This window comes from Vicinamibacterales bacterium (assembly GCA_035699745.1).
In the GTDB taxonomy this organism is placed as follows: Bacteria; Acidobacteriota; Vicinamibacteria; order Vicinamibacterales; family 2-12-FULL-66-21; genus JAICSD01.
Genome location: DASSPH010000102.1, coordinates 1 through 53,344, shown reverse-complemented (window position 1 = coordinate 53,344; position 53,344 = coordinate 1). Strand labels below are relative to the sequence as shown.

41 protein-coding genes are annotated in these 53,344 nt (G+C 70.0%); 13 read left to right on the top strand and 28 right to left on the bottom strand.

Features of this window, described 5'->3' with window-relative positions:
* The 3 genes from VFK57_23680 to VFK57_23670 all read right to left on the bottom strand — a co-directional run.
* Window positions 1-1,031 (bottom strand): sugar kinase (locus VFK57_23680; protein HET7698738.1); only part of this gene is annotated, 1,031 nt, incomplete at its 3' end.
* Between the two features lie 7 nt (window positions 1,032-1,038).
* Complete coding sequence (locus VFK57_23675) at window positions 1,039-2,499, bottom strand: gluconokinase (GenBank protein HET7698737.1); 1,461 nt, start codon at window positions 2,497-2,499, stop codon at window positions 1,039-1,041.
* Between the two features lie 14 nt (window positions 2,500-2,513).
* Window positions 2,514-4,580 carry a prolyl oligopeptidase family serine peptidase gene (locus VFK57_23670; GenBank protein ID HET7698736.1) on the bottom strand — a complete coding sequence of 689 codons (2,067 nt, stop codon included), beginning with the start codon at window positions 4,578-4,580 and terminating at the stop codon, window positions 2,514-2,516.
* A gap of 26 nt (window positions 4,581-4,606) precedes the next feature.
* Between VFK57_23670 and VFK57_23665 the strand changes: the two genes are divergently transcribed.
* The 3 genes from VFK57_23665 to VFK57_23655 are packed head-to-tail and all read left to right on the top strand — an operon-like array spanning window position 4,607 to window position 9,878.
* Window positions 4,607-6,052, top strand: coding sequence for a Xaa-Pro aminopeptidase (locus VFK57_23665; protein HET7698735.1), 1,446 nt, complete (start codon window positions 4,607-4,609; stop codon window positions 6,050-6,052).
* Between the two features lie 20 nt (window positions 6,053-6,072).
* On the top strand, window positions 6,073-7,950 hold the full coding sequence (locus tag VFK57_23660; protein HET7698734.1) for a tetratricopeptide repeat protein: 1,878 nt from the start codon (window positions 6,073-6,075) through the stop codon (window positions 7,948-7,950).
* Entirely contained in the window at window positions 7,947-9,878 is a 1,932-nt protein-coding gene (locus tag VFK57_23655; GenBank protein HET7698733.1) for a sulfatase-like hydrolase/transferase, read from the top strand. Before VFK57_23660 ends, VFK57_23655 begins: the two co-directional genes overlap by 4 nt.
* Window positions 9,879-9,906: 28 nt before the next feature.
* Here VFK57_23655 and VFK57_23650 read toward each other — a convergent pair whose 3' ends face one another.
* Window positions 9,907-12,849 carry a carboxypeptidase regulatory-like domain-containing protein gene (locus VFK57_23650; protein HET7698732.1) on the bottom strand — a complete coding sequence of 981 codons (2,943 nt, stop codon included), beginning with the start codon at window positions 12,847-12,849 and terminating at the stop codon, window positions 9,907-9,909.
* A 36-nt stretch (window positions 12,850-12,885) separates the two neighbouring features.
* On the bottom strand, window positions 12,886-13,908 hold the full coding sequence (gene glk / locus VFK57_23645; GenBank protein HET7698731.1) for a glucokinase: 1,023 nt from the start codon (window positions 13,906-13,908) through the stop codon (window positions 12,886-12,888).
* Between the two features lie 93 nt (window positions 13,909-14,001).
* On the opposite strand from glk, the gene VFK57_23640 reads away from it, so the two are divergent.
* Window positions 14,002-14,862 (top strand): tetratricopeptide repeat protein, encoded by an 861-nt coding sequence (locus VFK57_23640; protein ID HET7698730.1) that lies wholly within the window; start codon window positions 14,002-14,004, stop codon window positions 14,860-14,862.
* Between the two features lie 166 nt (window positions 14,863-15,028).
* Here VFK57_23640 and VFK57_23635 read toward each other — a convergent pair whose 3' ends face one another.
* The 4 genes from VFK57_23635 to VFK57_23620 all read right to left on the bottom strand — a co-directional run bounded on the left by VFK57_23635 (window position 15,029) and on the right by VFK57_23620 (window position 19,480).
* Window positions 15,029-15,325, bottom strand: a complete 297-nt coding sequence (locus VFK57_23635; protein ID HET7698729.1) for a hypothetical protein — start codon at window positions 15,323-15,325, stop codon at window positions 15,029-15,031.
* A gap of 8 nt (window positions 15,326-15,333) precedes the next feature.
* On the bottom strand, window positions 15,334-16,452 hold the full coding sequence (locus tag VFK57_23630) for a DEAD/DEAH box helicase (GenBank protein ID HET7698728.1): 1,119 nt from the start codon (window positions 16,450-16,452) through the stop codon (window positions 15,334-15,336).
* 175 nt (window positions 16,453-16,627) lie between these two features.
* Entirely contained in the window at window positions 16,628-16,846 is a 219-nt protein-coding gene (gene infA, locus VFK57_23625; protein ID HET7698727.1) for a translation initiation factor IF-1, read from the bottom strand.
* Between the two features lie 57 nt (window positions 16,847-16,903).
* Window positions 16,904-19,480, bottom strand: a complete 2,577-nt coding sequence (locus VFK57_23620) for an AMP-binding protein (GenBank protein ID HET7698726.1) — start codon at window positions 19,478-19,480, stop codon at window positions 16,904-16,906.
* A gap of 25 nt (window positions 19,481-19,505) precedes the next feature.
* Here VFK57_23620 and VFK57_23615 point away from each other — a divergent pair, with 25 nt between their 5' ends.
* The gene (locus tag VFK57_23615) at window positions 19,506-20,402 is read left to right on the top strand and encodes an NAD-dependent epimerase/dehydratase family protein (protein HET7698725.1); all 897 of its coding nucleotides are present in this window, start codon (window positions 19,506-19,508) and stop codon (window positions 20,400-20,402) included.
* Window positions 20,403-20,450: 48 nt separating this feature from the next.
* Window positions 20,451-21,371 (top strand): dienelactone hydrolase family protein, encoded by a 921-nt coding sequence (locus VFK57_23610; GenBank protein HET7698724.1) that lies wholly within the window; start codon window positions 20,451-20,453, stop codon window positions 21,369-21,371.
* A gap of 97 nt (window positions 21,372-21,468) precedes the next feature.
* Here VFK57_23610 and VFK57_23605 read toward each other — a convergent pair whose 3' ends face one another.
* From VFK57_23605 to VFK57_23590, 4 genes are read right to left on the bottom strand one after another with little or no spacing between them, the layout of a single operon-like run.
* Window positions 21,469-22,122 (bottom strand): hypothetical protein, encoded by a 654-nt coding sequence (locus VFK57_23605; GenBank protein ID HET7698723.1) that lies wholly within the window; start codon window positions 22,120-22,122, stop codon window positions 21,469-21,471.
* Window positions 22,123-22,133: 11 nt separating this feature from the next.
* Window positions 22,134-23,507 (bottom strand): hypothetical protein, encoded by a 1,374-nt coding sequence (locus VFK57_23600; GenBank protein ID HET7698722.1) that lies wholly within the window; start codon window positions 23,505-23,507, stop codon window positions 22,134-22,136.
* Entirely contained in the window at window positions 23,504-24,181 is a 678-nt protein-coding gene (locus VFK57_23595; protein ID HET7698721.1) for an SUMF1/EgtB/PvdO family nonheme iron enzyme, read from the bottom strand. Before VFK57_23595 ends, VFK57_23600 begins: the two co-directional genes overlap by 4 nt.
* Entirely contained in the window at window positions 24,171-24,965 is a 795-nt protein-coding gene (locus VFK57_23590) for an SDR family oxidoreductase (protein HET7698720.1), read from the bottom strand. The genes VFK57_23595 and VFK57_23590 overlap by 11 nt, the downstream gene beginning before the upstream one ends.
* A gap of 26 nt (window positions 24,966-24,991) precedes the next feature.
* Between VFK57_23590 and VFK57_23585 the strand changes: the two genes are divergently transcribed.
* Window positions 24,992-26,161 carry a M20/M25/M40 family metallo-hydrolase gene (locus VFK57_23585; protein HET7698719.1) on the top strand — a complete coding sequence of 390 codons (1,170 nt, stop codon included), beginning with the start codon at window positions 24,992-24,994 and terminating at the stop codon, window positions 26,159-26,161.
* Window positions 26,162-26,221: 60 nt separating this feature from the next.
* Here the strand turns inward: VFK57_23585 and VFK57_23580 are convergent, their stop codons facing one another.
* The 6 genes from VFK57_23580 to VFK57_23555 form a co-directional block, all read right to left on the bottom strand.
* On the bottom strand, window positions 26,222-26,524 hold the full coding sequence (locus VFK57_23580) for a hypothetical protein (GenBank protein HET7698718.1): 303 nt from the start codon (window positions 26,522-26,524) through the stop codon (window positions 26,222-26,224).
* A 257-nt stretch (window positions 26,525-26,781) separates the two neighbouring features.
* Window positions 26,782-27,717 carry a proline dehydrogenase family protein gene (locus tag VFK57_23575; protein HET7698717.1) on the bottom strand — a complete coding sequence of 312 codons (936 nt, stop codon included), beginning with the start codon at window positions 27,715-27,717 and terminating at the stop codon, window positions 26,782-26,784.
* Window positions 27,717-28,850 carry a 1-acyl-sn-glycerol-3-phosphate acyltransferase gene (locus VFK57_23570; GenBank protein HET7698716.1) on the bottom strand — a complete coding sequence of 378 codons (1,134 nt, stop codon included), beginning with the start codon at window positions 28,848-28,850 and terminating at the stop codon, window positions 27,717-27,719. The genes VFK57_23575 and VFK57_23570 overlap by 1 nt, the downstream gene beginning before the upstream one ends.
* A gap of 9 nt (window positions 28,851-28,859) precedes the next feature.
* Window positions 28,860-29,870, bottom strand: coding sequence for an isocitrate dehydrogenase (NAD(+)) (locus tag VFK57_23565; GenBank protein HET7698715.1), 1,011 nt, complete (start codon window positions 29,868-29,870; stop codon window positions 28,860-28,862).
* A 3-nt stretch (window positions 29,871-29,873) separates the two neighbouring features.
* Window positions 29,874-30,338 (bottom strand): GAF domain-containing protein, encoded by a 465-nt coding sequence (locus VFK57_23560; protein HET7698714.1) that lies wholly within the window; start codon window positions 30,336-30,338, stop codon window positions 29,874-29,876.
* Window positions 30,335-30,823, bottom strand: a complete 489-nt coding sequence (locus tag VFK57_23555; protein HET7698713.1) for a DUF4149 domain-containing protein — start codon at window positions 30,821-30,823, stop codon at window positions 30,335-30,337. Before VFK57_23555 ends, VFK57_23560 begins: the two co-directional genes overlap by 4 nt.
* Before the next feature lie 23 nt (window positions 30,824-30,846).
* Here VFK57_23555 and VFK57_23550 point away from each other — a divergent pair, with 23 nt between their 5' ends.
* The 4 genes from VFK57_23550 to VFK57_23535 are packed head-to-tail and all read left to right on the top strand — an operon-like array spanning window position 30,847 to window position 37,854.
* Complete coding sequence (locus VFK57_23550) at window positions 30,847-32,265, top strand: DUF255 domain-containing protein (protein ID HET7698712.1); 1,419 nt, start codon at window positions 30,847-30,849, stop codon at window positions 32,263-32,265.
* A gap of 8 nt (window positions 32,266-32,273) precedes the next feature.
* Entirely contained in the window at window positions 32,274-34,544 is a 2,271-nt protein-coding gene (locus tag VFK57_23545) for a thiamine pyrophosphate-dependent enzyme (protein ID HET7698711.1), read from the top strand.
* Between the two features lie 20 nt (window positions 34,545-34,564).
* A complete protein-coding gene (locus tag VFK57_23540) occupies window positions 34,565-35,206 on the top strand; it encodes an FHA domain-containing protein (GenBank protein ID HET7698710.1) in 642 nt (213 codons plus the stop codon).
* Window positions 35,203-37,854, top strand: coding sequence for a protein kinase (locus tag VFK57_23535; GenBank protein HET7698709.1), 2,652 nt, complete (start codon window positions 35,203-35,205; stop codon window positions 37,852-37,854). Before VFK57_23540 ends, VFK57_23535 begins: the two co-directional genes overlap by 4 nt.
* A gap of 1 nt (window position 37,855) precedes the next feature.
* Here VFK57_23535 and VFK57_23530 read toward each other — a convergent pair whose 3' ends face one another.
* From VFK57_23530 to VFK57_23505, 6 genes are all read right to left on the bottom strand, one after another.
* Window positions 37,856-39,100 carry a vanadium-dependent haloperoxidase gene (locus tag VFK57_23530; protein ID HET7698708.1) on the bottom strand — a complete coding sequence of 415 codons (1,245 nt, stop codon included), beginning with the start codon at window positions 39,098-39,100 and terminating at the stop codon, window positions 37,856-37,858.
* Window positions 39,101-39,144: 44 nt separating this feature from the next.
* The gene (locus VFK57_23525; GenBank protein ID HET7698707.1) at window positions 39,145-41,940 is read right to left on the bottom strand and encodes a TonB-dependent receptor; all 2,796 of its coding nucleotides are present in this window, start codon (window positions 41,938-41,940) and stop codon (window positions 39,145-39,147) included.
* A gap of 74 nt (window positions 41,941-42,014) precedes the next feature.
* The gene (locus VFK57_23520) at window positions 42,015-44,723 is read right to left on the bottom strand and encodes a M14 family zinc carboxypeptidase (GenBank protein ID HET7698706.1); all 2,709 of its coding nucleotides are present in this window, start codon (window positions 44,721-44,723) and stop codon (window positions 42,015-42,017) included.
* Window positions 44,713-45,495 (bottom strand): NAD(+) synthase, encoded by a 783-nt coding sequence (gene nadE, locus VFK57_23515; protein HET7698705.1) that lies wholly within the window; start codon window positions 45,493-45,495, stop codon window positions 44,713-44,715. Before nadE ends, VFK57_23520 begins: the two co-directional genes overlap by 11 nt.
* 14 nt (window positions 45,496-45,509) lie before the next feature.
* Window positions 45,510-46,559 (bottom strand): HD domain-containing phosphohydrolase, encoded by a 1,050-nt coding sequence (locus VFK57_23510; GenBank protein HET7698704.1) that lies wholly within the window; start codon window positions 46,557-46,559, stop codon window positions 45,510-45,512.
* On the bottom strand, window positions 46,556-47,284 hold the full coding sequence (locus VFK57_23505) for a hypothetical protein (GenBank protein HET7698703.1): 729 nt from the start codon (window positions 47,282-47,284) through the stop codon (window positions 46,556-46,558). The genes VFK57_23510 and VFK57_23505 overlap by 4 nt, the downstream gene beginning before the upstream one ends.
* A gap of 63 nt (window positions 47,285-47,347) precedes the next feature.
* Between VFK57_23505 and VFK57_23500 the strand changes: the two genes are divergently transcribed.
* Window positions 47,348-48,361, top strand: coding sequence for a hypothetical protein (locus VFK57_23500; protein HET7698702.1), 1,014 nt, complete (start codon window positions 47,348-47,350; stop codon window positions 48,359-48,361).
* A 27-nt stretch (window positions 48,362-48,388) separates the two neighbouring features.
* Entirely contained in the window at window positions 48,389-48,907 is a 519-nt protein-coding gene (locus tag VFK57_23495) for a DinB family protein (protein HET7698701.1), read from the top strand.
* A gap of 10 nt (window positions 48,908-48,917) precedes the next feature.
* On the opposite strand, the gene VFK57_23490 is transcribed toward VFK57_23495, so the two are convergent.
* The 3 genes from VFK57_23490 to VFK57_23480 form a co-directional block, all read right to left on the bottom strand.
* Window positions 48,918-51,569, bottom strand: coding sequence for an ABC transporter permease (locus VFK57_23490; GenBank protein ID HET7698700.1), 2,652 nt, complete (start codon window positions 51,567-51,569; stop codon window positions 48,918-48,920).
* Window positions 51,566-51,907: a helix-turn-helix transcriptional regulator gene (locus tag VFK57_23485; GenBank protein HET7698699.1), complete on the bottom strand. Its 342-nt coding sequence runs from the start codon at window positions 51,905-51,907 to the stop codon at window positions 51,566-51,568. Before VFK57_23485 ends, VFK57_23490 begins: the two co-directional genes overlap by 4 nt.
* A gap of 63 nt (window positions 51,908-51,970) precedes the next feature.
* Window positions 51,971-53,344, bottom strand: a 1,374-nt coding sequence (locus VFK57_23480; protein ID HET7698698.1) for a sigma-54 dependent transcriptional regulator, incomplete at its 5' end; no start/stop codon positions are given.

Here is a 53,344-nt window from a genome sequence, read left to right as displayed (position 1 = left end):
AGCGTCGCCATGGTCGTGTCCCCGGGGAACGTGGTGAGCAGCGCGCCGTGCGCCCATCCCAGACGCACCGCCTGCTCCGCGGGTTCGCCGCTCATCAATCCGTAGAAGAAGCCGGAGGCGAAGCCGTCCCCGCCGCCGACGCGATCGTAGACGTCCAGCTCGCAGGTGGGCGAGAGATGCGTCTCGCCGCCGATCCACGCCACCGCGGCCCAGGCGTGCCGGCTCGTCGAATGCACTTCGCGCAGCGTGGTCGCCACCGCTTTCACGTTCGGGAAGCGATCGACGACGCGCGCCATCATGTCGACGAACGTCGAGGGATCGAGCCGGGACGTCGCGGCGACCTTCGGCCCGGCGATGCCGAGCCCTTTCTGCAGATCCTCCTCGTTGCCCACGAGCACGTCGACGTGCTCGACGATGCGGCCGAGCACCGAGACGGCGCGCTGCGCACCGCCGGCGGCGGTCCACAGCTTCTCGCGATAGTTGAGATCGAACGATACGACCGCGCCGTGCTTTCTCGCCGCGTCCATGCCTTCGACGATCAACTCGGCGGTCGTTTCCGACAGCGAGGCGAAGATGCCCCCGCTGTGAAACCACCGCACGCCGGCGGCGAAGATGTCCTTCCAGTCGAAGTCGCCGGGCTTGAGCAGCGCGGCCGCCTCGTTGGCGCGGTTGTAGAAGACGACCGGTCCGCGGACGCCGAACCCGCGATCGCTGTAGACCGCCGCCATGTTCGGTCCGCGCACCCCGTCGTGCGCGAAGCGCTTGTAGAACGGCGTCACGCCCATCGCCCTGACCTGTCCGGCGATCAGCTCGCCGATCGGATAGTCGACGAGGGCGGTGGCAATGCCGGTGCGGAGCCCGAAACAATCGGCCAGGTTCGCGGCGCAATTGAACTCGCCGCCGCTGACGTGCACGGAGCACGCCGTCGCCTTGCGGAACGGCACGATCCCGGGATCGAGACGATGAATGAGCGCGCCCAGCGACAGGAAGTCGAGCGCGCCGTCCGGCTTGATCTTCAGCGGAGTCGACATTGGCGAGTTACGGTACCACAAGCGCCCGCCGCAGCCGCTGCTGGCGCGCCGCCGCCGCGCGATACGCGGCGTGCGCGGCCGCGTCCGGATGAAAGACGCGCGCGATGCGCGGCTCGAGTCCGCGAACCGGCACGCCGAGCTGCTCGAACCCGAGAATCGCCGCGCCGCGGCTGGTCAGCTCCCCGTCGCGCGGGACGCTGAGCGGACAGCCGAGGGTGTCGGCGACGATCTGCGGCCAGACGCGCGAGGCGGTCAACGCCGTCCCCGTCGCCAGCAGGTGCGAGACGGGGGCGACGCGCACCAGCTCCTGCATGACGTCCAGGAAGCGACAGGCGACCGCCTCGAGTCCCGCGCGGACGATTTCGTCGCGCGTGGTCGTGAGCCGCAGGCCGGCGATGGCGCCGGACGCGTCCGCCGGATAGTCGGGGGTTCGCTGGCCGGCGAGGAACGGCAGCACGGTCAGGCCGTGCGCGTCCGGAGGCAGGCGGGCGATTGCGGCGTCGACGCGGGCCGCGGCCTTGCCGCCGTCCTCCAGCCCGAGCGTCCGGCGCATCCACCCCGCAAAGTTGCCGCCGTTGCTCAACGCCCCGCCAACGACGTCGCGCCGCCGATCCAGGCAGTAACGCCACAGCTCGAACGGCACGGTGTGGACGCGATCGGCCGGCAGGATCTGGCGAAGCGCTCCGGAGGTGCCGATCATCAGCGCCGCGCGCCCGCGAGCGGTGCAGTTCGCGCCGACGTTGTTCAGCGCGCCGTCGCCGGCGCACGGGATCCAGCGCGCGCCGCGCAGCTGCGGCCAGCGGCGCGCGAGCGCGGCGGAGAGCTGCGCCCCGGTGTCGTCCAGATCGACAATCGGCTCGAGCTGGGCGGACGAGATGCCGGCGGCGGCGCACAGCTCCGCGTCCCAGGTGCCGGAGGCGTGCGCGAACAGTCCCGTGGCCGAGGCCTGCGACCGGCTCTCGGCTCTGCGCCCGACCCAGCGCCGCTCCAGGTACGCGGGGAACGTCATCCAGCGGCGGACCCGCCGGAACGTTTTCGGATCGCGCTGCGAGAACCAGCGCAGACGCGCCGGCCAGTAGGTCGTGTGAATGCGGCAGCCGGTGCGGGCGTGACTCGCGCGCTCGTCGAGGCGCGCGCGCAACGCCTCCACCTGCGGCGCGCTGCGGGTGTCGCTCCAGGGAATGACGGCCGTCAGCGCGCGTCCATCGTCGCCGACGCCGACCAGGCTGTGCCAGAAGGCGGCGACCGCGACGGCATCCACGCCGGACCGCATGCCCGAGAGCGCGCCGTCGATGGCGCTCGCGACGGCGCGCTCCATGGTGGCGGCCGATGCCTCGACGCTGCCGTCGCTGCCGGCGCGCCAGCGATATGGGATCCGCGCCCCCGGCCGGAGCGGATGCAGACCGCGGCCGTACACCGCCGCCCGGATCGACGACGTGCCGATGTCGAGGGCGAGCACCCGCGCCACCCCGGCATCTTATGTCAGGGCATTCGCAGTGCGCCGACGCCGAGAAAGGCCAGCATGTCGGCTTCCTCCTCGATGACCTTCGCGATCGGCTTGCCGGCGCCGTGCCCCGCGCGGGTCTCCACCCGCAGCAGAACCGGCCCGCCCCCGCCGGCGGCCTGCAGGCGCGCCGCGAACTTCTTCGCCATCCCGGGGGCGACGCGGTCGTCGGTATCGGCGGTCATGATCATCGTCCGCGGATAGGCCACGCCTTCGCGCACGTTGTGGTACGGCGAGTAGCGGAGCAGGTACGGGAACTGGTCCGGATCGTCGGCGCAGCCGTACTCGGGAATCCAGAACCGCCCGACCGTGAACCGGTGATAGCGCAGCATGTCCGCCACCGGCACGCGGCAGAGGACGGCGCCGAACAGCTCGGGACGCTGGGTCATCACCGCGCCGACGAGCAGGCCGCCGTTGCTCCCGCCTTCGATTGCGAGCAGGTCGGGGCGCGTGTAGCGCTCGCCGATCAGGTACTCCGCCGCGGCGATGAAATCGTCGAACACGTTCTGCTTGCACTCGAGCATGCCGGCGCGGTGCCACGCCTCGCCGTACTCGCCGCCGCCGCGAAGGTTCGCGAGGGCGAAGATCCCGCCGCGATCGAGCAGCGGGAAATTCCCCGGGTCGTACGCGGGCGTGCGATTGATGTTGAACCCGCCATAGCCGCTCAGCAGAACCGGGCGCTCGCCGTCGCGCGGGAGGCCGGCGCGGTGCACGAGGAACATCGACACCGGCGTCCCGTCCTTGCTCTCGTACCAGACCTGGGTGGTGCGATACGCCTGCGAAGGGAGCCGTAGATCGCTCCCGCCCTTCGGCGGAACGTCTCGCGGCAGTGGATCTGCGGCCTCGAGGCCGGAGCTGCCTGCCGATCTGAATGCACACGGCGGGGTCGTAAATGAGGCAAAGGTCACGACGATCTCGTCGCGATCCGTATGTGCGTCAAGCGTGACGACGGTGCCAATCTCCGGAAGCTCGATCGCCCCCAGCCGCGACCCGTCCAGCGCGAATCGCACGATCCGATCGCTGGCGTTCTCGAGGAACACCGCGACCAGCGAGCCGGCCGCCATCGCCACGCTCGACAGCCGATGCGGACCTTCGGGCACCACCTCGCGCAGCAGCGGAGCCGGATGCGACGGATCGACGGACACGACGCGCCCCATCGGCGCGTCCCGAGTCGTGCGGAAGTAGAGCAGGCCGCCCGCCGACTCGATGAAGTCATAGGCGGCGTCGAAGCCCCGGAACAACGCGCGCGGGGCGGCGTCCACGCGGCGATCGATCAGATACACCTCGCTGTCGTCGCTGGCGCCGCGCTGCGCGACGATGACCGCGTAGCGGTCGTCGTCGGATACGTGGACGAGCGGCACGATCTCCTTTTCCTCCGGCTTCTCGAAGACGAGCGCGTCCGCCGCCTGCGCGTCGCCGCAGCGGTGGAAGAAGATGCGCCCGAAATACTGTTCGTCCTCGGGCGGAACGCTGCCCGGCTCCGGGAAGCGGAGGTAGTAGAACCCGGTGTTGTCGGCCGTCCATGCGATGCTCGCGAATTTCACCCACGCGAGCCGATCGTCCAGATCGGCCCCATCCTCGACGCGGCGGACGCGGATCGTCTGCCGATCGCTGCCGTGTTCGGATATCGCGTACGCGATCAGCGATCCGTCGGGCGAGGCCGCGATCGCCGTCAGCGCCGTCGTCCCGTCGCCGCTCAGGCGGTTGGGATCGAGGAGCACGCGGGGCGCGCCGCTCCAGCCGCGCCGCACGTAGAGCACGGGCTGGTTGAGCAGTCCCGGGTTGTGGCTGAAGAAGTAGACGTCGCGGCGGCGATACGCGGCGACGGTGCGCGGATAATCGAAGCGCCGCGTCAGCTCCTCGACGAGCGCGTCGCGCGCCGGGCCGTCGAGCATCGATCGCGTGAGCGCGTTCTGTGCGTCGACCCAGGCGCGCGTCTCGGGACTGCCGTCGTCCTCCAGCCAGCGATAGGGGTCCGCGACCGCGACACCGTGGAGCACTTCGACGAGGGGATCGACGCGGGCAGGCGGATAGCGGACGGGCACCGTGTCTCCCACTATAATCGCTGGTCATGAAGCGCCATCTGCTCGTCCTGGCTTGTGTGGCCGGCGGTGTGTTCGCAACCGTCTCGGCGCAGCCGCCGCTGTTCTCGACCTCGCTCCCGAAAGAGGAGTTCGCCGCGCGGCGGGCCAAGGTGCTGCAGACGATCGGCGACGGAGTCGCCGTGCTGCAGGGCGCCACCGAGACCTCTGCGTACGAGAAGTTCCGTCAAGGCAATCAGTTCTACTATCTGACCGGCGTCATCACGCCGCGCGCGATCCTCGCGATCGACGGGCGGACGAAGACGTCGACGCTGTACCTGCCGCCGAACAACCCGCAGATGGAGCGCTCGGAAGGGCCGCTGCTCGGGCCCGGGCCCGCGGCGGAGCAACTGTCGGGCATCGAGCGGGTGCGGCCGCGCGAGGAGTTCGACGCCTTTGCCGCGAGTCTCGCCGGGCGGACGATCTACACGGCCGTCCGCGGCGAGACGACGCTGATGGGCACGCCCGATCGCGCCGCGGCGCACGCCCGCGCCAGGGCCGCCGATCCGTGGGACCTGCCGGGCTCGCGCGAGGAGTTCTTCAAGTCACGCCTGGCGGAGAAGGCGCCGGGCGCCCGGTTCGAGAATCTCGACGACGTGCTCGACGAGCTGCGGATGGTGAAGAGCGCGCGCGAGATCGCCCTGCTGCGCGAGTCGACCAGAATCGCCGGCCTGGCGCTGATGGAAGGGATGCGCTCGGCGGAGCCGGGAATGTACGAGTACGAGATCGAGGCGATCGGCGACTACATCTTCAAGAAGCACAACGCGCAGGGCCCGGCTTATTACGGGCTGGTCGCCACCGGCACCAACGCCGCCTGGCCGCACTACCACGCCGCGCAGGCGCAGCTGAAATCCGGCGACCTCGTGCTCTTCGACTACGCCCCCGACTACCAGTACTACACCTCCGACGTGACGCGCATGTTCCCGGCGAACGGCAAGTTCACGCCCGATCAGCGCGAGCTGTACGGCATCTACGTGAAGCTGTATCAGGCGATCATGACGTCCATCCGCCCGGGCGCCACCGGCGACATCCTGAAGGACGTCGTCCGGAAGATGGACGACGCGATGGCGTCGCACGGGTTCCGCAGCCAGAAGAACCGGGATGCGGCGGTGCGCTTCGTCGAGAGCTACCGGGCGCGGCTGGCGTCGCCGCGGCCGAACGCGACCCTCGGCCACATGGTGGGCATGGAAGTCCATGACGTCTCGAAGAACTTTTCCGGCTATCGGCCGGGCATGGTGTTCACCATCGAACCGGCGCTGACCATTCCGGACGATCGCGTCTACATCCGTCTCGAAGACATGATCGTGATCACGGAGAGCGGCTACGAGAACATGTCCGCGTTCGTGCCGTCGGAGATCGACGCCGTCGAGAAGCTGATGGCCGAGCCGGGAATCGCGCAGTTCATGCGCAAGCCGTCGTCCACCGCGTCGCGCTGATTCGGCGGCGATGCTCCGCCGTGCGCCGCCACCGTTTCCTGGTGTTTCTCGCCGCGGTCTTCGCCGCGAAGCTCGTGGTCGTCCTGCAGTTGCGGCAGCATCCGCTGCTGCAGGCCGATCTGCCGGGCGTCGAATCCACTGCCTACGCCGCACTTGCCGCGCGGGCCCAGGCGGGAGAGCTGGTGCTGCCGCTCTACGCCAACTTCGTGGCGCTGATCCTGGCGGCCGGCGGGACGATGGCGTCGGTGAGGATCGCGCAGATCCTGCTGGGAACCGCGGCGGTCGCGTGCCTCTTCTCCGCGACGCGCATCTGGTTCGGGGAGCGGGCGGCCTGGGTCGCGGCGCTGCTCGCCTCCCTGACCGGCCTGTTCACCTTTTATGAAGCGACGATCCTGCCGTCGGCGCTGGACCCGTTCCTGACCGCCGCGGCGCTCGCCGCGATCGCCACCGCGTTAATCGGCCGGCGAACCTGGCTCGCCGCCGCCGCTGCCGCGGTCCTGATGCTGCTGCTGAACCGGCCGATGTTCCTGAACCCCGGCCTGTACTTCTACATCGGCAACAATGCCGCTTCCGACGGCACCTACCGGCCGGTCGCCGGCATCGCGGCCGAGGATCCGCGGCAGCAGCGTGAGGACGCACGGGCGATCGCCGAAGCATCCGCGGGACGCAAGCTGACCGGCCGCGGCGTGACGGCGTACTTCCTGGACCTCGGGCGCAGCTGGATCAGCCTGCACCCGGCGGACGCCGCCGCGCATTTCGCGCGCAAGCTGGCGCTGGTCTTCAACTCGGGGCACGTGGCGGCGAGCTACAGCTTTCCCTTTTACGCCCGTGACGCCGGCACGCTGCTCGGCTGGCTGTTCGTCGGGCCGTGGCTGCTCCTGCCGCTCGGCCTCACCGGGCTGACGATCGGCCTGTTCCACGAGCGGCGAAGCGACTACGTGATCTGGGCGGCGTTCGTCCCCATCTACGCCGTTGCCATCGCCGTGTTCGTCGTCACCGAGCGCGATCGCCTGCCCCTCCTCGTGCCGCTGTGCGCCGGCGCCGGCGCCGCCGCGGACTTCTTCGTCTCGCGTGCGAGGCGCCCCGCTACGCTGCGGCGCGGCGTCCGTCGACCGGCGTACATCGCCGGCGCGTTCGCGGTGCTGTGCGCGTTCGCGGTGCTCACCAACGTGCCGATCCCGCGCGGCGACGGGCGCGGTGAAGAACGCGCGCGGATGGCGGAAGCGATGATCGTTCGCGATCGGATCGATCTCGCGGAAGAGTGGACGGCGAAAGCGCTCGAGATGCACCCCCGTCCGGCAGACGTCCACCTGCGCGTCGGGCGCCGGCTCGCGGTGCACAGCCGGCCGGAAGCGGCGCTGCCGCATCTGGATCGCGCCCTGACGCTGGATCCGGGCTCGGCAGAGGCGCATTACGCGATGGGGCAGGCGCTCCTGCAGGCGAAGCGCGCCCGGGACGCGGTTCCGCACCTGCGCGCGGCGCTGAAAGGCGGCGTCGGCGAAACGTTCGCCGCCTACGATCTGGCGCGCGCGCTCGCCGCCGTCGGCGATCGTGCGGGCGCCCTTCAGACGCTGCAGGCGCTGGGCGTGCCGGCCGCCGGGGACGCCGCGAAGGCGGCGCCCGGCGCGCCGTCCGACCGCGACCACTGGTATGCGCTCGGCACGCTCGCGCTCCAGCTCGAATCGCCGTCGCTCGCCGCGGTCTTCTTCAATGCGGCGATTGCCGCCGCGCCGCGATTCGCGCGGGCGCATCGCGATCTCGGCGTGGCGTTGATCCTGATGGGACGCCACCAGGATGCGGTCGTGCCGCTGGAGCAGGCGGCGGCGCTCGACCCTGCCGATACGGTGACGCAGCAATACCTGACGCGCCTTCGGCAATACCTCAGGCGGGTCAGATGATCCGCGGCTGCGTTGTCGCGCTCCTCGCCGTCCTCGCCGCCAACGCCGCATGCACCCGGCGGAGCGACCCGCCGGCGCCGGCGGCCGTCAAGCCGTCGATCCTGCTGATCACGCTCGACACGACCCGCGCCGATGCGATCGGACCGGAGGCGCGGGGCATCGAGACATCCGCCTTCAACGCGGTGGCGGCGCGCGGACGGCGGTTCCGTCAGGCGTATGCGACAGTGCCGGAGACGCTGCCGTCGCACGCATCGATGATGACCGGACTGTACCCCGCCGGCCACGGCGTTCACCAGAACGCCCGCTACGTGCCGGCCTCGGCGGCGCTGCTCGCCGAGAAGCTGCGCGCGGCCGGCTATCGGACGGCGGCATTCGTGTCGTCGTTCGCGCTGGCGGCGCGATTCGGGCTCGCCCGCGGATTCGACGCGTATGACGACGGGCAGCCGGCGGGAGGGCCTGAGCGCGCGGCGCGCGAGACGACCGAGGCGGCGCTGCGCGCGTTGTCGATCGATTCGGGCCAGCCGCTGTTCCTCTGGGTCCACTACTACGATCCGCATACGCCGTACGCGCCGCCCGAGCCGTTCCGGTCGCGCTTCGCGGCGAATCCATACCAGGGGGAAGTCGCGGCGATGGACGAGCAGATGGGCCGGCTCACGCAGGCGTTCGAACGGCAGGCGCGCGGTCCGGTCGCGGTCGTCGTCGTGGCGGATCACGGTGAAGGGCTCGGCGATCACGGCGAGCCGCAGCACGGCCAGCTTCTCTATCAGTCCACGATGCAGGTGCCGCTGGCGATTGCGGGACCGGGCGTCGAGCCCGCCGTGATCGACGAACCGGTCAGCACGCGGCGCGTGTTCCACACGATCCTCGACTGGGCCGGGCTCGGCGCCGACCAGAGCCTGCGCGGCCGCCACGAGGAAGTCGTGCTCGGCGAGGCGATGAAGCCGTTCCTCGAATACGGCTGGCAGCCGCAGGTGATGGCGGTCGCGGGACGCTTCAAGACGATCCTGGCCGGGCGGCTCGAGACCTACGACCTTGCGGCGGATCCCGGAGAGCGGCACGACCTCGGATCGAGCGCGGCGCCTGCCGGGCTGCGGCGATCGCTCGACGACTATCCGGCGCCGTCGCCGGATGCGGCGCGCCCGCCCGGGAACCTGGACGCCGAGGCCAGGCGCCGGCTCGCGGCCCTCGGCTACGTCGGCGCCACCAGCGCGCCGGTGGTCCGCCGCGGCGCGCCGCGGCCGGCGGACATGACGGCGCTGTTTCCGGTGATGGAGGAGGCGGCGGCGCTGTTCGCGGCCGGCGACTTCCGCCGCGCCATCGTCCCGCTGCGGAAGATCCTGGCCGCGGATCCGTACAACCTCGACGCGGCGCTGCGCCTGGCGACCGCGCACTCGACCCTCGGGGAGGAGAAGGAGGCGGCCGCGGCGTTCGAGAACGCCGGATCGATCGCGCCGAAGTCGCAGGACGTCCGCACGTACCTCGCGCTGCACTACGCCCGCACGGCCGACTGGCCCCGCGCGATTCCGCTGCTCGAACAGGTCGTCGCGGAGAGCCCCGATCGCCTGACCGCCGTCGAGGCGCTCGCCACCCTGCACGCCCGGCGCGGTCAGGCGGCGATGGACCAGGGGCGGACGGCGGAGGCGCTCGCGGACTTCGAGCGGGCGCGGACGCTGAACCCGGCCGGGTTCACGAAGGATCTCGAGCTGGGCGTGCTGTATCTCGCGTCGCGCCGCGTCACGGAGGCGCGAGCCGCCCTCGATCGGGCGCTCGCGTCGCGGCCCGACGATCCCATGGCGCTGTTCAAGCGCGCCCAGGTCAGCGTGCTCTTGAACGAGCCGGACGCGCGCGCCCGCATCGATCGCGCCCGCCAGAAGGCGGACGCGACGACGAGGGTGTTGATCGAGAGGGAGCGGCTGTTTCAGAGATAGGCATCAGCGATCAGCTGAAGCTGTTTCTTCAGAACTGCAGTCTGAACGCGACCTGCACCCGGCGTGGATCGTAGAAGTTGCGCGACTGGCCGAAGGTCGCGAGGTGCACGCTGGGCTGCGGGTTGTAGCCGGTCTGGCGGTTGAACACGTTGAACAGGTCGATGTCGAGCTGTCCGTTCAGCCGCGCGCGAAACGGGACGTTCTGGGTGTACTTCAGGTCCAGTTGCGCGTGCGGCGACGTCCGGCGGGATCCCGCCGGTTCGGCAAACCGGTTCGTGTCGCTCGTCGACGTCGTCAGCGTCCGGTACGGTTCGTAGCTCCACATCTCCCAGGGATGTCCCGACTGCGCGATGACGTAGAAGCCGGCGTTGGCGCGCCAGGGGAGCAGGTACGAGCCGTACACCTTGAGGGAGTGGGGACGATCGCCGCGCAGCGTGCCGAGCCGGTTGTCCCACATCTGGCGGCCGGCGCCGTCGGCGATGTTCGACGATCCGATGAAGATGTTGGCGTCGTTGCCGACGGTCGAGTTGTCCTGGTCGAAGTTCCCGTAGTAGTCGCTCCACGTATACGAGCCCTTCACGAATCCCTTGGGGTGGGTCCAGTCGGCCTCGAGCGTCAGCTCCTTGTAGCGCGTGAACGCGCCGTCGAGCTCGGCGATGACGTAGCTGCCGGCCGAGCCGCCGGTGCCGATCTGTCCGAGCCGCGCCGCGAGGTCGGGGATGTACAGCTCCTGCGGGTATCCGGCAGGCGGGGCGAACAGCAGGCGCGCGTTGTTGTTCGTGTCCTCCCAGAAATGCTCCCCCTTCCGGTAGCGGAAGTAGGCGCGTCCGGCGAGGCGCGACGTCAGCTGCCGCGAGGTGCCGATCAGGTATTCGTTGTGCGTCGGCGGCGTCAGGTCGGCGTCGAAGAGCTTGCCGGTCGACGAGATGTTCGGATCGGTGGCGAAGAGCACGCCGCTGGCGTCGAAGTACGCCTGGATGGTCGTGGCCAGGTTCCGATCCCAGGACGCCGCGCGCGGCAGCGAGCCGACGACGGGGTTGTACCTGGCGAAGCTCGCATAGACGGTATCGGTGCCGTTGTAGGCCCAGGTCGTGCTGAGGCGCGGCTGGATCGTCTTGCGGAACGGGATCTCGTGCATCAGGTAGCGGCGCGACTTCACGTCGGTCGACGTCACCCGCACGAATCCGGAAAGCGTCGACGGATCGTTGTTGAGCCCCTGCCCGTACAACTTGTCGTTGCTCGCGAGCACGCCGACATTGAAGGTGAAATCCCGCCAGTTGATGGTGTCGTTGGCCTCGATGCTCTGCGAGCGGTACTCGGAGTTGATCAGCGGCGGCGCGGTGCCGAATCCCTGCTGCTGGAAGGCGGCGAGGTAGTAGATCGGCGTCCCCTGGAAGCTGGTGCGGCCGCCCGGGACGGTGATCGAGCCCCAGCCGTTGGAGCTGCGCAGCAGGTGCTCGGCGTCCTTGTAGTTCTGATAGCCGCCGTGCAGGCTGTGACGCATGCCGAGGGCGGCGAACGTCAGGTTGTAGCCAATCTGCGCGCTGTCGCGGAAGAAGTCGTCCTTGTCGAACAGGCTGCCGTAGCCGACCAGTCCGCCGCCGCGCTTCGTGCCGTCCTGGGTGTAGCCGTAGCGATCGATCAGCGGCGCGATGAACGCGTTGTAGGCGTCCTGCCCGGCGATGATCGAGGGGACGGTGAAGAGCCCCTGCTTGTCGAGGTTGGCCACGTCCAGCCGCGTGCCGATCGCCGTGGACGGCGAGACGCCCGCGGCGTTGTCCGGACGGCTCTGCGTCTTGTTGGCGAAGTGTGTCCACTTGAAGGTCGCGTAGCTCATCGCGTTGATGATCCACGAGCCGTCGGCGGTGCCGATCCGGAGGGACGCTTCGTTGCCGCTGCCGCTGCTCGGCGTCTGCGCCGAGCCGAACAGGTTGCTGCGGTCGAGACGGTGTTCCTCGCGGAGGCTGACGTTGAGCAGCGTCGATCGGGTCGGCGTCACGGTCAGCTTGCCGAACCCTTCGTTGCGCACGCTCTTGTAGTCCGGCAGTTCACCGTACAGGTTCGACCGGTTGTCGCGGGAGTTCTGCGGCCGGTAGTACGAGCCGTAGAAGAACAGGCGGTCCGGCAGGATCGGGCCGCCGGCGTTGACGTCCGTCCACATCCGCGTCTGCTCGTAGCGCGAGGCGCTGCCGCTGTTCAGGCCGGCGGCCATGCCGGGATTCTGGAACTGCCAGCTGATCATCCCCGCGAAGCGGTTGGTGCCCGAGCGGCTGACCGAATCCACCGCGAATCCGCCGGCGCGGTGGAAGTCCACTGCCTTGGCCCCACCCTTGACGACCGTCATCTGCGCGATGTCGTGCGCCGCCGGCTCGGCCGACAGCGTGCCGAACAGCGGCAGCGTGACGTTGACGCCGTCGAACGCATACACGTTGTCCTGGCCGTTGCTGCCGGCGCTCGGGCCGCGGGTCGTGTCCTGCGTGTACTGCACGCCGGGAATCAGCTTGATCAGGTCGCGATATTCCTGCCCGACCGGCACGCTCGTGATCTGCGCGCTCGAGATGCCGCTGGTGATCGCCGCCGACGTCTTGTCGATCAGCGGAGACTCGGCGGTGACGGTGACCGCTTCGGTGACGCCGCGGACGCCGAGCGACGTGTCGGCCGTGGTGATCTCCGACAGCTGCACCTGCGCCTTGCGGGTCTGCGTCTGCATGCCGTCGAGCGTGAACGTCAGCGTGTATTCGCCGGGGGGCAGCGCCGGCAGCTGATACGTGCCGTCGCCGCTCGTGACCGTGACGCGCGGCCCGGGCAGGACGTTGGACCGCGCCTCGACCGTCACGCCGGGCAGCACCGCGCCCTGCGTGTCGGTGACCTTCCCCTGGATCGAGCCGGTCTGCTGAGCGACGGCCGGAATCGAGGCGAAGACGAGTATCAGGCAGGAAAAAGTACGAACCAGTGCACGCGCAGGCAGCATTCAATCCTCCAATGAAGCCGCGAACGCGCGATCCTATCACGCAGCGGAGTTGGCGTGGACGGCGGCGCCGAGCAGACCGGCTTCGGAATTGAGAATGACGGCGACCGGGATGGTCGAGACGAACGCGGCCAGCGGCTCCTTGGCGCGGAACGCGTCCAGGAACAGCCCCTTCTCGAACACCGGGAGGATCTTCGGCGCGATGCCGCCGCCGACGTAGACGCCGGCGGTCGCCACCGTGCGCAGCGCGAGGTTGCCGGCTTCCGCGCCGTAGGCGGCGACGAACAGATCGAGCGTCTCGACGCATTTCCCGCAGCGGCGCTGCATGGCGGAGGCGCTGATCGCCGCCGGCAGATCCGCCGGGTCGTCGACCGCACCGACTCCGGCGCAGGTGCGCTCGGGCACGAACGCGGCCGGCGAGATGTAGGTGCGGCTGCCGAACGCGTCGTGCGTGAACTGATAGATGTTGACCAGGCCGGGACCCGAGATGATGTGCTCGTTGCTGCACCGGCCGTAGACGCGCGACACGGCCGTCAGCAGTTCGATCTCGCGCGGCGTCCGTGCGCCCCAGTCGGCGTGCCCCGCCTCGGTCTCGCCCGGCATGAAGCGCCCGTCGACGTTCAGCAGCAGCGACTCGCCGAGGCCGGTGCCCGCGGCGATCACCGCCGCGTTGCCGCCGGGCTGCGCCACGCCCTGCTGCAGGACCTTCAGCTCGTTCGGCTCGAGCACCGCGACCGAGTAGGCCATCGCCTCGAGATCGTTGAGGATGTGGACCCTGGCCAGCGCCGCGGCCCCGGCGATCTCCGCCGCGTCGACCACCCACGGCACGTTGGTCAGCCGCGCCACCTGGTCGGTCACCGCGCCGGCCACCCCGAACGTCGTCGCCTTCACCGCGCGCGCGTCGACGCCGCTCGCCTTGAGGAACTCGCGAATCATCGGCACGACGCCGTCGTAGTCGAGGGTCGTGAACTCGCCGACGTCGATCCGCGCCGGCCGTTCCGGCGCTTCGGCGAAGAGGCCGAGCAGCGTCTTGGTTCCTCCGACATCAGCAGCCAGCAGCACGCGCCAAGATTATCCGATTTCCAAATTCCCAAATTTCCAGATTTCCAGATCCCCATTGACTTTCCCACTCGCCTGTCTCATCTTGACCGTCGGATGCCATCGGCCCCCGACGATGACGCGCGGCGCCGGCAGTTGTACGGCGCGCGCGACGTGCGCAGTCTGTATCCCCGGGTCAGCGAGAACCACCTGCGATACCTGGAGAAATGGGGGCTGATTCGTCCCGCGGCGCAGTCGTCGAACGAGCGCCTCTACAGCTTCACCGATGTCTCCACGATCAGGCAGCTCGCCGCCGAGCTCGACCGCCAGGTCCCGCTGAAGACCGCGCTGCGGACGCTCATGGCCGAGCACCAGGGGCAGCTGCAGCTCGATTTCCACGCCTCGGGCACGTCGCCCGCGAAAGTCGTCGCGCTGCAGGGGCGGTCGCCGCGCAAGCCGCCGGAACGCCCGTCCGCGTCGATTCCCACCGGCAACGCCTTTCCGTTCTCGGATCCGCAGGCCGCGCTCGCCGCCAAGTACTTCATCGAAGGCTCGCGCCTGGACGACGGCAACGAGGACACGCTCGAATCGGCGGCGGCGGCGTACCGGAAGGCGCTGGTGATCGACCCCGATCTGGTTCCGGCGATCGTCAACCTCGCCAACATCCATTACGCGCGCGACGAGCTGATCGAGGCGCAGGCGCTCTACGAGCGCGCCATCGGCCTCGACCCCGACTGCTTCGAGGCGCATTTCAACCTGGGCAACATCCACCACGACCTCGGCCGCTACGAGGACGCGCTGGTCTGCTACCGCGACGCGGTGGCGCTGAACGGCAGCTACGCCGACGCGCACTTCTATCTGGCGGTGACGCTGGAGAAGACGGGGCATTCGCCGGAAGCGAAGCCCCACTGGCGGGCTTACCAGGAACTGGCGCCCGAAGGGGAGTGGATCGAGTTAGCGCGCGAGTTCAGTGACTGACGCAATTGGCGATCGCCGATTGCAGAGTGGCGATCGACAATTGGCGATTGCGGGATTGGCGATCGACGGATTGACGATCGACAATTCAATCGGCAATCGGCGATCCGTCGATCGCCAATCGCCAATCATCACTTGTCGATCGCCAATCTGCAATCGTCAATCGCCATTAGTAGGCGTTCCTATCCACCCACTCCCGCTTCTTCGGCGTGCGGCGCAGCTTGTAGAACGCGCACTCCGGGCACCACGAGTCGGCCTTGAAGTCGTTCTTTCCCGCGAAGGGCAGCACGTCGCGGTGCGTGCAGAACTCGCCGTCCTCCGGCGCGCAGCGCCAGCGGCACGACTTGAACTTCATGACGGCCGGCGCGACCAGCGGCGCGTCCGCGGCCGGAGCGGCCGGCGTCTCGCCGCCGGCAGGCGAGGGTTCTGCCGGCGCAGGGCCGGGCGAGGGGGCAAACGGATTCATATCGTCTCTCATCCCTGGAGTTCCGAACCAAATGAGCGCTGCAGCGCCTGAAGCGCGCGCAGCTCTTCGGGAGCCACCAGCGTCAGCGCGGTGCCGGTCGCGGCGGCGCGGCCGGTGCGCCCCACGCGGTGCACGTAGGTCTCGCGGGAGGTCGGCACTTCGTAATTGACCACGTGGGTAATGCCGTCGATGTCGAGCCCGCGCGCCGCGACATCGGTCGCGACCAGCACGTGATACTGGCCGCCGCGGAAGCCCTCGACCGCCGCGGTCCGCTGCTGCTGCGTCCGATCCGCGTGCAGCGCCGCGGCGCGAATGCCGAAGCCCTGCAGCTTCCGCGCGAGCCGCTCGGCGCCGGACTTGGTCCGCATGAAGACGAGAATCGGTCCTTGCGTCCGGCGCAGGAACTTCGCCAGCCACTCCGTCTTCTCCGCCGCCGGCACGTTCTCGATCTCGTGCGTGATCGATCGCGCCGGGCCGCCGGCCGATCCGATCTGCACGTACTGCGGATCGCGCACCACTTCGTCCAGCAGCTTCATCACTTCGTCCGGCATGGTCGCCGAGAAGAGCAGCGTCTGGCGCTTGTCGACGGGCGGCAGCGTCGCGGCAATCCGCTTGACGTCGGGCCAGAAGCCCATGTCCATCATGCGATCCGCCTCGTCGAGGACGAAGGTGTCGACCCGCGAGAAATCGACCACCCCGCTGCGCTGATGATCCATCAGCCGGCCGGGCGTGGCGACGACGATGTCGACCCCGGCCTTCAGCGCGCGCTCCTGCGCCCCCATCTCGACGCCGCCGTAAACCGCGACGCTGGTGAGATCGGTGTGGTAGGTGAATCCCTGGACATCGTCTTCGATCTGCACGCACAGCTCGCGCGTGGGCGCGAGGATCAGCACGCGGGTGAACCCGCGGTCGTCGGGCCGCTCGGCGCGAGCGGTCAGCACGCGGTGCAGAATCGGCAGCACGAAGGCGACGGTCTTGCCGGTGCCGGTATCGGCGCAGCCGATCACATCATGCCCCTGCAGCGCGATCGGAATCACCGCGCTCTGGATCGGCGTCGTCTTCTCGAAGCCGCGGATCGTCACCCCTTCGAGCAGCGAAGGCTCGAGGCCGAGGGTGCTGAACGGCACCGGCAGCGGATCGTACTCGGCCTGCGGACGGTCCGGCGACTGCGGCTTGTGGGGCGCGTGGAACTGCGTGCGGCCGCCGCCGTGCGGGCCGTGCGACGCGTGCGGCGGGCGGCGCGAGCCGCGTCTGCGCCGACGTGGCCCTCGTGGTTCGGTTGAGTGGGAGTTCAATGGCGGTTCAGCGAGCGCGGAAGGTAATGATGCCGCGGACGGGATCGTAGGGGGACACGCCGACGGTCACGCGATCTCCTGGCACTACCTTGATCCGGAAGCGGCGCATCCGGCCGCTCAACTGCGCAAGCACCTCGTGACCCTGGTCGCACTGCACGCGATACAACCCGCCGCTGTGGACCGCCACGACGGTTCCTTGCACATCAATCAGATCGTCCTTGCTCAAATGCTATCCTTTCTACGTTCAAAGATTGTGCCACGTTTTGCCGTGCTGTGTAAAGGACTACAGTGCGCGAACGGCGGCCTCGACGCGCGCCGCCAGCGCGGCGTAGTCGTTGCCGGTCAACACGATAGGCGGGCCGAAGGCGCAGCGCGCACGCGCGACGGCGGGGAACCGGGCGTGCCGCGGCAGCACCTGATCCAGCCCGTCGAGCCGGACCGGAACCACCGGCACCCCGATGCGTGAGGCGATCATCCCGACCCCGGGCTGAAACCGCGCGATGTCCCCCGTTTCGGTGCGCCGCCCTTCCGGGAAGATCAGGATCGAATAGCCGTTCTCGACCAGCTCGCCGACATAGCGCAGCGTCTGCCGCGTCCCCGTGCTCGTCTGCGTCAGCGGGAAGGCGTTGAAGAACAGCGCCGAGAGGTAGTAGTTCAGGCTGTTGGTGAACCACTCCCGCCGCGTGTGCCGTTCCGGGAAGAAATGCGCGTTGAAGAACTCCTTCATCATCGCCGGCGCGGTGCGGTAGCGCCACTGCGGCGGCAGCGAGTCGAGAATCACCGGCCCGTCGAAGTGGCTCTGATGGTTCGCGGCGAAGATGACCGGACCATCGATGCCCTGCAGGTGCTCGAGCCCGCTCACCGTCACCCGCGCGAAGATCCGGCCGAGCGGCAGGATCCACGTCGGCAGACTGATGCGCCGCGCGATCCGCGCCGGCAGCGATCGGTTCCACGACGGGAAGACGATCTCTTTCGATCCACCACCGGGCCCGGGTGTGAGGTCGGCTGCGGTCGACGAACCGGCGACGCCGGGCGTGCCGGTAAAGGCTGCCGGCTCGACCAGGCGCTCCAGATCCGCGATCGTCGCCGCGGCGCTGAACGCCGTCTCGTCGACCGTCACCTGAAACGTCTCCTCGAGCGCCATCATCAACTCGACCCGTTCGAGCGAGGTCAGGCCCAGCTCGTCGATCGTGGTCGCCGGCTCGAGCGTCCGGCCCGGCGCGAACCGCTCGAGAACGCTGCGGACGTCGCGCGCCCCCGGCCTGACGGCCGGGCCCGCCGGTGACTGGCCCGACAACCAGTTGCGCAACTCCCGCCGTTTCAGCTTGCGCGTGCCTTCGGTCCGCGGCAGCTCCCTGCCGGGCCAGATCGCAGACGCGCGGATCTTCTGATGATCGCCGAGCTGCGCGTTCGCGGCCCGCACCACCGCGTCCGTGTCCGTGCCCGCCGCGAGCACGAGAATCGCCTGCACCCGCTCCGCGGTGCTGCCGGCGACCGGCGCCCCGACGACGGCGGCGTCGACCACGCCGGGCTGCTGCAGCAGCGCGCGCTCGACGTCTTCCGGAAACACGTTCAGCCCTTCGGGCGTCACGATCATTTCCTTCTTCCGCCCGCGGATCATCAGCCGCCCTTCGGCGTCGAGCTCGCCGATGTCGCCGGTGTGGAACCAGCCGCCGGCGAACGCCTCCCGGGTGGCCTCCGGCGCGTTGAAGTAGCCGGTGGTGACGTTCTCGCCGCGCACGAGGATCGCGCCGTCCTCGGCGATCTTGATCTCGACGCCGGCGATGGGCTTGCCGACCGCGCCGCGCCGCGCGTGCAGCGGATGATTGAGCGTCACGATCGGCGCCGTTTCCGTCAGGCCGTAGCCTTGCACGACGAGGAACCCGAGCCGCCCCCAGAACGCTTCCAGCTCGGGATCGAGCGGCGCCGCGCCGACCACCATCGCCCAGAACTTGAACCCGAACAGGCGATGGATCCGCCGGTAATGCCACCACCGCTTCGCCCAGTGCGTGCCGGCGGGCGGCGGCTCCGCCGCTTCGGGCGCGACGCGCAGGATGTAGTCCCTGAGGACCTCGAGGATCTTCGGCACGCACACCAGCACCGAGATCCGGCGGTGCTTGATCTGCCGCACGATGTCGTCCGGCGCGTAGCTGCGCGTGAATACGACGACGCCGGGAAGCATCGGCGGCACGAACGTCGCCATCGCCTGTCCGAACATGTGGCTGAGCGGCAGCAGGTTCAGGAACCGGATCGGGCGGAACGGCAGCGTGTACTTCCGGTACTTCGCCATCTCGCGCTCGATCGGCACGATGTTGGCGAGGATGTTCCTGTGCGTCAGGACCACGCCCTTCGGTTCCGCCGTCGCCCCCGACGTGAAGATGATCTCGGCGGTAGTCTGCGCGCTGATGCCTTCCGCTCCACCGCCTGCTGCACTGTCCGCGGCGTCCGGCTTCTGCCGGAAGATCGCCCCGACGCTCCACATCGTCCGGCTGCCGGCGATCGCCGCGGCGTCCACCGCATCGCCGACCAGGACTGCCCTCGCATCGACGATCGACGCCACCTTCAGCAGGAACTCGGCCGACGCGCGATAGTCGATCGGCACGACGACGACGCCTTCGAGCAGCGCGCCCCACAGCGCGGCGACCCATTCCGGACGGTTCTCGCTCCAGAGTGCGATGGCCTGGCCCGCCGTGATGCCGTTCGACCTCAGCCGCGCGGCGAACGCGTGCGACGCGCGGGCCAGCTCTCCGTACGTCCACGACCACGTGCGGTAGCCGTCGTCGTACACGAGAAACTGCGCGTCCTTCGACCCGTCGCGGGTGACGTCCTCGAAGAAGTCGAGCAGCGTGCGTCGCGTCATGGGTCCTGAATTATGATTGAAAACAATGCGCGTGTTCTTGACGGGCGGAACCGGTTACGTGGGGGCGGCGGTACTCGACGCGCTCGTGCGCGGCGGTCACCGCGTCGATGCGCTGGTCCGCAACAGCGAAGGTGCGGCCCGCGTGCAGGCGCGCGGCGCGCAACCGGTGCTCGGCGACGTCATGCAGCCCGCGACGTGGCGCGATGCCGCCGCCGCGGCCGACGGATCGGTTCATGCCGCCGCCGACAGCGGCGTCAAGGCCCGCCAGCTCGACGCGATTGCGGTCGAGACGCTGACGCGGCTGCCGCCGAAGGCGGGGCGCTTCCTCGTCTACACGTCCGGCATCTGGGTGCTGGGGCCCGCGCCCGCGCCGATCGACGAGACCGCGCCGGTGAATCCCATCGAGATCGCGGCGTGGCGTCCGGCGCACGAGAACCGCGTGCTCGAGCTCGCCAGGGAAGGCGCGCGCCCCGTGGTCATCCGTCCGGGGATCGTCTACGGCGGCTCGCGCGGCATCGTCGGCGACATCGTGAAGGACGCCGCCAACAGCCTCGTCCGCGTCGTCGGCAGCGGCGAGAACCACTGGCCGCTGATCTACGAACGCGATCTCGGCGAGCTGTATGCGCGGATCGTCGGCACCCCCTCGGCCTCCGGCGTGTTCCACGCCACCGACGACGGCGCCGAAACGGTGAACGAGATCGTCCGCGCGATCTGCGAGCACGCGCCGACCGAGCCGAGCATCCGGCACGTGCCGCCGGCCGAGGCCCGCAAGAAGCTCGGCCCGTACGCCGATGCGCTCGCGCTCGATCAGATCGTCCGCAGCCCGCGCGCCCGCGCCCTGGGCTGGGCGCCGACGCTCAGTTCCGTGGCGGGCAACGCGGCGCGCCTGTTCGAGGAATGGAAGCGCGGCAAAGCAGCCTGACGGATCTGGAAATTTGGGAATCTGGCAATTTGGAAATGTGAGCACGCCATGAAGCGACTGGTCCTGACTGCCGCCCTGGTTTTTGCCGCCGCTCCCGCATTCGCCCAGCCGGCCACGACGCCGGCTGCCGATCCGCACGCGGGGCATGCGATGGCGCCGGCCGCGCAGGCGGCGCAGATCCTGCCGCGCAACCCGAGCCTGCCGCCGTCGGGCGACAACAATGGCGCGGAAGCGATCGAGCAGCTCAAGTCGTCGCCGCGCCACGGCGAATGGGTCGACATCAAGGGCAGCGACGGGACGGCGATCAAGTCGTTCGTGGTCTACCCGGAACGGAAGGACAAGGCGCCGGTCGTGATCGTGATTCACGAGATCTTCGGTCTCAGCGACTGGATCCGCGGCGTCGCCGATCAACTCGCAAGGGAAGGGTTCATCGCCATCGCGCCGGACTTCCTGTCCGGCCGCGGGCCGAACAAGGGGGGCAGCCAGGAGCTGGGCTCGCAGGGCTCGGTTCAGGAGATCCGCAACGTCACGCCCGACGACACCGTCCGCATGCTGAACGACGTGCGCACCTACGCGCTGTCGATTCCCGCCGGCAACGGCAAGGTCGCGGCGATGGGATTCTGCTGGGGAGGCGGGACGACGTTTACGTACGCGCTGCGGCAGCCGGCGCTGAATGCCGCGGTTTCGTACTACGGCCCGATGCCCGGCGATCCGGCTGCGTATGCCACGGCGAAGGTGCCCGTGCTCGGGCTCTACGGCGGCAACGATACCCGCGTCAACGCCAACATCGACGCCGCGAAGACCGGAATGGCGAGCGCGAAGGCGGTCTACGAGCCGCACGTCTTCGAAGGCGCGGGCCATGGCTTTCTGCGTCAGCAGGCGGGAAACCAGAACGCGCCCGGCAACCGCGCCGCGACCGACCAGGCCTGGAAGCTGACGCTCGACTTCCTGCGCAAGCACACCAGGTAAGGCGCACGCGCGCCTCTGCCAGGCTCACGCTCGCCTGCGCCGCCGATCCGCGGCAGGCGCCGTGAAGCGCGCGCTCCAGTTGCCCCTGCGCCGGCGTCTACTTGAACGCGATGCCGCCGGTCAGCACGAGCAGCGTTGTCCTCGGCTGCGCGACGAGGCCGGTGGAGGCGGGCTGCTCCGCGACCGAGTACCAGCGGAAATCCACCGACAAGGCGACGTGCTCCTGGTTGAACCAGCGCGCGCCGCCGCCATAGTTGATCGTGCTGCGATACGGCGCGCTGCCCGCCGGTGCGTCCGCGCGCTCCAGATACAGCTTCGATCGGCCGAACATCCCGCCGCTGATGTAGCTCCAGCCGTTGCGGTGCCCGAAGTTGAGCGAGATCTCCGGGGAGAACGTCGTGAACCGGCGCCGCACCGTCGCGCCGGTGACCGTTGCCGGCGTTCCCGTGGTCCCCGCCGGCTCGACCTCCAGCGTCTTGCTGCTGCGGGTCGTGACGAAATTCCCTCCGAGGCCGAGCGTGATCCGCTGGCTGCGCAGCGGATACACGTGCACCCCCGCCGCGAGACCGAGCGTCCGGGTCGGCAGGTTTGCCGCCGGCACCTTCAGCTCCGTCGCGACGCTCGGCTCTGCCTTGTGACGTGCGAACGCACCTCGCACGTCGACGGCGAACGGACCGATCGGTTCCTTCTGTTGAGCGGCGGCCGGAGCGGCGAGAGCGAGCAGGAAGAGCAGAGCGGCGGATCGGCGCATCGGGTCGCCACTTAGTATAGACGCCGCTCGCGCGCGATCTCGCGCGCCAGCGCCATCGCCGACGCGAAGTCGGCGACGCTGCCATCGAGCTGCCGTTCGTAGACCTGGCGGAGCACTTCGCCCACGGCGGGGCCGGGCTGCACGCCGAGCTCGAGGAGATGGCGTCCCTTCACGAGCGGCTCCGGCGCCGCATGTTCGACGCCGAGCGCCCGCGCGCGTTCGAGAAAGACGTCCATGGCGGAGCAGTCGAATCCGCCGCCCCGTCCCTCGCAGTCCGCCTTGGCGACGCGCGCCAGCAGCTCGAGGTCGACCTTCTGCGCCAGCCGGCGGTACGCGCCGTCGCCGACCGGCGGCTGCGCGTTGGCGAACGTCCCCGGCTTGAGGTGGTTGGCGACGATGCCGAGAACCTGCCGGCGGACGTCGTACCCGAGCATCGAGTGGACGTTGAGCCGATCGAGCAGCGCGCTCGCCGGCGGCACCCCCTGCTCCTCGTGATCGAGGGAGCGGATCCGCCCGTCGATGAACGCCGTGGTCGGCGGCTTGCCGAGATCGTGGCACACGGCGCCGAGCATCACCGCCACCTGCTGCGGGTACTCGAGATCGTCGATCCGCGTGCGCGCGCCGTCGATCACGAGCAGCGTGTGCACCCAGACGTCCCCTTCCGGATGCCACTCGGGCTCCTGCGGGCAGCCGACCAGGGCGTCGAGCTCGGGAAAGAGCCGCTCGATGACCCGGAGCTCGAGCGCGAGCGCGAAGCCGATCGACGGCCGGACGGCGCGCAGCAGCAGCTTCTCCAGCTCTCCCCAGACGCGCTCGGGCGGGAGATCGTCGAGCGGGATGCGGCGGCACAGCTCGGCGGTGCCCGGATGCAGCGCGAACTCGAAGCGCGCGGCGAACTGCACCGCGCGCAGCACGCGCAGGCTGTCGTCGCCGAAGGTGGACGGATCGACGGCGCGCAGCAGACGCGCGCGCAGATCGTCGCGGCCGCCGAAGGGATCGATGTACGCGTCGATCAGCGGATCCCAGGCGATGGCGTTGATGGTGAAGTCGCGGCGGCGCGCCGCTTCGGCCGGCGACAGCGTCGGGTCGCCGACGACGGCGAACCCCTTGTGGCCGCGCCCCGTCTTGGATTCGCGCCGCGGCAGCGCGACGTCCAGGCCGGCCACCTTGTAGACGGTGAAGCTCTCGCCGACGGTGTTGACGCTGCCGAAGCGCGAGAGCAGCGCCTTGAGCGGCTCGGCGTCGAGGCCGTAGACCTCGAGGTCGATGTCCTTCGACGGATGCCCCATCAGGCGGTCGCGGACCCAGCCGCCGACGATGAGCGCGCGGCCGCCGGCGTCCCGCGCCGCGTGCGCCATCGCGATCGCGGTGTCGAGCGGCGTCACAGGCTGCGCACCGTCCTGAATCCGTAATCGGTATAGCGGAAGCCCGGATCGATCTTGCTGCGCGCGGCGCACCGGCTGATCGTCACCATGTGCCGCCACGATCCGCCGCGCGAGGCTCGGCGCACGCCCGACTCCGGTCCGCGCGGATTGCGCGCCGGAGACACCGCGTAGTACCCCCGGTCGTGCCAGTCGGCGCACCACTCGTGGACGTTGGCGGCGATGCCGTAGAGCCCGAACCCGTTCGGCTCGCCGAGCGTCACCGGCCAGGGCGCCGGCAGCGGTCCGCGGCCGCCGTCGGGAATCCATGACGGGATCCGGTCGCCCCACGGGAACGCGGCGCCGTCGACGCCGCCGCGGGCGGCGCGCTCCCATTCGGCTTCCGTCGGCAGCCGCTCGGCGCTGCCGCGCTGGACCCGCCACGTGCAGTAGGCGGTCGCGTCGTGCCAGCTGACGCCGACGACCGGACGATCGTCGCCGGCGAACGCCGGCTCGTGCCAGTCGCGCGGCGGCTCGTGTCCGGTCGCGGCCAGGAACGCCGCGTACTCGCCGCGGGTCACGGGATGGACGCCCATCTCGAACGCGTCCACCTCGACCCGGTGCACGGGGCGCTCGTCGTCCTGTCCGGTGTCGCTGCCCATCAGGAAACTGCCGGCCGGGATGCGCTCAAACCGCATCGCGGCGGCGGCCGAACTTCTTCACGAACCGATCGGTGAAGGCCGGCGCGACATGGTTCATGACCGCCAGCGCGCGCGACAGGCGGTGCGGATACACCTCGGGGCGCGGCCGCTTGACGCACTGGACGATCGCCCGCGCGACGTCGTCGACCGACTGCCTCGGCCCGAGACCGCTGATGCGATGGCCGTAGTCGCGCGACATCGCGTCGTGGAACTCCGTCCGCGTCGAGATCGGATACACGCACGAGACGTGAATCGCCGTGCCGGCGAACTCGGTGCGCAGCGACTCCGCGAGTCCCGCCTGCGCCGCCTTGGTGGCGGTGTATCCGCCCATGTAAGCGATGCCGCGCCGCCCGACGATCGAGGACACGAAGATCAGATGGCCGCGTCCCTGGGCGCGGAAGATCGGCAGCGCCGCGCGCGCGCCGTAGAACGTGCCCATGTAGTTCACGTCCATCATCCGCTGCATGACGTCTGCCGGCGTCTGCTCGATGGTGCCGTAGTAGCCGAAGCCGGCGTTGCAGATCATGATGTCGAGACCGCCGAACTCGCGCGCCGCGGTCGCGACCAGGGCGTCGAGGTCCTGCTCGCGCGAGACGTCGAGCGTCACCGCCGTCGCGCGCCCCCCGGCGGCGGTGATCCGCGCCGCGACATCGTCGAGCGTCGCCGTGCGGCGCGCGCCGAGGACGACCGCCACCCCTTCGCGGGCGAGGTGCGTCGCTGTGGCGAGGCCGATGCCGGACGAGGCTCCGGTGATCGCGGCGACGCGGCCGTTCAGCGACATGCCTAAACGATACTATGAGGCTTGTCATGGATCCGGCTGTCGGGCTGCTGAGACAACTCGTCGCGATCGACTCGGTGAATCCGGCGCTGGTGCCGGGCGCGCGCGGCGAGGCGGCGATGGCCGACGCGGTCGCGCACCACCTGCGCAGCCTCGGGCTCGACGTCGAGATCCAGGAGGCGGCGCCCGGACGGCCCAACGTGATCGGCGTGCTCGAAGGCCGCGGCCGCGGCCGGTCGCTGATGCTCTGCGGGCACCTCGACACCGTCGGCGTGGAGGGGATGGCCGCGCCGTTCGATCCGGTCGAGCGAAGCGGACGGCTCTACGGACGCGGCGCGCAGGACATGAAAGGCGGCGTCGCGGCGATGATCGACGCGGCGCGCGTCGTCGCGCGCGACGGACTGCCGGCGGGGCGGCTGATCGTCGCGGCGGTGGTCGACGAGGAGTACGCGAGCATCGGCGCCGACGCGCTGGTGACGCGGTGGCGCGCCGACGCCGCGGTGGTGACCGAGCCCACGGATCTGCGCATCGCGATCGGCCACAAGGGATTCGCCTGGTTCGAGATCGAAACGCGCGGCCGGGCGGCGCACGGCAGCCGTCCGCTCGACGGCCGCGACGCGATCATGCGCATGGGCCGCGTGCTGCACGGGCTCGAGCGGATCGATCGGTCGCTGCAGGCGGCGGCGCCGCATCCGCTGATGGGCACCGCGTCGCTGCACGCGTCGCTGATTGAAGGCGGCCGCGAGTTGAGCAGCTATCCGGATCGCTGCACGCTGAAGCTGGAACGCCGCACCGTCACGGGGGAGACGGACGAGCGGGTGCGCGCCGAACTGCAGCAGCTGCTCGCGCGGCTCACGAAAGAAGACCCCGAGTTCGAGGCGTCGCTGACGCCGATGTTCGCGCGTCCGTCTTACGAGCTCGCGGCGAGCCACGCGCTGCCGGTCGCGCTGCGGCGTGCGCTCGAGACGCTGCCCGCGCGCGGCGACGCGGGGGCCGCCTCGTCTGCCTCGCGGGCGGGCGAGCCTGTCGGCATGAGTTTCTGGACGGATGCGGCGGTGCTGGGGGGGGCGGGGATTCCTTCGGTGCTGTTCGGGCCCGGCGGAGCGGGCCTTCACAGCACCGAAGAGTATGTGGAGATCGAGGACGTGCTGCGCTGCCGCGACGCGCTCGCGGCGCTGGCGCGGGACTGGTGCCGCTGAGCGCTTACGCGCTCTTGTTGAACGACGAGCGCTCACGCGCTCTTGTTGAACGACGAGCGCTTACGCGCTCTTGCGCAACACCAGGCGCTGCGTCAGGCGGTGCCGGCGCGCATCACCTTCGAAGCGCTGCCGCGGCGAACGCCCGCCGACGTCCCACCCGGGCGTGTCGTGGCCGCACGACGTGCACCGCATCATCACGCGCTTGCCCTCGAAGTGGAGCACCGAGTCATGGCCGCGCATGCCGCAGAGGAGCTGGCCGACCCGCGCCATCGCGCGATGCACGAGACCGCCGACCGACTGCGCCTCCACTTCCGTCGTTGCCGTGAGCCGCTGGGGATAGTTGGTCACCATGTCGACAATCACCCTTTTCTTCCTATGACGCCGCCCCGGCTGACCCGGATTCGGCAATCGGACCTCAGGGGTATCAACACGCGTGCCACGTCGCGGGCCAGAGCCCTAACTTCATCGGACTCAACAGGATGAGTGGTGCCGAAACGGATCTGTCAGCGGCGCGCCGGCGCGGCCGCTGACACCCGGGTTGCCACCGTCCGGTGGTCAGCCGCTACACAGGTCGGCATCCGCCGACCGCGGCCCGGCAGGTCGAACGCGCACGAACGGACTCAACGTTCGCTGAGCACGCCGCGGATGACGAATCCGATATTGGCGGGGCGCTCGCCAAGGCGCCGCATGAAGTAGGGGAACCATTCACGGCCGAATGGAACGTAGACGCGCAGCCGGTACCCCTGACGATGCAACGAGTTCTGGAGGTCGCGGCGGATGCCGTAGAGCATCTGGAACTCAAAACGCGACGGATTGACGCCGCGCTCCGCGGCGTAGGCGCGGGTCGCCTCGATCATCGCGGGATCGTGCGTGGCGATCGCGGGGTAGTTCCCACCCGCAAGCAGCAGCCGCATGATGCGGACGAACGCCGCGTCGACGTCTCCCTTCGACTGATGCGCGACGTCGCGCGGTTCGTTGTAGGCCCCCTTCACCAGCCGGACGCGCGCGCCGAGCGCGTTCATCCGCGCCGCGTCCGTTTCGCTGCGCCGCAGGTACGACTGCAGCACCACGCCGGCGTTGCGGTAGCCCTGCTGCCACATCGTCTCGAAGATGTCGAGCGTGACGGCAGTATAGGGAGAGTTCTCCATGTCGAGCCGCACGAAGAAGTCGTGCGCCCTCGCCGCGTCGAGGATCCGCCGCAGGTTGTCGACGCAGGTCGCGCGGTCGATCGTCAGTCCCAGTTGCGTCAGCTTGAGCGAGATGTTGCGCTCGACGCCGGACGCGGCGATCTGCTCGATCACGGCGAGGTAGGCGCGGGTTGCCGCGTCGGCTTCGGCGATCGAGCTGACGCTCTCGCCGAGAAAATCCAATGTGACGCGCAGGCCGTTTCCCTGGATCGTACGGGCCGCGGCGATCGCGTCGTCCACCCGCTCGCCGGCGATGAAGCGGCGGGCGAAGCCGCCGGCGCCGCGCATGCCGTAGCGGGAGGCCAGCGATTTCAGGGCGGCACTTCCGGCGAGGATCTGGAAGAAGGCCTTGGAGACCGTCTCGAGCATCAGTGCGTGCGCAGCGGACGCGGCGGCTCGAGCAGATGCCGCAGCGTGCGGGCGTAGTAGCGCAGGACGGTGCGCTCCCGGACGCGGCACCGCCCGCCGCGTTCCAGGTGAATGATGTTGCGCTCGGCCAGCATCGCCGTCCCGGTCTCCACCGCCTCGCGGCCGCTGTGCACGGCAAGGTTGGCGTGCGCGTGGCGCAGCGTGTCGATCAGCGCATCGGCACGGGCCTCGAGATCGCGCCGCGAGATCGACGGGCGCATCGCCGAGGCGACGATCGCCGTCGGCAGGACTTTGTACAGCGTGCCGATGTTCTCGCGGATCTGATGCGCGAGATCCATCACCTGGCGCCGCGATTCCGGATCGTACCCGTGCAGCGCGATCGGCTTGCCGAAGGTGACGAACGCGCGCGACTGATAGCCGACGGCGTAGCGGACCATCTCCGCCACTTCACGGCCGAACGGGCGCGAGCGCCGCTTCAGCGCCGCGTGCGGCAGGATGTGGTCTTCGAGCACCAGGTCGTACGACACCGCGAGCGGCACGATCATCGCGTGCTCGACCTGCGCCTGCAGCGTGGCGTGGAGCAGCCCGGTCTTGGGCGGCTTCAGCTCGCCGGTGTAGCTGCGCCCCCCTTCGATGTAGAACAGCAGATCGCTGCGCTGCAGCAGCTCGGCGACGTAGGCCTTCAGCGTCACCAGGTAGGCCGGGTCCTTGGTGTTGCGCCGGATCGGAATCGCCCCGGTGACGTGGCGGTGGAGCAGTCCGAGCGGACCGCCGAACAGGTTGATCCCGGCCGCGGTGACCGGCGGCCGGATGCCGTTGTCGTCGAGCACCAGCGGCTCGACCAGGTAGTCGAGGTGCGACTTGTGGTTCGAGACGTAGATGACGCGGCCGGCGCGCGTCGCCTGCTGCGGAATCTCGACGTGCTCGTCGATGCGATCCACCTTGCGCAGGATCGGATAGAGCGGGTGCTTCAGGGCGCGGTAGATCGGATACCGCTGGGTGGTCTTCAGCTCGTCGAGGTAGGCATGGATTCGCTCGCGCGCCTGGAGCTCGCTCTGCCCGTGACCGCCGCGGAGATAGCGCGCGACATCCTTGCGCGCCAGAACCGCCTGGGTGATGTCGTCGGGAAGCACGTCCCGGAACTATACCGTCTTTTCGAGCTCCCGGATGACCGCATCCGTGAATTCCGTGGTGGACGCCGTGCCTCCGAGATCGCGCGTCCGGACGGCCCCCGCGGCAAGGACCCGACCGAGTGCGCCGCGGATCCGCTGCGCTCGATCGCGCTCGCCGATGTGCTCGAGCATCAGCAGCCCCGAGAGGAGCAGCGCCGTGGGATTCGCCAGGTTCTGATCGGCGATGTCGGGCGCGCTCCCGTGCACCGCCTCGAACACCGCGCTGTCGACGCCGACGTTGGCCCCCGGTACGACCCCCAGCCCGCCCACCAGCCCGGCGCACAGGTCCGACACGATGTCGCCGTACAGGTTGGGCAACAGCAGCACGTCGAGCTTCTCCGGGTGCATCACCAGGTGCATGCATGCCGCGTCGACGATCCGCTCGTCGTAGGCCACGTCGATGAACTCGCGGGACACCCTGCGGCAGCTGTCGAGGAACAGCCCGTCGCTCAGCTTCATGATGTTGGCCTTGTGGATCGCCGTCACCCGCGTGCGCCCGGACCGGCGCGCGTGCTCGAACGCGAACCGCGCGATCCGCGTCGACGCCTTCTCGGTGATGATCTTCAGGCTCTCGACGATGCCGGGCACAATCTCGTGCTCGAGCCCGGCGTAGAGATCCTCGGTGTTCTCGCGGACGATCACCAGGTCGACGTTCTCGAAGCGGCTCGCCACGCCCGGCAGGTTGCTGACCGGCCGCAGGTTGGCGTAGAGGTCCAGCGCCTTCCGCAGGCCGACGTTCACGCTGGTGAACCCTTCGCCGATCGGCGTCGTCACCGGACCCTTCAGCGCGACCTTGTTGCGTTTGACCGAATCGAGCAGCGCCGCCGGCAGCGTCTGTCCGTGGCGCTGGTAGGCGATCACGCCGGCGTCGTGGCGATCCCAGTCGATCTGCAGCCCGGCGGCCGTGAAGATGCGCAGCACCGCCTGCGTGACTTCCGGCCCGATGCCGTCGCCGGGGATGAGCGTGATGGTGTGTGCCATGAATCAGTCTTCGTCGAAGCGGTCGGCCAGCATCGCCGCGACCGGCTCGAGCAGCGCGCGATCGCGGTCGCCGAACGCCGCCGGCCGATCGCTGTCGATGTCGATCTCGCCGAGCGGCTGCCCGTCGCGCATGATCGGCACCACGATCTCCGACCTGGTTTCGACGCTGCACGCCAGATACCGCGGATCGGCGTTCACGTCGTCGACCACGATGGTCGATTTCTCGGTCACCGCGGCGCCGCAGATGCCTTGACCGAGCGGGATCCGCGTATGCGGCGACGGCTTGCCGAGGAACGGCCCCAGCACCAGCTCGTCTCCCTCGACCAGGTAGATCCCGACCCACGTGTAGTGCGGGACCGCGTCCTTCAGCAGGCGGACCACCTGCTGCATGGCGGAATCGGCGGTCGGCGCCGCCGCGACGGCGGAGCCGATCGCCGTCAGCAGATCGGATCGATCGATGTCAGTCACTCTTTGATTTCCCAGTAGATGAGCATGAGGCCGCCGAGCAGCGGCACGAGCTGCAGCGCGGTCGAGATGCCGTGCAGCCGCCCGAACTCCACCCGCCGCGGGTCTCCTTCGGACAGCGAGGACGGCGCGGCGCCGATCTCGCGCTGCAGCTGGCCGATGCGTCCCGCGATCCGGATCGATCCGTAGGCGCTGGCCGCGAGCATCACCGCTGTGATGCCGGCGCGCCAGGCGAAGCGATGCGGCCGCGGTCCGAGAATGCGCCGGAGAATCAGCGTCAGCAGCAGCGCGCCGCCCGACAGGTAGCTGAGAATGGTGAAGCGCGCGAGCATCTCGCCGAACAGCGCGCCCGACAGCACCCGCCCGTCGGCGAGCTGCCGCTCGGCGATCACGTCGAAGACCGAAGGGGCCGCGATTCCGCCGAGCGCCACCAGGCCGCCCACCCATACGACGAGCGCCAGCAGCGCCGCGTACCGCAGCACGAGCATCCGGATCATTATAGTACGTGGCCATGGTCCGCTGGCTGCCGTGGGACGCCGAGGCCTTCGCGCGCGCGGCGCGCGAAGGGAAGCCCGTCCTCCTGTCGATCACCGCCGCCTGGTGCCGCGCCTGCCACGAGATGGACCGGACGACGTACGCCGACCCGGCCGTGGCGGCGCTCATCCACGAGCGCTTCGTTCCGGTTCGCGTCGACACCGATCGCCGGCCGGACATCAACGAGCGGTACAACCTCGGCGGCTGGCCGACGACCGCCTTCCTCACCGCGAGCGGCGCGCTCATCACCGGCGGTACGTTCGTGCCCGTCGAGCGGATGACCGGCGTGCTGACCCAGGTCGCGGCGGCGGTCGCGCGGGTAGCGGACAGCGGCGGGCGGCCGGCGGAAGGCGAGCGGCCAGCGGCCAGCGGCGAGCGGACAGCGGACGGCGGCGACCCGGCAGCGGCAAGCGGCGACCTCATCGACGCCATTTTCGCGGCCTTCGACGAGGAACACGGCGGCTTCGGGATCGAACCGAAGTTTCCGCACACCGCGCCGCTGCATCTCGCGATGGGTCTGTTCCACGAGACCGGCGACGAGCGCTGGCGTCTGGTGGTGCGCCGCACGCTCGATGCCATGGCGGAGGGCGGTCTGTGGGACCGCGCGCGCGGCGGCTTCTATCGATACGCCACCACCCGCGACTGGCAGCTCCCGCATCAGGAGAAGCTGCTCGAGACGAATGCGTCGCTGCTCCGCGTGTATGCCGAGGCAGCGGCCGAGTGGAACGATCCGGCGGACGCCGCACGTACCCGCGCGATCGCGACCTTCATCACGACCGTGCTGAGAGCGGAGGCCGGGGGATACCACGGGAGCGACGCGGAAGCGGTGTTCTACGTCGACAGCAATGCCGCCGCCGCCGGCGCGCTGCTGAGGGCCGCCGCCGCGCTCGACGACAGCGATCTCGCGCGGGAAGCGCTCGCCTCGTTCGAGCGCGTCCTGCTGCTGTGCTACCGGCCCGCGCTGGGGGTGGCGCACTACTTCGACGGCTCGGCTCGCGTGCGCGGTCTGCTCGCGGATCACGTCGCGGCGATCGCCGCGCTCCTCGACGCGCACGACCTGAGCGGCCTCGAGCCGTACCGGATGATGGCGGAGGAGCTCGGGCACCTCGTCGTCCGCGACATGCGCGACGAGCGCACCGGCGGCTTCTTCGACCGCGCCGCGACGCCCGAGGACGTCGGGCTGCTGCGCGCGCGCCGGCAGCCGTTCGTGGGCAACGCCGATGCCGCGCTGGCGTTCGCCCGCCTGTCGAGGCTGGAGCCGCGCAAGGGGTTTCCCGATCCGGGCGCGTTTCGCGATCACGCCGGGGGAGCGCTGGCCGCCGCGGCGCGGCAGCTCGACGGGCAGGGACCGCTCGCCGCCCATTACGCGCTGGCACGCCGCCTCCTGATAGACTGAGCCCCTTCATGACGACCAGAACCGCCGATCCGCTCGCCGCCCGCGCCGCCGACCAGGACGCTCGCAACGCGTCGCTCCTGACCGCGACCGAGTACGCCGACGCCCGCGTCGAGTCCGCCGTGCTGCCGGTGACCGTCGATCTGTCGAGCGGCGAGCTGCGTCCGGAGACGGATCTCGCGTTGACCGCGCTCGAGAAGGACGCGGCGCGCACCGCGATCGAGTCGCTCGTCTCGCTCGCGAAGGTGAACGACATCGATCACCTCGGCGGCGGCCTCGAGCTGATTCCGGCGCTGCTGCTGACGCTCGCGGCGACGGATTACCGGCGCTCGCACTACACCATCGAGCACGGGCACACCAGCATCGGCTACTACTCGGCGCTGGCGGCGCTCGGGTTTCTCGATCGCGGCCGCGTCATCGAGGGGTTCCGCCGCAGCCTCGACATCGCCGGGCACGTCTCGTGGGTGCCGGGCGGCACGGAGCTGAGCTCCGGACGGCTCGGCGTCATGTTCCCGGTCGGGGCCGGCCTGGCGCTCGGCCTTCGCGCGCATCACGGCCGCGCCGCGCACGTGATCTGCCACACGGGCGACGCCGGCTGGATTTCCGGCCAGGCGCTGAACGGGCTCAACGCCGCGGCGATCCACCGCGCGCCGATGACCTTCGTGATGCACCGCAACGGCATCCAGTTGTCGGGCACGACGCGGCACATCATGAACCAGGATCCCCGCCGCATCGTCGCCAGCTTCGGCGTCAGGATCCTGGAAATCCGCTCCCTGCACGATCGCCGCGAGCTGTTCGCGGCGTACTGCGAGGCGTTCCGCCACGCGCAGAACGGCGAGCCGACGTTGATCTACCCGACCGGTTGGGGACACGCGGCCGACGATCGGCCGGCCACGATCGAAGAGTTCGGCCGCCGCTACGGCATCCTCGACGAGGCGCGCGCGCTCGCGCAGCAGCACGACGTGCCGCTCGATCGCGCGATCTGGATCCCCGGATCGCTCATGAGCTTCCGCGACGTGCAGGCGATGCTGCAGTGCCTCTTCTACGTGAACGATCTGCCGGGCGGCGAGGCGCATCACGACGGCGGGATGAAGGGACGCGACGCGCAGGCGGTGCTGTCGAACCGGCTGCTGGCGATGACGCCGGAGGAGACGGCGCGCCTGGAGGAGCTGCGCTCGCAGCCGCCGCGCATGGTGGTGACCACGGCCCGGCCCGCCAAGGGTTCGCCGAACCTGACGCTGACCGACGCCGAGGCCGCGGCGGTCGCGCTGCCGGGACCCGAGAAGCCGGTGTCGCCGCGCGCCGGGTCGGAGGCGGCGTACGTCGCGCTCGGGAAGAAGCACGCGAAGCGGATCTTCGTGGTCTCGGCGGACCTGAATCCGTCGACGCGGCTCGAGAAGCTGGTCAAGTCGCTGCCCGAGGCGCATCACTTCGAGATGAGCATCGAGGAGCAGGCGGCGACGCTCCTCGCCGACGGCCTCGCCTACAGCAGCCGGGAGCCGCAGCTCAACGTGTTCTCGACGTTCGGCGCGTTCCTCGAGGGGATCGCGCGCGAAGGATTCGAGATGTGGCGGTACCAGCGCAACCTCACCGGCACGAACGAGGGGCTGAACGTGCTCATGCACTTCGCGCACGTCGGCGCGTGTACCGGACGCGATCACTTCTCGGGCTGGAGCCTCGACTGGATCAATCTGGCGCTCGGCTACCTGCCGTACCTGCGCCGGTTCTATGCGCCGGCGGATGCGCGCGCCGCGTTCCTCGCCGTCCGCGACGCCGCCGCCGGTTACGGCGGGCACATCGTCGCGGTCCCGCGCGACAACCTGCCGGTGCTCACCCGCGAGGACGGATCGCCGCTGTGGAATGCGGGCGACGCCTGGACGCCAATCACCAGGTGCCGCGAGCGCAGCGGCGCCCGGGCGGCGATTCTCACGCTCGGTGCGCCGAGCTATCTCGCGGCGCAGGCGAGCGACCAGGCGGCGGCGCGCGGCACCGCGATCGACGTCTACGTGGTGAACGGGTTTCCGATCGACGGCGATTTCCTCGAGACGCTGCCGGACCGCTACTCGCGCGTGGCGACGCTGGAAGATGGCCTCATCGGCACGCCGGACGCGGGGGTGCGCGGCTTTGCCGCGTATGCCGCCGGCAAGCTGGGCGGACGCGGCATCACCCTCGACCACTTCGGCATCGTCGATCCGCGCATCGCCCCCTCGGATACCTTCCAGGCGGTGTGGGCGCACTTCGGCATGACCGCGGACGCGATCACGGAGCGGCTCATCGGCTAGCGACCATGGACGGGGCGGGCATGACGACCATCTGCTTCGGCCCGTTTGCGTTGAACCTCGACGCGCGGCAGCTCACCCGCGGCGGGGACAGCATCCACCTGTCGACCAAGGCGTTCGATCTGCTCGCCGCGCTGGTGCGCGAGCGGCCGAACGTGGTGTCGAAGGACGCGCTGCAGCAGCGGCTCTGGCCCGACACCTTCGTCGCCGAAGCCAACCTGTCCAACCTGATCGGGGAAGTCCGCGACGCGCTCGGCGATTCGCCGCGCGACCCGCTCTACATCCGGACCGTCCACCGCGTCGGTTATGCGTTCTGCGGCGAGACGGCGCGCGAGCACGCCGGCCCGGCGCTCTACTGGCTCGAATGGGGCAGCCAGCGGTTCCCGCTGCACGCGGGAGAGCACGTCATCGGCCGCGACCCGGACGCGGCGATTCGCATCGACGCGTCGACGGTGTCGCGGCGGCATGCGCGGATCGTGGTCGGCGGCTCCGGCGTGGTGCTCGAAGACTTCGGCAGCAAGAACGGCACGTTTCACGGCGACGTCCGGGTGACGTCCCCGGTCGCGATCGCCGACGGCGATCGCATCCGGATCGGATCGCAGCTGCTGACGCTGCGGGTCCGCGCCGCCGATTCCACCGAGACGCACGTGGACTGGTCGCGATGAGCCCGGGGATTGCCGCCGGCACGCGCCTCGGCCGCTACGAGATCGTCGGCTGGATCGGCGCCGGCGGCATGGGCGAGGTCTACCGCGCACGCGACGCCCGCCTCGGACGCGAGGTCGCGCTCAAGCTGATCGCCGCCGCGTCCGCGGATCCGTCCCGCCTGCGCCGTTTCGAACAGGAGGCGCGCGCCGCGGCGGCGATCGCCCATCCGAGCATCCTCGCGGTCTACGACGTCGCGGTCGACGACAGCGTGCCCTACATCGTGTCGGAGCTGCTGGAAGGAGAGTCGCTCCGCGCGCGGCTGCGCAACGGGGCGCTGCCGCTGCGCAAGGCCATCGACGTCGCCCGCAACGTCGCGGAGGGGCTCGCCGCGGCGCACGACAAGGGCATCGTCCATCGCGACATCAAGCCGGACAACATCTTCATCACCGCGGACGGGCGGGTGAAGATCCTCGACTTCGGAATTGCCAAGCTCAACGCGCCCGGCGACGAGCTGCGGGCAACCGGACGGCCGACGGAAACCGGGGTCGGCGCGATCGTGGGGACCGCCGGCTACATGTCTCCCGAGCAGATCCGAGGGGAGAGCGTCGACGCGCGATCCGACATCTTCAGTCTCGGCGCCGTGCTCTACGAGATGGTCGCCGGACGGGCGCCGTTCTCCCGCGACACCGCCGCGGACACGATGGCGGCGATCCTCAATGCCGAACCGCCCGAGCTGGACCAGGGAAGCGTGCCGCCCGGCATCGCGCGCGCGATCGCGCGCTGTCTGGAGAAGACTCGCGAATCCCGCTACCAGTCCGCGCGCGACCTGGCATTCGGCCTCGAGATGCTGAGCGGGACGAGCGCGGCCGCCGTCTTCGGGCGGCTGGGGCGCCGGCGCATGCCGCGCGCGGTGATCGCTGCGACGCTCCTGGTGATCGCCGGTTTCGCGATCGGCTCCGCGGGATGGCTGCTCCGTCCGCCGCCCGTCGCCGATCCGCTGGCGAACGCGACCTTCTCGCGGTTCACCGGATGGCCGGGGGAGGAAGGCTCCGCGCAGATCTCGCAGGACGGAAAGTTCGTGGTCTTTCTCGCCGACAAGGGCGGGAAGTTCGATATCTGGCAGAGCCAGATCGGCAGCGGCACGGTGACCAATCTCACCGACCGGGGAACCGTCGCGGCGCCGGCGCCCAATCACGTGATCTCTCCGGTCGGATTCTCGGCGGACGGCACGCAGATCTGGTTCCATGCCGGTCTGGAGCGCGAGCGGCAGCTGCTGTTGATGCCGTTTGGTGGGGGGGCGCCCCGCCCATTTCTCAGCAGGGGTCTCGCGCCCTCGTGGTCTCCCGATGGGAGAGTGGCGTATCACCTCGGGAACAACGGCGATCCGATATTCGTCTCGCGGGCGATGGGGGCCGATCCGCAGCAGATCACCGGCGATCCGGTCGGCATGCATTCCCACAACCCGGTCTGGTCTGCCGACGGCCAGTGGATCTACTTCACGCACGGCGCCGACCCGTCGTCCGGCATGAACGTCTGGCGCGTGCGCTCCGATGGCAGCTCGCGCGAACAGATCACCACGCTCGGCACCGACGCCAATTACGTCGCTCCGCTCGACGATCGCACGCTGCTGTTCACGGCCCGCGCTCCCGATCTCTCGGGTCCGTGGCTCTGGTCGGTGGACGTGCCGACCCGCACGGTCCGGCGCGCGGTGTCCGGGCTCGAGCGCTACGTGAGCGTCTCGGCCAGCAGCGACGGCCGCCGCATCGTCGCAACCGTCACGAACCCGAAGCCGAAGCTGTGGTCCATCCCGATCCGCGATCAAGCGGCTGCGACGGAGGCGGATGCCCGGCCGTTCCCGATTGGCGAGGAGAATCCGTTCGCCCCGCGCTTCGCCGGATCGTCGCTCTATTACCTGACGGAGCGCGGCGGGGCCAACAGCTTGTGGCGCGTCGAGGACGCGGGGGAGGCGTCGCAGATCTGGAACGGCATGGACGGCGGCCTCACCGAGCCGGTGTCGGTCTCGCGCGACGGACGCCGTCTGGCGATACTCCTGCGGGATGCCGCCGGCCGCCGGCGGCTGGTGACGCTCGGGCGCGACGGCACCAATCCCCGGACGATCAGCGGCGCACTCGACATCCGCGGCGCGATTGGCCAGGCGGCGGCCGACTGGTCCCCGGACGGCAGTTCCATCGTGGTCGGCGGTGACGACGGCGGTGGAGAAGGACTGTTCAGGATTCCGGCGGATGGAGGAACGCCGGTCCGGCTCGTGACCGGCCGCGTGCAGAACCCCGTGTGGTCGCCGGACGGCAAGTTGATCGTGTATTCGACCCAGGTCGTCGAGGGGCGCGCGCTGCTGAAAGCCGTGACGCCCGATGGAACCGCGGCGCCGCTCCCGGATATCCGCGCGATCCCTGGAGCCTACCGGTTCACCCCCGACAGCCGCCGGCTCGTGTTTCTTCCGATGCTGACGGCGTTCAACTTCGCGGTGACGGACCTGGTCACGAGCCAGACCAGGACGCTCACCGCGATGAGAATGCTGGGCGCCGTCAGGACGTTCGACATCACCGCAGACGGCACGTCGATCGTGTTCGATCGTACGGTTCAGAACGGCGACATCGTGCTGATCGAGCGGCCGCGGCCCGGACCTGCGGGCCGCGGCTCGCGCTGACTTACGACTCCGGTCCGTTGACCCGGCGCAGATTCCCCTTGAAGACGGCCGTGCCCACGGCTCGTCCGAGCTGTTCCCCCGCGTCCTGATCGTAGCGGAAGTGGATGCCGCCGTAGACGCGCGCGTCGGAGATGTCCTGCAGGATCTGCTTGAACTCCGTGTATTGGTAGGTCAGGGTCGGAAACGCCGCATTGGTGATGACGATCGCGTGCTCCCCCTCGCCGTAGAGGCGGCGGAGCACTTCCGCGCCGCCGCTGCTCAGGCTGGCGTGATTCGACGTGTAGGACGGGAAGCACGGCGCGGTGATGAGCGGCTCCCACGTCGGGTCCGCTTCCGTCCGCGGATTGTCGTCGACCTCCGCGTTGTGAATCGCGGTCTCCGGGCGCCAGGTGGTGTAGTGGTACTTGGTGCCGAACGATGCGACCGCGGCGTCGCTGATGGCCATGTTGATCAGCGCCAGCGCGCGGGCATTGTGTGCCAGCGAACGACCCTGCGCCGCGGCAATCTGGCGCGCCGCCATGTTGAAGATGTAGGCCGGCGACGTCGCGGCGTAGAAGCGGGCGACGTCGGTGCGGTCCTGCGGCCGTTCGGCGCTGGTCTTGCTGCCGACTCGCTTCACCTCGTCGAACGACCGCGCGTACTGCGGCGTGTTCAACGCCGGGGGCGGATCGGCGCGGAAGTCGGCGGCGTCGGCAATGCCGAACGTCTTGAGTCCTGGCCAGTGGGCGGACACGCCGCCCGCGGCCGAGCACCCGGCGGTCAGCTGCCACTGATACGGATCGGTCGACGCCGGCAGATAGAACTCCGCCGGCGTCGAGCCGTCGTTGAGGCGGTTGGCGAGCAGCGCAGCGGCGGCCGCCTCGCCCGTGGCGATGCCGCCCGCCTTTGCCGGGCCGTCCGGAATCGCGGCGAGGGAGGACGCCCGCGATGCATCGAGCGACGCGGCGGCGGAAGGCACGTAGGCCTTGAGCACACCGTGCGCCGCGGCAATCACGGCGGCGTCGACCGAGGCGCCGGCCGGGGCAACCACGGTGCCCAGGTATGGTTCGTAGGTTCTGTCGATCGCATTGACGGCCTCGAAGACCGCCAGCTGCGTGGTGGCGAGGATGCGCGCCTGGTTGAACGGATTGCCCGCGGAGGTGGCGACCGCGATCGCGTTCCAATTCAGGACGGTGTCGGCGTGTGCGACGGCCGCGCTGGCGAGCAGCGCGACGGCCGCGGCGGCGGTGCGAAGCAGATTCTTCATGTCAGCACCTTACGGATGCGGTGCCCGCGAGTCTCAGGACAGCTTCAGGGTTTTCCCAGATTGAGGCGCACGCCGAGCATCACCCGGCGCGGGTCCACGAAGGCGTTCGGCTGCCCGAAGGTGGGATTCAGCTTCACCGTCTCGGACGTCTGCACGTCGGCCACGATGCTCTCTTCGGCCGACTCGTTCAGCGCGTTGAGCACGTCCAGGAGCAGCTCGATGCCGCGCCCCTGACCGAGCGCGAAGCGCCGCGACATACGCAGGTCGAGCAGGGTCTGTGACGAGAGCCGCCGTGTGCCGCGCGGTTCGAGCAGGATCCTCAGGTTGGGGCTCTGCGGCGCCGAGACCTGCGCCGACGCCGCCCACGGCTTGCCGGTGAGGTGCTGCAGGTTGGCGGCGAGCACCAGTCCGGTGCGCGGGACGTCGGCGGCGCCCATCAGGCGGAAGACGTGCGGCCGGTCGTTCGCGAGGATCCCGCGCGCGTTGGTGAGATCGTTGGGATCGCGGCCGAACGACAGTCCGCCGGGCGCCGGCGGCGGCGCAATCGAGCTGACCTGCTGCGCCGACGCGCTTGCGCCGGAGCCGGCCTGCAGGCCCGACGAACGGGAAAACGTGTACGAACCGAACGCCTGCCAGCCGTTGGCGCGCCGCTTCTCGATCGCGGTGACGAGCCCGTTGTAGGTCATCGACCAGCCCGGCGGATTGGTCAACAGGAACCGCTGGTCCGCGACGCCATTCTGCCGCTCGTACACGTCGATCGTCCGCCCGTCCGCCAGCCTGTGCGGACGCAGCTGATAGATGCCGCCGATGTCCTGCCAGCCGATGTAGTGCGCGCCGGACTTGCGAATGTAGGCGACCGCCGCCTGCAGCCGCGGCGCCATCTCGCGATCGACGCCGATGCCGTACTCGTCGGTGCGCGGCGCGCGAAGGTCGCGATTGAGCACCTGGTTGGCCGTGTCGACGACAAGCGTCTCTCTCGTGTAGCCGCCGTCCGCCGGGACGTACGCCTTCGTCACCGTCCGGGTCGAGCCCGGATGGAAGCCGCCCAGCTCGCCGGTGAGCACGCCTTGCGCGAAACGCCCGTAACTGGCGCGCAGGATCGTCCGGCCGCTGCGATCCAGGCGCAGCGTCGCACCCATGCGCGGTGACAGGATGTTCCACACGTACAGCGTGCCGAGGCCGGCCACGATCTCGTTGGTCTCACGGCCGGTGAGATCCACGCGCGGCAGGTCCTGGCTGAAGGCGCGGCTGCGGTCGTAGCGCACGCCGATGTTCACCGTCAGCCGCTCGCCGACGGTGACGGCGTCGGTCGCGAACAGTCCGAGGGTGAGGAACGCGGCCCCCGTATTCGAGGGCTCGGCGTAGGTCGCGCTCAGCGGACCGTTGCTGTCTCTGTAGCGCACACCCGTGGGGATGACCTGCGCCGTGTGGTGCTCGCCGCGCTCGAGCTGCGCGCCCACTTTGAAGGCATGATCCGCGCGCCCGAGGCTGGTGCGATAGTGGTTCAGCGTCGCCTTGCCGACGGTGCGAATCAGGACCAGACCGCCGAAGCTGGCCGGCCCGCCGCTCTGGACGTTCGTCACCGCATCGACACGGTTGGCCGTCGACGTGTCTCCCGTGTACGGCGGCTGCCTGGCGAGATAGTCGAACCGGCCGACGCGCGCGTCCCAGACGGTGCGCGGCGAGACGGTGTGCGTGACGTGGGCGTAGGTCGCGGCCGGGACCCGCGCGTTCTGCCGCGCCGTCGTCTCGATCGGCCGATCGACCCGCGGCTGATCCGGGTTCTGCCAGAACTCCTCGTGGAACGTCTGCTCGACGCGCCACGCCGGTCCGAAGCTCCAGGTGAGCTTGGCGAAGACCTTGTTCTGCTCGTACTTCCGCGGCGTCAGCGGATCGGTCGCGGGCTGGCTGTCGTAGTCGCGGAGGTACTGGTATCCGGCGAAGAACCACAGGCGGTTGCGGATCGCGGGGCCGCCGAGATTGGTCGTGAGATCCCGGTACCGCGCGCGTTCGTATCCGCTCCGGCGCCGCCCGTTGTCGTAGGCGAGCGTGACCGGCTGCGCGGTGAGATTGGACGGCTGCCCGTAGTAGGACGCGTCGTAGGCGAACCGCTCGCTGCCCTGGCGGGTGATCACGTTGATGACCGCGCCCTGCACGTTGCCGAACTCCGCGGAGGCGCCGACCGACTGCACCTGGATCTCCTGGATGAAATCGACACCGGGCTCGGACCGCGCGACGCCGTTGCACGGGCATGTCGTGTTGGTGCCGTCGATGAGGAACTGGTTCTCGTTGGCGCCCGACCCGAACGCCGAGATGGTCGTCGCGGTTCCGCTCGATGGCGACGTCGGCGAGATGCCGGGCGTGTTGCGCAGCGCGTCGAACATGCTGGCGCGGCGGCTGGGGATCGCGCGAAGATCCTCGGGGCCGAATCGCGTGCCGAAGCCGGGATCGCGCGCGTCGATCCGCGAGACGCCGCCGTCGACGACCACCGCCTCGGCGACGCCGGCCGGCTCGAGCAGGCTCACGCGCTCGATGGTCGCACCCGAGGCTACGAGGATGCCTTCCTCGCGCCGCGGCGCGAAGCCCTTGAACGACACCTCGAGCCTGAAGGTGCCCGGCGGCAGCGCGGGAAAGCGAAACTGTCCCTTTTCGTTGGTGAGCTGGCGGTGTGGACCGCCGATCAGCGCATCGGAGCTCACGCGCACTTCGGCGCCGCGGATCACGCCGCCGTGCGGATCCTTGACCACGCCGATCAAGGCGCCGGTGAGTCCCTGCGCCGCCGCCGGCAGCACCGCGAGCAGCGACAGCATCAGTCCGTAGAAAACAGCACGGCGCGCCACGAGCCCTCCTCGCGGCGGATTCTATGCCCGAGCCGGCGGGGCAATCTCAGGATTTCTTCAGTATTATTCGGCCTTCACGAACCGGTCCGCGCGTCCGCCGTCGACAGATAGAGCGCGTTGAACAGCATCGGAAACGTGGCGTGGGTCTGCGCGCGGTGCTGCGGCCGCAGGCCGAACAGCACGATCCGGCCCGGATTCATGTCCGCCGTGACCACCGCGGCGCGTCCGGCCATCAGCTCTTCCCCCCGCAGCCAGCCTGACGCGACCACGTCGGAATTCGGATACCGTGCGACCACCTGCAGCCGCTGCGAGGCGAACCCTTCGACCTGGCTGAAGAACGGACTGTTGTTGTAGAACCCGGTCGTCTGTCCCTTCATGCCGTAGCCGATCGGGTTTGCCGTGTCGACTTCGATGCGCAGGATGGTCCCGGGCGCGAAGTGCTGGTCCCGCGACAGCCCGGACTTCAGGTTCTTCAGCGGAACGCCCAGGCGTTCGATCGCCAGATCCGACGCCGCGCCGAGCGTGACCAGCGTCCCGCCGCGGGCGATGAACTCGCGGATCGCCGCGATCCCCTCGTCGCCGATGCCGCCGCGATACTCCGGACGGATCGCCGGACCGTTCGCCCCGTTCACGATCCCGTTGGGGCTCTGATCCGGCAGGATGATCACATCGAACTTCTCGCGCAGCTTGCCGGCGCGGAACTCGGCGTTGTGCAGCGTCGTCAGGCCGAACTCGTACTGCTCCAGGACCCAGCGCGTCCACCCTTCGTCCATGTTGCCGCCGGTCCAGGGTGAGTACATGCCGACGCGCGGCGCCTTGATCGGGAGTGCGCCGGCCGGCGCGCTCCCCTCCGCGGTGCCGATACGCATCCCCAGATCGGCGGCGACGGCATCGATGGACTTGCGGTTCGCGCTCAGCACCCACACCCGCGCCGGACGGGCATCCGCCGCGGGCTCGAGCGCGAGGCGTGCGCCGTCCTTCAGCAGACGGTTCATCGCCCGTGCCGCAAGCGGTCCGCGATAGTCGAACACGTACGGCTGCCGCGCCGACGCCGTGCCGGTCACGCGTCCTTCGAGCTTCGGCGCCGCCGTGAGCCTGGTCAGCTTCACTCCCTCCGCCAGCGGACGCCGGACGACGACGTGATCGACGCCGAGCAGCATGCCGAGCGACCACGCCGTGACGTCGTACGGCGGTTCGGGGGGCGAGGTCGGCGAGCGCCGGACTTCGGGATAGGTCTGCCGTTCGAGAATGTCCTTGGCGTAGCGCGCGAAAACCTGCGCCATCGGCACCACGAAGGTGCCTGCCGGATGCTGCTGGCCGTCCGCCTCGAACGGCGCGTCGGCCCGATAGACCTCCACGCCGGCCATCTGCAGCTTGTCGACGAGGACGGCCGCTTCCTGCGGGTCGTGCTGCGACTCGAACGGAATCACGATCGCCGCCGGATCCCCCTTGCGCCCGTTCTCGACGGTGACGCGGTTCACTTCGTAGATCTGGCGCAGCAGCGCTTCACGCCGATCCGCCAGCGTATCGAGCAGCCCCATCGTCGCGATCAGCTCGTAATCGACGATGTCGCGCAGGGTCCACCGGCCGCCCATCCACGGGCGGGGATACTCGGTGCGGGGATTGACGTCGTTGGGCGGCGGCAGCATCCCGCCGCCGTCCCCGCGTCCGCCTCGCCCCGAGCCCGTCGCGGCGCCGCCCCGGCCGCCTGGCGCTCCGCCCCCCTGCGCCGAGCCTGCCGGAGTGCCCGGCACGGCGCGCTGCTGTTCGGTGGGCGCGGCCACGCGCACGCTCGCCACCTCCGTGAGCAGGCCGACCTGGTTGTGCCACCAGCCGCTCCACGCCATCGCTCCCTGCCAGAAGTTCGTGTACGTCGAGTTGTAGATGATCCCTTCCTTGCCCGCCGCCTCGAGCGCCGCCGCCTGCGACTGTCCGAGGATGCCGTTCCAGCGGTAGATCAGCGGGTGGACGTTCGGATTGATCGGGTCGGTCGCCGGCATCACGAAGATCCGCGCGCCGCCGCTGCCCTGCTGGTGCTCGTCGAGCCACACCGCGGGGAACCAGTCCTGCCACAGCAGCTTCGCCGTGAGCTGGCTCTCCTTCTGCGTGAACATGTACATGTCGCGGTTGTTGTCGTGGCCGACGTAGGGGTGGTAGAGATACGGAATCTGGCTGTTGGCGAACGGCGTGTCGAGGTTCTTGTTGAACCAGTCGGTCACCATGATCTGGCCGTCCGGGTTCAGGCTGGGCACCAGCACGAAGATGACGTTGTCGAGGATCTTCTTCACCGCCGGCGAGTTCTCCGTCGCCAGCCGGTGCACGAGCTCGACCACCATCTGCGAGGCGCCAATCTCGGTCGCGTGAATCGTCGTCGTCACCACGACGACCGCCTTGCCCTGCTGGAAGATCTCGTCCCGCTCGGCGTCGCTCGGCGCGCCCCCCTGGAAATAGAGCTTGCGCTGGAGCTGTTTGTAGCGGTCCAGGCTCTTCAGCGTGTCGGCGCTCGCGATCTCGAGCGCGACGAACGGGTTGCCGTTGGTCGACTTGCCCAGCTCGCGGTAGCGCACGCGGTCGGAGCCGGCGGAGATCTGCTGGAAGTACTGGACGATCCTGTCCCACCGCGCCAGCTTGTTGTCCGTCCCCATGCGGAAGCCGAAGTACTCCTCCGGCGTCTGGATGGCCTGCTGCTGCGCGCTGGCGAACGTGACCAACAGCGCGGCGAGCGCCGTGGGGAGGACGAACCGGCGGAGCGCGGAACCCGCGCGAACGCTGCTACTGGTCATCACTGCCTCCGGGCGCGGGGGCGAGCGCGCGCTTGTGCTCGCTGCTCCGCATCAGGCGATCGATTCGCATCGCCAGCGCCGGGGACACCGTCTGCGGCCCCCTGGTCAGGTAGTCCTCCAGCTCGGCGTAGGAGAAGCCCATCTCCGCCTCGTCGGTCTGCCCGAGCCAGAGGCCGGCGCTCGGCGCCTTGTCGATGACCGGCTCGGGCACGCCGAGCGCGCGCGCCGCGGCGCGGACCTCGCTCTTCAGCAGGTTGCCGATCGGCAGCAGGTCGACGCCGCCGTCGCCGTACTTCGTGAAGTAGCCGATCGACAGCTCGCTGCGGTTGCCGGTGCCCGCCACCATGTAGTTCAGCGTGTTGGCCACGAAGTAGAGCGTCGTCATGCGCAGGCGCGGCTTCACGTTCGCGAGCGGCAGCCTGGCCTTCAGGTCCTCGGACTGGTGCGCGGCGTCCGGCATCAGTTCGTGGGGGAGCGTCTTCACCGCCTGCTGGAGCGTGCCGGTGAAGTGATCGTAGGCCGGCGCCAGGTCGACGCGGATGGTGGGAATCTCGAAATGATCGGCGACCAGGCGCGCGTCGCTCTCGTCGCGCGGGTCGCTGTGGCACGGCATCAGCACGCCGACGACGTTGCCCGGGGAGGCGAGCTGGCACAGGCGCGACACGACCGCGGAATCGATGCCGCCGCTCAGCCCGAACACGAAACCGCGCGCCGCGGACAGCGCGAGGCGCTGCCGCAGCCATTCGACAATGGCGTCCGTCCCGTTCTTCATGGGGCAGAACTATATCAGGTGAAGTTTTTCGGCAGCGTGCCCGGGGAGGACTGGATGACGCGGAGGAAGGCGTCGACCACCGCGGCGTCGAACTGCCGCTCGCGCTGACGATCGATCTCGGCGATCGCTTCGGCGACCGGCCACGCCGGCTTGTACGGCCGCTGCTGCGTCAGCGCGTCGAAGACGTCCGCCACCGCGACGATGCGTCCGGCGAGCGGCACATCGGCGCCGCGCATGCCGGCGTAGCCGTGGCCGTCCCAGCGCTCATGGTGGAACTGCGCGATCTCCTCCGCCAGCCGCAGCAGCGGAAACTTCCCGCCGGACAGGATCCGCGCGCCGATCGTCGTGTGCTGTTTGACGATCTCGAACTCGGCCGCGGTCAGCTTCCCCATCTTCATCAGGATCGTGTCGGGGACGCCGATCTTGCCGACGTCGTGCAGCGGCGCGGCGCGCGCGATCAGCGACACCTGCGCGTCGGGCAGGCCGAGCTGGCGCGCGACGAGCGCCGACATCTGCCCGACGCGCTGCGTGTGCTGGCCGGTGTTGTCGTCGCGGTACTCGGCGGCGATCGCCAGCCGCTCGATCATCTCGATCTGCGATTCGACCAGCTCGCGGGTGCGCTCGCGGACCGCGTCCTCGAGCTGCCGGTTCTGCCGCTGGATCCGGACGTAGAGCAGGCGGGTCTCGAGCAGCGTGCGGATCCGCAGCAGGAGCTCGTCCTGCTGGAACGGCTTGTTGACGAAGTCCTTCGCGCCGCGCGACAGCGCGTCGCGCCGCGCCTCCGGCGTCAGGTCGCCCGAGAGGATCAGGATGGGCAGGTAGGACGCGGAGGCGATCTCGTTGAGCTGATCCATCACCTCGAGGCCGTCCATGTGCGGCATGTGCAGGTCGAGCAGGATCAGATCGTGGCGATGCTTCAGGTACAGCGGGGCGACCTGCCGCGAATCGGTCGTGGTGTCGACGCTGGCGAACCCGGCGCGGCGCAGCACCCGCCGGAGGATCTCGACGTTGGCGTCCTCGTCGTCGACGACGAGGATTCGGGCGGTGCGGAGGTGGGTCGTCATCGCGGAACGTGGGCCGCGTTGGCGATCGCTTCCGCGGCCGGGGAGTCGGGCCACTCGTGCGGCGGACCGGCGGTGTAGCCGGCGTGGGCGAGACGCGACTGGAACAGCACGACGCCGGCGGCATGCAGCGCCAGCGCAAGATAGGCGACCGCGGCGAGCCGCACCGCCACGTGCAGCGCGGCGGCCGCGCCGTCGGGCGGCGCCGGCTCGAGCGCCGCCATCGCCGCCGTCGCTCCCCACAAGAGCGCGGCGAACACCGCGACCAGCGCGAGGGCCGCGGGATTGCGTCGCGCAAATCGCGCTCCGGCGAGCAGCGCGCCGAGGGCGCTGCGGCGATCCTCGACCACGAGGCGGATCTGCCCGTAGACGCCCACCGCCGAGATCACGAGCAGCAGGACGATCGCCGCCGCCATCACGTACGGATTGTCCACCCGGGAGCCCAGGGTGGCATGGAGAGCGGCATGGGCGAGCCCGACGGCGAGTCCGAGGCGGATCATCGCGGAGACGTGGGCGCCGCAGGCCGCGAAGAAGCCGCGCGCCCGCGTCGGGCGGCCGCGCGCGTATCGATCGATGACGCCGCCCGAAAGAAACGCCCACAGCAGGAACGCCGCGATCATGATTCGCGGATTCCAGGGACCCTCGAGCCACCACAGCACGGCAATCGCGCCGGCAAGTACGGCTGGCGCCGACGCCACGCGCGTCAGCCCGCTCCGCATCGCGTGCACTGCGGAATCCTACATCATGAAGGTATAATCGGCCGCTTGGATTCATCGCTACAGGAGTCGTAGATGGCAGTACGGAAAGGACCCATTCGCGTCGTCCATTACGGGCTCGGGCCGATCGGCGCGGCGGTCGTCAAGCAGGTCGCGGAGCGCCGCGGCTTCAAGATCGTCGGCGCGGTCGACATCGATCCCGCCAAGGCGGGACGCGATCTCGGCGAGGTCGCCGGCGTCGGCCGTCCGCTTCGCATCAAGGTGTCGGACGACGCGCGAAAGACCATCAAGTCGGCGAAGCCGGATGTCGTGGTGCTCTGCACGTTGTCGTCGCTGAAGAGGGTGCTCCCGCAGATCGAACAGATCCTGAAGCTCAAGGTGCCGATCGTCTCGACCACCGAGGAGCTGGCCTATCCGACCGGCGGCAACATGCGCTACGCGCGCGAGATCCACGCGCTGGCCAAGAAGGCCAGGGTCGCCGTGCTCGGCACCGGCGTGAACCCGGGCTTCACGATGGACGCGCTGCCGATCACGCTGACCGGCGTCTGCGAGCGCGTCGACAGCATCCGTGTCGATCGGATCCAGGACGCGCGCGTGCGGCGGCTGCCGTTCCAGCAGAAGATCGGCGCCGGCCTGACCCGCGAGCAGTTCCAGAAGAAGGTGGACGACGCCAGCGTGCGCCACGTCGGCCTCGCCGAATCGGTCTCGATGATCGCCGATGCCATGGGCTGGAAGCTGGATCGGATCACCGACGAGATCCATCCCAAGATCGCGACCTCGACCGTGTCGAGCGAGTTCCTGGCGGTTGACGAGGGCTACGTCTGCGGCCTGGTGCAGGACGGCATCGGCTACCGCCACGGCAAGCCGGTCATCACCCTCCACATGGAGGCCTATCTGGGCGCGCCGGAGTCGTACGATCAGGTGCAGATCGCCGGTTCGCCGAGCATCACCAGCAGGATCGCGGGGGGCGTGCACGGCGACGTCGCCACCGCGTCGATCACCGTGAACTCGATCCCGAAGATCCTGGAGGTCGCGCCCGGCCTGCACACCATGCGCGACATGCCGATTCCCTCGTACTTCGGCGGCTAGCGCCGCGGGAAAGGGGAGGGCGCACGCGTGGAGAGTCACCACGAGTTGATCGCGCGGACGCGGCAGTCGTACCGCGAGGCGCACGAGCGGTTCGTCAAGCGCCTGCGCGAGGCGGCCGACGATGCGGTGCACCGGCAGCCGCCGGATGGCGGCTGGTCGGCCGCGCAGATCGGGTGGCACGTCGCGACGGTCGACGGCCAGTTCGCGGACATCGTCTCGGGCGCCCGGCCCGTGGCACAGCCGCTGGCCGACGGCGCGGCCGAGAGGCCGTGGAGCGAGGTCGTCGCCGGCATGCCGCAGAAGATCGAGGCCGGCAAGCGGGTGCAGCCCCCGGGCGACGTCCGCCGGGACGCCGTGCTCGACCTGCTGGCCGAATCAGCCGCGAGACTGGACGCGGCGCTCGCCGCGCTCGACGAGCCGCGCGGCGCCACCTGCGCGATCACGCATCCGGCGCTCGGCACGATCACCCTGCGGCAGTTCGGCGAATGGGCGACCGCTCACACCATCCGCCACAACGCGCAGGCGAAGCGCGTGCTCGGATCGTGACCGCGACGGCCTAGCTGTCGCGCAGCACGATCAGCGGATCGAGCTTCGACGCCCGCCACGCCGGGACCAGGCTGGCCGCGACCGAGACCGCGAGCAGCGTGAACGCGACCGCCGTGAGCGTCAGCGGATCGGTTGCCGTCACGCCGAACACCATCTTTTCGAGCAGCCGCGCGGCGAGCAGCGCGCCGGCGGCGCCGAGCGCGATGCCGAGCAGCGCGGGCTTGAGCCCCTCGATCACCACCATCCGGACGACGTCGCCGGTGCGCGCGCCGAGCGCGGTGCGGATCCCGATCTCGCGCCGCCGGCCGCGCACCAGGTACGACAGCACGCTGTAGATGCCGACGGACGCGAGCGCCAGCGCCGCGCCGGCGAAAATCTGCAGCAGCAGCGCGCGGAACCGCTCGGCCACGAGCGTCTCCTCGATGACCTGATCCATGGTGCGGACCTCCTGCACCGGCAGGTCGCGATCCATCGCCCGCACCGCCGCGATCACCGGACGCGCCAGCAGCAGCGGATCGCCCGCGCTGCGGATCGCGACCGCGGTCTGCCCGAACGGCAGGTCGCGCTTGTAGTAGTAGACCGTCGGCGGCGCCTGCTCCGAGAGCTGCTCGCGCACGTCGCCGACGATGCCGATCACCTCGATCTTCAGCTCGCGCGAGATCAGCGGCAGCGTCACCCGCTTGCCGAGCGGATCGGCGTCCCCCCACAGCAGCTTCGCCGCCGAGGCGCTGATCAGCATCGCTTCGGCGTCGGCGGCGATGAAATCCCGCCCCGCGAGCAGCGGAATCTCCATCGTCTTGATGTAGCCGCCGCCGCCGAAGCGCACCGACACCGTCGGCTGTTCGCTCGGCTTCAGCTCGGGACGTCCCTCGACGACGATCGGCTGCACCGATCCGCCGCCGGTGGCGGGCAGGGTGTCGATCATGCCGGCGCTCACCACGCCGGGAAGCGCGCGCACCCGCTCGAGCAGCGCGTCGAAGAAGCCGCGGATCTGCGCCGGTTCCTTGTAGCGCGCGTCCGGCAGGGTGATCTCGACCTTGAGGACGCCGCGCGGATTGAAGCCGGCGTCGACGTTCCTCAGGTTGTGCAGGCTGCGCAGCATCACGCCGGCCCCCATCAGCAGCATCAGCGAGAGCGCCACTTCGGCGACGATGAGGACGCGCCGCGTGAACGAGCCGGCGCCGGAGGCGTCGCTCCGCCCGCCTTCCTTCAGCGTGTCGTTCAGATCGGTGCGGCCGGCGCGGAGCGCCGGGATCGCGCCGGCGAGCACCCCGGTCAGCAGCGAGGCGCCGGCGACGAACAGCAGGACGCGCACGTCGAGCGACGCCTCGCCGGCGCGCGGCACCTGGTCCTCGAGCATCGTCCGTCCCGTCGAGATCGCCCAGCCGGCGAGGAACAGGCCGAGCGCGCCGCCCGCCAGTGCCAGCACCAGCGATTCCACGATCAGGTGCTGGAAGACGCGGCGCCGCCCGGCGCCGAGCGCGGCGCGGATGGCGAGCTCCTTCTGCCGGCCCATCGACCGGGCGAGGATCAGGTTGCCGACGTTCGCGCACGCGATGAGCAGCACCAGCGCGACGGCGCCGAGCAGAATCCAGAGGGACGTCCGCACGTCGCCGACCAGCAGTTCCTGCAGCGGGATCGCCGTCCCGCCCCAGCCGGCGTTGTCGGCCGGATACTGCCGTTCGAGGCGCTTCGAGATCACCTCCAGCTCCGCCTTCGCCGCGCCGAGCGACACGCCGTCTGCCAGCCGGCCGATCGCCTGGTAGTTGTGGTTCTCGCGAACCGCGCGCTCCTTGCCGGTCCACGCCAGCGGCCGCCACATCGGCACCGTGGTCGCGCCCCACGCGCGCACCGAGAACTGCGGCGGCATCACCCCGACCACCGTGAAGGCCTGCCCGTCGAAGGTCAGCGTGCGGCCGACGGCGTCGCGCGCTCCGCCGAGATGGCTGCGCCAGAAGCCGTCGCTCACGACGAGCACGCGCGAGCGCTCCGGCTCGTGCTCCTCCGGCAGGAACGTGCGCCCCAGCGCCGGCTGCGTCCGGACGATCCTGAAGAACTCCGGTCCGACCACCGCGACGCGCAGCGCTTCGGCGTTGCCGGCGCCGGTCAGCGTCAGCTGGCGGAAGCTGTACGCCGCCATCGCCTCGAACGACCTGCTCTCCCGCTGCCAGTCGAGGAAGTTCGCCGGCGACAGCGAGAACGTCGCCATGCCGGGAAACGTCGCCTGCGGCGGAATGTGAAACAGGCGGACCAGCCGGCCGGGCGCCTCGAACGGCAGCGGCCGCAGCAGCACCGCGTTGACGATGCTGAAGATGGCCGTGTTGGCGCCGATGCCGAGGGCGAGAACGGCGACGACGGCGACGGCGTACGACGGCGTGCGAGTGAACACCCGAAGCGCGTGGCGCGCATCGGAGAGAAGCGTGCGCATGAATGAATCTCCGCGGGGACCAGGACGGGAACGGGATGCGGGACGCGAGGGCGCGGGCGGCGTTATCAGGCAGCGAAGCACCTGGCCCCACAGCCAGCGGCGCGCCGCGGCCGGCGCCGACGCGGCGCGCGCGCGGAACTCCTCCTCGAGATCGCCGAGGATGAAGTCCTGCCACTCCGGCGGCAGCCGCCGGGAGAGCAGACGGACGGCGAGCGGCGGAATCCGGTCGCTCACTTCGCGCCGAGCCGATCCTCGAGGCCGTCGGCCATGGAACGCAGCGCCAGGTAGGCGTGCCGCACGGCGCTCACGCCGGCGGGGGTGACGGCGTAGAACTTCCGCCGGCGCCCGCCGCGCTGCGCGGTCGGCTCGCCGACCCACGAGCGGAGCAGCCCCTTGCCCTCGAGGCGATCGAGCGTGGTGTAGACCGCGTTGATCGACACGTCGCGGCCCGAGCGGGCGTGGATTTCCTGGCGGATGCTGGCGCCGTAGGCCTCGTCCGCCAGCCGCAGGACGCCGAGCAGCACGAGCTGCTCGAAGTCGCCGAGCGCGGCCGTTTTCGATTTAAACCACATTGTGGGGGATATCCAAGGAGACTTGGACGGACGCCGGGACGAAAAGGTTGCGGGCGGCCCGGGCTAGCTGGCCGCCGCGGCGCGCTGCATGCCCCAGCGCCGCCGTTTCAGGAACAGCCCCTTGCGCGAGATGCCGAGCAGCCGCGCGGCGTTCTCGTAGTTGCCGTGTGCCCGCTCGAGCGCGCGCAGCACCATCATCCGCTCGATCATCTCGATCGCGTCGTTCAGCGGCTGGTCGAGGCGGACGCTGATCTCGGGCTCGTCGCCGGGGTGGACGCGGATCGTGCGCCGCGAGGTCTGAATCTCCGGCGACAGCAGCGCCGGCGTGACCGTACTGTCGGGGTCCGCGTAGGCGACGATGCGGCTGACCTCGTTCACCAGCTGGCGCACGTTCCCCGGCCACGAGTAGAGCACCAGGTACTCGAGCGTCTCGTCGTCCAGCGTGAGGCGCCCCTTCTTCTGCTCGTCGGCGGCGCTGCGCAGGTAGTGGTCCACCAGCGCGGGAATCTCCTCGCGCCGCTCGCGCAGCGGCGGCAGTCTCAGACGGACGACGTTCAGGCGGTAGAAGAGGTCGTCGCGGAAGCGTCCGTCGGTGACCAGGCTCTCGAGATCGGCGTTGGTCGCGGCGATGACGCGCACGTCCACCCTGACCGGCTGCGACTCGCCGAGCCCGTGCACTTCGTGGGTTTCGAGGAAGCGCAGCAGCTTGGGCTGGAGGTCGGGACCGATCTCGGCGATCTCGTCGAGGAACAGCGTGCCGCCGGCGGCGGCGCGGATGACGCCGTCGAAGGCCTCGTTGGCGCCGGTGAAGGCCCCCTTGCGGTAGCCGAACAGCTGGCTCTCGAGCATCTCGCGCGGCACCGCGGTGCAGTTGAACGGCACGAAGGGCCTGGCGGCGCGCGCCGAGGCGCGGTGAATCGCGCGCGCCAGGACTTCCTTGCCGGTGCCGGTTTCGCCGGTGAGGAGCACCGTGACGTCGGAGGGAGCGATGCGCCGGGCGATGGACAGCAGCTCGGTCATCTGTTCGGACACCCAGAGGCCGCCGTCGGTCTCGAGGGTGTCGGCGGGCCAGAGGGCGGTCCGCTGCTTTTCCTCGCGGCGATAGCGATCGAGGGTGACGGCGGTGTCGACCAGCTTGCGGATGGCGACGGCGGTGCAGCGGTCGTTCAGCGCCTCGCGGACGTCGGCGAGGATTTCCCAGCTCTCGTCGCGATGGGTGCCGCAGCCGATGTGGAGGCGGTCGCCCGGCTGGGCGGCGGCGTGGCGCGCGTCGTCGTCGCTCCAGCCGTCGGCGGCGACGACGCGGAGGGCGTCGGGGCCGCGGGCGACGAGGGCGCGGGCGGTGGCGGCGCGGGTGAGGCCGAGCAGGGCGTAGGCCTCGTGGGCGAGGACGTGGGGGTAGCCGGCCAGTTCGACCAGCGCCAGCGCGTCGTCGAG

Coding starts and splice junctions, on each gene's coding strand:
- VFK57_23665 (HET7698735.1), top strand. CDS start 4,607: ATGAAGCGCCATCTGCTCGTCCTGGCTTGTGTGGCCGGCGGTGTGTTC.
- VFK57_23655 (HET7698733.1), top strand. CDS start 7,947: ATGATCCGCGGCTGCGTTGTCGCGCTCCTCGCCGTCCTCGCCGCCAAC.
- VFK57_23650 (HET7698732.1), bottom strand. CDS start 12,849: ATGCTGCCTGCGCGTGCACTGGTTCGTACTTTTTCCTGCCTGATACTC.
- VFK57_23640 (HET7698730.1), top strand. CDS start 14,002: ATGCCATCGGCCCCCGACGATGACGCGCGGCGCCGGCAGTTGTACGGC.
- VFK57_23635 (HET7698729.1), bottom strand. CDS start 15,325: ATGAATCCGTTTGCCCCCTCGCCCGGCCCTGCGCCGGCAGAACCCTCG.
- VFK57_23620 (HET7698726.1), bottom strand. CDS start 19,480: ATGACGCGACGCACGCTGCTCGACTTCTTCGAGGACGTCACCCGCGAC.
- VFK57_23615 (HET7698725.1), top strand. CDS start 19,506: ATGCGCGTGTTCTTGACGGGCGGAACCGGTTACGTGGGGGCGGCGGTA.
- VFK57_23610 (HET7698724.1), top strand. CDS start 20,451: ATGAAGCGACTGGTCCTGACTGCCGCCCTGGTTTTTGCCGCCGCTCCC.
- VFK57_23605 (HET7698723.1), bottom strand. CDS start 22,122: ATGCGCCGATCCGCCGCTCTGCTCTTCCTGCTCGCTCTCGCCGCTCCG.
- VFK57_23595 (HET7698721.1), bottom strand. CDS start 24,181: ATGCGGTTTGAGCGCATCCCGGCCGGCAGTTTCCTGATGGGCAGCGAC.
- VFK57_23590 (HET7698720.1), bottom strand. CDS start 24,965: ATGTCGCTGAACGGCCGCGTCGCCGCGATCACCGGAGCCTCGTCCGGC.
- VFK57_23585 (HET7698719.1), top strand. CDS start 24,992: ATGGATCCGGCTGTCGGGCTGCTGAGACAACTCGTCGCGATCGACTCG.
- VFK57_23575 (HET7698717.1), bottom strand. CDS start 27,717: ATGCTCGAGACGGTCTCCAAGGCCTTCTTCCAGATCCTCGCCGGAAGT.
- VFK57_23565 (HET7698715.1), bottom strand. CDS start 29,870: ATGGCACACACCATCACGCTCATCCCCGGCGACGGCATCGGGCCGGAA.
- VFK57_23555 (HET7698713.1), bottom strand. CDS start 30,823: ATGCTCGTGCTGCGGTACGCGGCGCTGCTGGCGCTCGTCGTATGGGTG.
- VFK57_23550 (HET7698712.1), top strand. CDS start 30,847: ATGGTCCGCTGGCTGCCGTGGGACGCCGAGGCCTTCGCGCGCGCGGCG.
- VFK57_23545 (HET7698711.1), top strand. CDS start 32,274: ATGACGACCAGAACCGCCGATCCGCTCGCCGCCCGCGCCGCCGACCAG.
- VFK57_23540 (HET7698710.1), top strand. CDS start 34,565: ATGACGACCATCTGCTTCGGCCCGTTTGCGTTGAACCTCGACGCGCGG.
- VFK57_23535 (HET7698709.1), top strand. CDS start 35,203: ATGAGCCCGGGGATTGCCGCCGGCACGCGCCTCGGCCGCTACGAGATC.
- VFK57_23530 (HET7698708.1), bottom strand. CDS start 39,100: ATGAAGAATCTGCTTCGCACCGCCGCCGCGGCCGTCGCGCTGCTCGCC.
- VFK57_23520 (HET7698706.1), bottom strand. CDS start 44,723: ATGACCAGTAGCAGCGTTCGCGCGGGTTCCGCGCTCCGCCGGTTCGTC.
- nadE (HET7698705.1), bottom strand. CDS start 45,495: ATGAAGAACGGGACGGACGCCATTGTCGAATGGCTGCGGCAGCGCCTC.
- VFK57_23510 (HET7698704.1), bottom strand. CDS start 46,559: ATGACGACCCACCTCCGCACCGCCCGAATCCTCGTCGTCGACGACGAG.
- VFK57_23500 (HET7698702.1), top strand. CDS start 47,348: ATGGCAGTACGGAAAGGACCCATTCGCGTCGTCCATTACGGGCTCGGG.
- VFK57_23485 (HET7698699.1), bottom strand. CDS start 51,907: ATGTGGTTTAAATCGAAAACGGCCGCGCTCGGCGACTTCGAGCAGCTC.